Annotated in this window: 54 protein-coding genes and 1 pseudogene (2 of these 55 running past the window's edge); 22 read left to right on the top strand and 33 right to left on the bottom strand. The window is 68.1% G+C overall.

What is annotated here, in order from left to right:
- Positions 1-2029, bottom strand: the 5' portion of a protein-coding gene (locus V9G19_RS07370; protein WP_462284819.1) for a vWA domain-containing protein. 1082 nt of this gene lie to the left of the window's left edge; only the first 2029 of its 3111 coding nucleotides appear in the window; the start codon lies at positions 2027-2029; its stop codon lies off the left edge, out of view.
- Positions 2026-2406 carry a hypothetical protein gene (locus V9G19_RS07375; protein ID WP_462284820.1) on the bottom strand — a complete coding sequence of 127 codons (381 nt, stop codon included), beginning with the start codon at positions 2404-2406 and terminating at the stop codon, positions 2026-2028. Before V9G19_RS07375 ends, V9G19_RS07370 begins: the two co-directional genes overlap by 4 nt.
- A 353-nt stretch (positions 2407-2759) precedes the next feature.
- Between V9G19_RS07375 and V9G19_RS07380 the strand changes: the two genes are divergently transcribed.
- Positions 2760-3479 (top strand): hypothetical protein, encoded by a 720-nt coding sequence (locus V9G19_RS07380; RefSeq protein ID WP_462284821.1) that lies wholly within the window; start codon positions 2760-2762, stop codon positions 3477-3479.
- Between the two features lie 80 nt (positions 3480-3559).
- Here V9G19_RS07380 and V9G19_RS07385 read toward each other — a convergent pair whose 3' ends face one another.
- The 5 genes from V9G19_RS07385 to V9G19_RS07405 are packed head-to-tail and all read right to left on the bottom strand — an operon-like array spanning position 3560 to position 7944.
- Entirely contained in the window at positions 3560-4261 is a 702-nt protein-coding gene (locus tag V9G19_RS07385) for a sirohydrochlorin chelatase (protein ID WP_462284822.1), read from the bottom strand.
- Positions 4262-4276: 15 nt separating this feature from the next.
- Entirely contained in the window at positions 4277-5560 is a 1284-nt protein-coding gene (gene cobA, locus V9G19_RS07390; protein WP_462284823.1) for a uroporphyrinogen-III C-methyltransferase, read from the bottom strand.
- Positions 5542-6072, bottom strand: coding sequence for a phosphoadenylyl-sulfate reductase (locus tag V9G19_RS07395; RefSeq protein WP_462285046.1), 531 nt, complete (start codon positions 6070-6072; stop codon positions 5542-5544). Before V9G19_RS07395 ends, cobA begins: the two co-directional genes overlap by 19 nt.
- Positions 5990-6265 carry a hypothetical protein gene (locus tag V9G19_RS07400; protein WP_462284824.1) on the bottom strand — a complete coding sequence of 92 codons (276 nt, stop codon included), beginning with the start codon at positions 6263-6265 and terminating at the stop codon, positions 5990-5992. Before V9G19_RS07400 ends, V9G19_RS07395 begins: the two co-directional genes overlap by 83 nt.
- Positions 6262-7944, bottom strand: a complete 1683-nt coding sequence (locus V9G19_RS07405) for a nitrite/sulfite reductase (RefSeq protein ID WP_462284825.1) — start codon at positions 7942-7944, stop codon at positions 6262-6264. Before V9G19_RS07405 ends, V9G19_RS07400 begins: the two co-directional genes overlap by 4 nt.
- Before the next feature lie 116 nt (positions 7945-8060).
- Here V9G19_RS07405 and V9G19_RS07410 point away from each other — a divergent pair, with 116 nt between their 5' ends.
- Positions 8061-8450, top strand: coding sequence for a hypothetical protein (locus tag V9G19_RS07410; RefSeq protein ID WP_462284826.1), 390 nt, complete (start codon positions 8061-8063; stop codon positions 8448-8450).
- Positions 8451-8527: 77 nt separating this feature from the next.
- The gene (locus V9G19_RS07415) at positions 8528-9766 is read left to right on the top strand and encodes a DNA polymerase domain-containing protein (RefSeq protein ID WP_462284827.1); all 1239 of its coding nucleotides are present in this window, start codon (positions 8528-8530) and stop codon (positions 9764-9766) included.
- Between the two features lie 53 nt (positions 9767-9819).
- On the opposite strand, the gene V9G19_RS07420 is transcribed toward V9G19_RS07415, so the two are convergent.
- Positions 9820-11112, bottom strand: a complete 1293-nt coding sequence (locus V9G19_RS07420; protein WP_462284828.1) for an acetyl-CoA hydrolase/transferase family protein — start codon at positions 11110-11112, stop codon at positions 9820-9822.
- Positions 11113-11335: 223 nt separating this feature from the next.
- On the opposite strand from V9G19_RS07420, the gene V9G19_RS07425 reads away from it, so the two are divergent.
- Positions 11336-11563: a hypothetical protein gene (locus V9G19_RS07425; protein WP_462284829.1), complete on the top strand. Its 228-nt coding sequence runs from the start codon at positions 11336-11338 to the stop codon at positions 11561-11563.
- Between the two features lie 27 nt (positions 11564-11590).
- Here V9G19_RS07425 and V9G19_RS07430 read toward each other — a convergent pair whose 3' ends face one another.
- Positions 11591-13618: an MFS transporter gene (locus V9G19_RS07430; protein ID WP_462284830.1), complete on the bottom strand. Its 2028-nt coding sequence runs from the start codon at positions 13616-13618 to the stop codon at positions 11591-11593.
- Between the two features lie 216 nt (positions 13619-13834).
- On the opposite strand from V9G19_RS07430, the gene V9G19_RS07435 reads away from it, so the two are divergent.
- The 4 genes from V9G19_RS07435 (at position 13835) to V9G19_RS07450 (ending at position 17739) form a co-directional block, all read left to right on the top strand.
- Positions 13835-15511, top strand: a complete 1677-nt coding sequence (locus V9G19_RS07435) for a GmrSD restriction endonuclease domain-containing protein (protein WP_462284831.1) — start codon at positions 13835-13837, stop codon at positions 15509-15511.
- A 22-nt stretch (positions 15512-15533) separates the two neighbouring features.
- Positions 15534-16727 carry a type II toxin-antitoxin system HipA family toxin gene (locus V9G19_RS07440; protein ID WP_462285047.1) on the top strand — a complete coding sequence of 398 codons (1194 nt, stop codon included), beginning with the start codon at positions 15534-15536 and terminating at the stop codon, positions 16725-16727.
- Positions 16728-16951: 224 nt separating this feature from the next.
- Positions 16952-17488 (top strand): hypothetical protein, encoded by a 537-nt coding sequence (locus V9G19_RS07445; RefSeq protein ID WP_462284832.1) that lies wholly within the window; start codon positions 16952-16954, stop codon positions 17486-17488.
- Positions 17485-17739 carry an HNH endonuclease family protein gene (locus V9G19_RS07450; protein ID WP_462284833.1) on the top strand — a complete coding sequence of 85 codons (255 nt, stop codon included), beginning with the start codon at positions 17485-17487 and terminating at the stop codon, positions 17737-17739. Before V9G19_RS07445 ends, V9G19_RS07450 begins: the two co-directional genes overlap by 4 nt.
- 104 nt (positions 17740-17843) lie before the next feature.
- Here V9G19_RS07450 and V9G19_RS07455 read toward each other — a convergent pair whose 3' ends face one another.
- On the bottom strand, positions 17844-19442 hold the full coding sequence (locus tag V9G19_RS07455) for an ABC-F family ATP-binding cassette domain-containing protein (protein ID WP_462284834.1): 1599 nt from the start codon (positions 19440-19442) through the stop codon (positions 17844-17846).
- 171 nt (positions 19443-19613) lie between these two features.
- Between V9G19_RS07455 and ypfJ the strand changes: the two genes are divergently transcribed.
- A complete protein-coding gene (gene ypfJ / locus V9G19_RS07460) occupies positions 19614-20540 on the top strand; it encodes a KPN_02809 family neutral zinc metallopeptidase (RefSeq protein WP_462284835.1) in 927 nt (308 codons plus the stop codon).
- A 24-nt stretch (positions 20541-20564) separates the two neighbouring features.
- Here ypfJ and V9G19_RS07465 read toward each other — a convergent pair whose 3' ends face one another.
- The 10 genes and pseudogenes from V9G19_RS07465 to V9G19_RS07510 all read right to left on the bottom strand — a co-directional run bounded on the left by V9G19_RS07465 (position 20565) and on the right by V9G19_RS07510 (position 30072).
- Positions 20565-21167, bottom strand: a complete 603-nt coding sequence (locus V9G19_RS07465) for an acVLRF1 family peptidyl-tRNA hydrolase (RefSeq protein WP_462284836.1) — start codon at positions 21165-21167, stop codon at positions 20565-20567.
- 37 nt (positions 21168-21204) lie between these two features.
- Complete coding sequence (locus tag V9G19_RS07470) at positions 21205-21534, bottom strand: metal-sulfur cluster assembly factor (RefSeq protein ID WP_462284837.1); 330 nt, start codon at positions 21532-21534, stop codon at positions 21205-21207.
- The gene (sufU, locus tag V9G19_RS07475; protein WP_462284838.1) at positions 21527-21976 is read right to left on the bottom strand and encodes a Fe-S cluster assembly sulfur transfer protein SufU; all 450 of its coding nucleotides are present in this window, start codon (positions 21974-21976) and stop codon (positions 21527-21529) included. The genes V9G19_RS07470 and sufU overlap by 8 nt, the downstream gene beginning before the upstream one ends.
- Positions 21976-23283 carry a SufS family cysteine desulfurase gene (locus V9G19_RS07480; protein ID WP_462284839.1) on the bottom strand — a complete coding sequence of 436 codons (1308 nt, stop codon included), beginning with the start codon at positions 23281-23283 and terminating at the stop codon, positions 21976-21978. The genes sufU and V9G19_RS07480 overlap by 1 nt, the downstream gene beginning before the upstream one ends.
- Positions 23280-24047, bottom strand: coding sequence for a Fe-S cluster assembly ATPase SufC (gene sufC / locus V9G19_RS07485; protein ID WP_462284840.1), 768 nt, complete (start codon positions 24045-24047; stop codon positions 23280-23282). The genes V9G19_RS07480 and sufC overlap by 4 nt, the downstream gene beginning before the upstream one ends.
- Before the next feature lie 49 nt (positions 24048-24096).
- A complete protein-coding gene (locus V9G19_RS07490) occupies positions 24097-24459 on the bottom strand; it encodes a non-heme iron oxygenase ferredoxin subunit (protein ID WP_462284841.1) in 363 nt (120 codons plus the stop codon).
- Positions 24456-25634 (bottom strand): Fe-S cluster assembly protein SufD, encoded by a 1179-nt coding sequence (sufD, locus tag V9G19_RS07495; protein ID WP_462284842.1) that lies wholly within the window; start codon positions 25632-25634, stop codon positions 24456-24458. The genes V9G19_RS07490 and sufD overlap by 4 nt, the downstream gene beginning before the upstream one ends.
- 3 nt (positions 25635-25637) lie before the next feature.
- Positions 25638-27755, bottom strand: a pseudogene (sufB, locus tag V9G19_RS07500) (Fe-S cluster assembly protein SufB); the annotation flags it as partial.
- A gap of 389 nt (positions 27756-28144) precedes the next feature.
- Positions 28145-28828: a helix-turn-helix transcriptional regulator gene (locus V9G19_RS07505; protein WP_462284843.1), complete on the bottom strand. Its 684-nt coding sequence runs from the start codon at positions 28826-28828 to the stop codon at positions 28145-28147.
- A 92-nt stretch (positions 28829-28920) separates the two neighbouring features.
- Complete coding sequence (locus V9G19_RS07510; RefSeq protein ID WP_462284844.1) at positions 28921-30072, bottom strand: PQQ-dependent sugar dehydrogenase; 1152 nt, start codon at positions 30070-30072, stop codon at positions 28921-28923.
- A 63-nt stretch (positions 30073-30135) separates the two neighbouring features.
- On the opposite strand from V9G19_RS07510, the gene V9G19_RS07515 reads away from it, so the two are divergent.
- Genes V9G19_RS07515 through V9G19_RS07525 form a run of 3 tightly spaced genes read left to right on the top strand, consistent with a single transcriptional unit; the run spans position 30136 to position 33315 of the window.
- Positions 30136-30843: an ABC transporter ATP-binding protein gene (locus V9G19_RS07515; RefSeq protein WP_462284845.1), complete on the top strand. Its 708-nt coding sequence runs from the start codon at positions 30136-30138 to the stop codon at positions 30841-30843.
- A complete protein-coding gene (locus V9G19_RS07520; RefSeq protein ID WP_462284846.1) occupies positions 30840-31667 on the top strand; it encodes an ABC transporter permease in 828 nt (275 codons plus the stop codon). Before V9G19_RS07515 ends, V9G19_RS07520 begins: the two co-directional genes overlap by 4 nt.
- Positions 31668-31683: 16 nt before the next feature.
- Positions 31684-33315 carry a molybdopterin-dependent oxidoreductase gene (locus V9G19_RS07525; protein WP_462284847.1) on the top strand — a complete coding sequence of 544 codons (1632 nt, stop codon included), beginning with the start codon at positions 31684-31686 and terminating at the stop codon, positions 33313-33315.
- A 119-nt stretch (positions 33316-33434) separates the two neighbouring features.
- Here the strand turns inward: V9G19_RS07525 and V9G19_RS07530 are convergent, their stop codons facing one another.
- Together V9G19_RS07530 and pgi are read right to left on the bottom strand one after the other, a co-directional pair.
- Positions 33435-34289, bottom strand: a complete 855-nt coding sequence (locus V9G19_RS07530; protein WP_462284848.1) for a PQQ-binding-like beta-propeller repeat protein — start codon at positions 34287-34289, stop codon at positions 33435-33437.
- Positions 34290-36323: 2034 nt separating this feature from the next.
- A complete protein-coding gene (pgi, locus tag V9G19_RS07535) occupies positions 36324-37994 on the bottom strand; it encodes a glucose-6-phosphate isomerase (protein WP_462284849.1) in 1671 nt (556 codons plus the stop codon).
- A 134-nt stretch (positions 37995-38128) separates the two neighbouring features.
- On the opposite strand from pgi, the gene V9G19_RS07540 reads away from it, so the two are divergent.
- On the top strand, positions 38129-39187 hold the full coding sequence (locus V9G19_RS07540; RefSeq protein ID WP_462284850.1) for a hypothetical protein: 1059 nt from the start codon (positions 38129-38131) through the stop codon (positions 39185-39187).
- Between the two features lie 49 nt (positions 39188-39236).
- Positions 39237-40166 (top strand): COX15/CtaA family protein, encoded by a 930-nt coding sequence (locus V9G19_RS07545; protein ID WP_462284851.1) that lies wholly within the window; start codon positions 39237-39239, stop codon positions 40164-40166.
- Positions 40167-40218: 52 nt separating this feature from the next.
- Here the strand turns inward: V9G19_RS07545 and V9G19_RS07550 are convergent, their stop codons facing one another.
- Positions 40219-40836, bottom strand: a complete 618-nt coding sequence (locus tag V9G19_RS07550) for a chymotrypsin family serine protease (RefSeq protein WP_462284852.1) — start codon at positions 40834-40836, stop codon at positions 40219-40221.
- Positions 40837-41426: 590 nt separating this feature from the next.
- Here V9G19_RS07550 and V9G19_RS07555 point away from each other — a divergent pair.
- Complete coding sequence (locus tag V9G19_RS07555) at positions 41427-41942, top strand: TrmH family RNA methyltransferase (RefSeq protein ID WP_462284853.1); 516 nt, start codon at positions 41427-41429, stop codon at positions 41940-41942.
- 31 nt (positions 41943-41973) lie between these two features.
- On the opposite strand, the gene V9G19_RS07560 is transcribed toward V9G19_RS07555, so the two are convergent.
- Positions 41974-43062 (bottom strand): PQQ-dependent sugar dehydrogenase, encoded by a 1089-nt coding sequence (locus V9G19_RS07560; RefSeq protein ID WP_462284854.1) that lies wholly within the window; start codon positions 43060-43062, stop codon positions 41974-41976.
- A 239-nt stretch (positions 43063-43301) separates the two neighbouring features.
- Here V9G19_RS07560 and V9G19_RS07565 point away from each other — a divergent pair, with 239 nt between their 5' ends.
- The gene (locus V9G19_RS07565; protein ID WP_462284855.1) at positions 43302-43772 is read left to right on the top strand and encodes a MarR family transcriptional regulator; all 471 of its coding nucleotides are present in this window, start codon (positions 43302-43304) and stop codon (positions 43770-43772) included.
- 35 nt (positions 43773-43807) lie between these two features.
- The gene (locus tag V9G19_RS07570) at positions 43808-44884 is read left to right on the top strand and encodes an NAD/NADP octopine/nopaline dehydrogenase family protein (RefSeq protein WP_462284856.1); all 1077 of its coding nucleotides are present in this window, start codon (positions 43808-43810) and stop codon (positions 44882-44884) included.
- On the opposite strand, the gene V9G19_RS07575 is transcribed toward V9G19_RS07570, so the two are convergent.
- Complete coding sequence (locus V9G19_RS07575) at positions 44856-45137, bottom strand: hypothetical protein (RefSeq protein WP_462284857.1); 282 nt, start codon at positions 45135-45137, stop codon at positions 44856-44858. The two genes, V9G19_RS07570 and V9G19_RS07575, sit on opposite strands and share 29 nt — an antisense overlap.
- Before the next feature lie 34 nt (positions 45138-45171).
- Between V9G19_RS07575 and V9G19_RS07580 the strand changes: the two genes are divergently transcribed.
- Positions 45172-45699, top strand: a complete 528-nt coding sequence (locus V9G19_RS07580) for a M15 family metallopeptidase (RefSeq protein ID WP_462284858.1) — start codon at positions 45172-45174, stop codon at positions 45697-45699.
- A gap of 12 nt (positions 45700-45711) precedes the next feature.
- Here V9G19_RS07580 and V9G19_RS07585 read toward each other — a convergent pair whose 3' ends face one another.
- Positions 45712-46653 carry a heme o synthase gene (locus V9G19_RS07585; RefSeq protein WP_462284859.1) on the bottom strand — a complete coding sequence of 314 codons (942 nt, stop codon included), beginning with the start codon at positions 46651-46653 and terminating at the stop codon, positions 45712-45714.
- A 215-nt stretch (positions 46654-46868) separates the two neighbouring features.
- Between V9G19_RS07585 and tkt the strand changes: the two genes are divergently transcribed.
- From tkt to V9G19_RS07605, 4 genes are all read left to right on the top strand, one after another.
- Entirely contained in the window at positions 46869-49031 is a 2163-nt protein-coding gene (gene tkt, locus V9G19_RS07590; protein WP_462285048.1) for a transketolase, read from the top strand.
- 36 nt (positions 49032-49067) lie between these two features.
- On the top strand, positions 49068-50180 hold the full coding sequence (gene tal / locus V9G19_RS07595) for a transaldolase (RefSeq protein WP_462284860.1): 1113 nt from the start codon (positions 49068-49070) through the stop codon (positions 50178-50180).
- A 69-nt stretch (positions 50181-50249) separates the two neighbouring features.
- Positions 50250-51794 (top strand): glucose-6-phosphate dehydrogenase, encoded by a 1545-nt coding sequence (zwf, locus tag V9G19_RS07600; RefSeq protein WP_462284861.1) that lies wholly within the window; start codon positions 50250-50252, stop codon positions 51792-51794.
- Positions 51791-52762: a glucose-6-phosphate dehydrogenase assembly protein OpcA gene (locus V9G19_RS07605; RefSeq protein ID WP_462284862.1), complete on the top strand. Its 972-nt coding sequence runs from the start codon at positions 51791-51793 to the stop codon at positions 52760-52762. The genes zwf and V9G19_RS07605 overlap by 4 nt, the downstream gene beginning before the upstream one ends.
- Positions 52763-52813: 51 nt before the next feature.
- Here the strand turns inward: V9G19_RS07605 and V9G19_RS07610 are convergent, their stop codons facing one another.
- From V9G19_RS07610 to V9G19_RS07640, 7 genes are all read right to left on the bottom strand, one after another.
- The gene (locus tag V9G19_RS07610) at positions 52814-53566 is read right to left on the bottom strand and encodes an ABC transporter ATP-binding protein (protein WP_462284863.1); all 753 of its coding nucleotides are present in this window, start codon (positions 53564-53566) and stop codon (positions 52814-52816) included.
- Positions 53567-53576: 10 nt separating this feature from the next.
- Positions 53577-54254 carry an FtsX-like permease family protein gene (locus tag V9G19_RS07615; RefSeq protein ID WP_462284864.1) on the bottom strand — a complete coding sequence of 226 codons (678 nt, stop codon included), beginning with the start codon at positions 54252-54254 and terminating at the stop codon, positions 53577-53579.
- A 12-nt stretch (positions 54255-54266) separates the two neighbouring features.
- Positions 54267-55913, bottom strand: coding sequence for an ABC transporter permease (locus tag V9G19_RS07620; RefSeq protein WP_462284865.1), 1647 nt, complete (start codon positions 55911-55913; stop codon positions 54267-54269).
- Positions 55910-56554: a TetR/AcrR family transcriptional regulator gene (locus V9G19_RS07625; RefSeq protein ID WP_462284866.1), complete on the bottom strand. Its 645-nt coding sequence runs from the start codon at positions 56552-56554 to the stop codon at positions 55910-55912. The genes V9G19_RS07620 and V9G19_RS07625 overlap by 4 nt, the downstream gene beginning before the upstream one ends.
- Positions 56555-56775: 221 nt before the next feature.
- Positions 56776-57126, bottom strand: a complete 351-nt coding sequence (locus V9G19_RS07630) for an RNA polymerase-binding protein RbpA (protein WP_462284867.1) — start codon at positions 57124-57126, stop codon at positions 56776-56778.
- 67 nt (positions 57127-57193) lie between these two features.
- Positions 57194-57442 carry a preprotein translocase subunit SecG gene (secG, locus tag V9G19_RS07635; RefSeq protein WP_462284868.1) on the bottom strand — a complete coding sequence of 83 codons (249 nt, stop codon included), beginning with the start codon at positions 57440-57442 and terminating at the stop codon, positions 57194-57196.
- Between the two features lie 137 nt (positions 57443-57579).
- On the bottom strand, positions 57580-57671 hold the 3' portion of the coding sequence (locus tag V9G19_RS07640; RefSeq protein ID WP_462284869.1) for a helix-turn-helix transcriptional regulator. 604 nt of this gene lie beyond the right edge of the window; 92 of the gene's 696 nt are visible here — the last part of the coding sequence; its start codon lies off the right edge, out of view; it ends in the stop codon at positions 57580-57582.

Below are 57671 nucleotides of genomic sequence, written 5' to 3' on the forward strand. Positions count from 1 at the left end.
CCAGCGCAACGAAGAAGGCGAACAGCTTCTTGGTGGTGTTGGGCGCTTTGTCGAGGTTCGCGGTGAACGCCACCGGTTTCGTGCGGGCCCGATCCAGTTCGCCTTCGGGAGCGAGGTGGGCGGTGACCGTGCCGGTAACGGCCCCGTTCGCTGCCGCCGTGGACGTGAACGTGATCGGGAGGGTCCCCGACTCGCCCTGGGCCAGCCGCAGGCAATTCGAGGACGAGTTCGCCGAACTCGTAACACCGATCTCCCCGGCCCTCTCCGGGGACGCAGTCACCGCTGGTGCATCGATCCAGACGCAGCCTGGCCCGGTGACCTTCAGGGCCGCAGCTGCCTTGGCGGCGCCCGTGGAGGTGCCGAAGTTCACGGCGTCAGCGACGATCGGGAAGTTGACGGGGGGAAGCACCGCGACATCGAAATCGGCCGATTCCGGGCTCAGCTTGGTGCCGGGGATCCTCGATCCCTTGGCCGGTTTGACGGGCGCGGTTGTCAGGGCAACGGTGGCCGTCAGAGTTCCCTTCCCATCGGCCGCGTTGGTCAGATCGAGCGTCAGTGGCTCGCGCAGGGCCGCCGCGTCAAGTCCGGCCGCGACGGGGAGTCGCTTACCTGCCGAGTCGGTGAAATCCAAGGACATCGCGAACGTGCCCAGCAGGTCGGCCGGGTTGATGACGCTTCCGTCGTGATGCTGCAGCCCGATCTTAACCGGCGCCGACTTCTCGCCAGCGTAGATTTTGTCGGGCAAGGTGATGGCCGGCTCCACGTCGGCAGACAGTTCGAGGTTGGTAATGGACTTCGCGTTTCCGGAAGCCTTATCGGGGTCGACGAAGACGACCGACCACACTCCGGTCCACGTTCCCGCGGAGGCGAAGTCCAAGGACGTGGTCCGTTGCGAGAGCCCATCGCTGGTCACCGTTGCGGCGCCGACGCGGGTTTTCGTCTCCTGCTCCCTGGGCAGTTCGACGGCCTTGCCCGTGGGCGGGACGACGAAGAGTTTGAGTCCTGGGACGGTCGCCGACGCGGTGATATGGACCCGCGTTATCGAGTCATCGAGCACGAATCGGTGGGAATGGGCCGGGCAGATCTGACCCTGGCAGACGCCGAGGCGCTGTTCGATCGGGAGTTGGCCGGGCGTGCGGACGGCGTCGAAGGCGAGGATGAGTTCGTCGATATCGGTGGCCAGGTGGAAGTCCCCCGTCCCAGACGCCGACACGGCACCACAGCCGTTCTTGCCCAGGGCGATTGCCTCCATCAGGTCGAAGTCGGCCCGGGTCGCGGTCCCCGCGGCAAGCCCCACAGCAAAGGTGGCGACATCGGAGGAGCGGACCTGATCGGCCACCCCGCCCTTGCGGCACAAGTCCTTGCTCGCCGCCGCGGTAGCGGCGGCGTTGTCGGTGGACTTCGAGTCGAGGTAGGGCTTGGTGACGGACTGTTGCTTGCCATCAATCACGGCCGTGTAGGTCGAAAAGGCATCGAGCTTGCCGTCGCTGAACCACAGGATTGCCTGACACGTGGAGCCGCCCTTTTGGGCACGTTCGGCCAACGCCTTGCGTGCTCCGTCCAGCGCCATCCAGTAGTCGGTTTGGGCACCGGTATTCCTGGCCCGGAAGGCCTCCAGGTCGGCCTTCAGCTGGGGATAGTCCTTGCCCGCGTCGAGCCACTTCCCGGACGCATCCTGGACGTTCTCGGAAAAGCCCATCGTCTGGATGGCGATCTTGACACTGGTCTCAATACTCAGCGCGCTCCATTGCTTGACCAGGTATTGCGCGGCGTCGACGCGCGCGCCGTTCGGGTCGCTGGTGGCAAGTGACCCGGACTCGTCCAGCAGCAGAACCACGTCTGCCGTGCGCTTGCCGCTCATGCAGGAACCGAACTTGGCGATGCCGCTCGAGGCGGCGGACAGGGCCGCTTCGGCAGGTTGCTCGCCGGCCACTGGCTGTGCCCCCGTCGATGGGACACCGATGCCGGTCAGGCCGGCCAGACCAAGCGAGAGAGCAATCCCGGATGCGAGGCTACCGACGCGGATCATCGGGTGGCCACCCAATCCGCGATGACGTATGCAGAGACGACCACGCCGAGCAAGGCGGCCACCCCCACGGCGATCGAGGCTGGTCGCGCCCAGTCCCCCTCGTAGAAGGCGCGTGCCCGTTGCCGCTCGTCGAGCCGAACGAACTGGCCCAGAACGAGAACGGCCACCGGACCGGCGAGGAGCCAACAGATCGCGGCGAGGACAAGCGACCGGTCGAGCACGAACACGGCGGCCAGTCCACCCACGAGCGCAAGGCTGGCACAGGCGGCCGCCGCGGCGATCCACAGCGTCGGTGGCTTCCCCGGAGGAAGGGCAACCCCGCCCCCGCTATTCGGATCTGGCACGTCGTAGCCCCACGGGTCGGCATTTCCACTCATGGGTGTGGCGGGTCCGCCAGCTGGTTCAGGCCACTCGAAACTCGGGGCTCTCGTCATGGGGGCGCGCTCAGGTGATCCGAGGCTCGGGGCCGAAAAGGCGGGGCCCGACCCGGTGCCTGCAGCGGCCTGAGTCCCACCCTCCCCGCCAGGGGGGTCGTCGAAGTTCCAGCTCATGATCGTCCTCCCGCACCAAGTGCCAGCCCTGGCCCGGCACCGCCGAGTAGTCGGCGCCAGCCATGGTCAACTTGCCGCGAAAGGTGGGTAACAACCAGTCCCCTCATTGGGGGACATACACCGCGCCAGGGGATTCGTACCATGAGGTCTACGGCGCTAACCGGGAAGGAGATGTCCGGATGGACGATCCACCCTGGTCGCCCGATGACCTTCGGCTTACCGATCCGGACGCCTACTCGGGCGACCGCCCCATTCGAAAGCCTTTCATCGACGGCGCTCCCCTCAGGGGAGGCACTGATTCCCACGCTGCCTTTGACTTTTCGACGCCGGCGTATCCGCCCGCATCCAGCCCTGGTTCGGAACTGCCGGCCCGTCCGTATTCGTCGTCGCCAGTCACGCCCTTCGACACTCCGGTTGCCGCCTCGACACCAGCGGGCAGCCGACCCAAGAGCGTCAAGCGGGCGCGACTGAGCTGGACGGCGCTTACGGTGGTCATCGCCGGGACCTTGCTTGGAGCCTTGTTGCTCTATCAAGCGATCGCTTCGATAAGCCTCATCTCGAAGGACCCCCTGGGCGACGGGCTGCTGTGGCTCACCGGGTGGGTGGCGATGGATATCGTCGTCACGGTGGGACTTATCTTGGGTGCGATAGCCCTGGTGCGTGGGCCGCGCCGTGGGCTGGCCGGGCTAGCGATCGCCCTCGGTGTGCTGGTCACTCCGCTGGTGTTCCTCGGGGCCGTGCAGCTTGGCGCTGACGTGGTCCAGGAGCGGGCCCGGTTGCAACTCGCACACGCGGGCGGGGCGGCCGGGACCTCGGTCGTCGTCTATGCAGACCAGCACGACATCGATCTCGGTCCCTTCCGGCCCATTCTCGAAGCGCTGCTCGATGACGGTCGATAGCCACTAGTCACCCCACAAAGTTCTCCGCTCCTTCGTCGCTCCGATACTTCGCGGGGACCCCGACCACAACCAGACAGACCCTAGCCGCCCGATGGCGATTTCCGCTGCTCTTGCGCGTCGACCCGCGCGAGCACCAGCCGAGCGATCGCTTCGGTGCGCGCCAGGACTCCCGGGACCAGCTCGATGCCGTATGCCGCGCACTGCCGCGCCATGCGGTCGCGCAGCACGCCGTCGGCGAGGACCGCACCGACCGCGGTGACATCGGCGGGCCCGGCCAGGTCGTCGATGGCCTCCTGCAGGGGCAGCCGGCCGTCGAGGGTGGCGAACGCATAGCGGCGGATCGCGGGCAGGTAGGCCGACAGCACGTCTACTACCTCTTCGATGGCGCCCGGCTGCGTCGACCCGCCGAGGAAGATGATGACATCGCCGGCATGACCGGCCACCAGTTCGCCGACGCCGACAGCAAGGAGCGGATGGGGGCCGAGTGAATCTGTCGTGATAACCCGACGCCCGCTCCGGGTAGCGAGTTCGCCCGCGGCCGTAGGGACGTCGACGCGGGCGTGGTAGGCGCGGGTCACCAGAGCCGGCACCACGACGATCGGGCCCGCGCCGCCCTTCAACGCAGCTGCGGCGTCACCGATTGTCGGCCGGTGGTGGTCGAGGGAGGCGACCCGGGGCCGCAGGTGGGGGGCGAGGGCGGCCACGCGGCATACGAGATGGTCGATGTCGCGAGCGTGGCGCGGGTCGGGCGAGCCGTGCGCGAGCACGACGACATCAGTCACCCTCGGCGCCGACGTTCAGACCAGTGCGGGCGCGGCGGGCGCGAGCGCGAGCAGCTGCTCGCGCACGCCGACGACATCGCCGACCACGACGACGGCGGGTGGGCGGACGCCGGCCGCTCGGGCCGCGGCGGGCGCATCGGCCAGGGTGGTGATCGTGGTGCGCTGCCGCTCGGTCCAGCCGGACTCGATGATCGCGACGGGCGTGTCCGGGCTGCGGCCGGCGGCGATGAGTGCCCTCGCGGTATCGGCGAGCCGCGTCGTGCCCATCAGCAGCACGAGGGTCGCGTCCGCGGCGGCGTGGCGCGCGGCGGCCAGCACCGAGTCGGGTCCGTCGTGCGCGGAGGCGACCACGAAGGACGCGGTGACCCCGCGGTGGGTCACCGGGATTCCGGCTGCGGCGGGCACGGAGACCGCGGAGGTCACGCCGGGCACAACCTCAACCGGTATGCCGTGGGCCGCGCAATGCAGCATCTCCTCGCCGCCGCGGCCGAGCACGAACGGGTCGCCGCCCTTGAGGCGCACCACGAGCGCGCCCTCCTTGGCATGCCGCACCAGGGTCTCGTTGATTTCCAATTGCGGGACCGGGTGATTGCCTGGGGTCTTGCCGACGTCAATGACCTCGACCCCTGGCGCCAACCCCGCCAACAGCGTTGTGGGTCCAAGCCGGTCGGTGACGACGACGTCGGCCTGGGCGAGCAGTTTGCGGCCGCGGACCGTGATCAGGTCCTCGGCGCCCGGGCCGCCACCGACGAGCGCGACCCGGCACTCCCTCGGCTCGGCGGGCTCCCGCAAACGGCGACTGGGCAGCTCACCGGTCTCCAGGCCCAGCACGATCGCATCGCGCAGAGCCATGGCCCGGCGCGGGTCCCCACCCGCGGTGACGGCGACCTGGATGCCGTCGGCGTCCCCCCTGCCGACGCCGACGGCGGGTGTCCACGCGGCGGACGCCGTGGCCTCATCGGCGCGGACACACCAGATCGCTTCCGCGGCAGCAGCTTCCGCGACTGCCGAGTCCACGGCGGCCACGCCGGTGGCGGTGTGCACCAACCACGCGCGCTGCGGCACCAGGGCATCCGTGGGCGCGAATTCGCGGGCATGCCAGATGATGACGCCCGCGCCGGCCAGCTCGAGGATCTCCGGAGTCACCTGCGGGGCAACGAGATCGACGACGGCGCCGGACTCGACCAGCCGGGCCACGCGCCGCTCGGCCACCGCTCCCCCACCGACGACGAGGACCCGCTTGCCGCGCAAATCGACGGTCACCGGATAGTCCGGCCGGCTCAGATGTGCAGTCCGCATTCGACCTTGTCCTGTCCCGACCACCGTCCGGCACGGGGGTCCTCGCCGGCCCCGACTGGGCGTGTGCACGGTGCGCACCCGATGGAGGCGAAGCCCAACTCCCGCAACGGGTTCATGAACACACCGTTCTCCACGGCATACCGATCCGCCTCGTCGTGACTCCACCCGACGACCGGATTGACCTTGATCATCGACCGCTTGGCGTCCCACTCGATCAGCTGCGAGTCGGCCCGGGTCGTGGCGTCAGCGCGGCGCACGCCGGTGACCCAGGCGGCATACCCCTCGAGGGCGGCGTTGAGCGGAGCGACCTTGCGCATCCGGCAGCACAGGTCGGGGTTGCGGTCGTGCAGCCGCGGGCCGAAGCGCACGTCTTGACGCTCAACGCTCTCCTTGGGATGAACCGTGCGAATCGTCAACGGCAGCATGACCTCATACGCGTCCCGCGTCCCGAGCGTCTCGGCGAAGTGATAGCCGGTGTCGAGGAAGAAGACGTCGAAACCGGGGGCCGTCAGTCCCGGCCAGGTGCAAGAGGATCTCGTCGCCCATCGAGCTGGCGATGGTCAGCGAGTCGCCATAGGTCTCGCGCGCCCAGGCAAGCACGTCGCGTCCCAGTTGCACCTTCGCTTCGTATGCCGTCGCCTGCTGCTCGCGGGCGAGGAAGTCCTCGATGTCGGCGGTCAGGCTCGCTGCGGGGATGGCGGTCATCGCAGGTCGTCCTCGTCTGCTCGGTGGGCCCAGGCCGCGAAACTCTCGGTGTCGCGGCGCTGTTCGAGATACTTCCCGGTGACCCGCTCGATGTAGTCGGGCAATTCCTCGGCAGTCACCTTCAGGGCGCGGGTCTTGCGGGCAACGCTGGGAGTGGCGCCAAGGCCGCCGCCGAGGTGGACCTGGAAGACCTCTTCCAGGTCGTCGTCCGCGGTGCGGTGCACCATGCCCTTCAGGCCGATGTCGCCGACCTGGGTGCGGGCGCAGGCGTTGGGGCAGCCGTTGACGTGAATGCCGAGGGGCGTGTCGAAGTCGGGTCGACGCCGCTCAAGCTCGACGACGACCGTGCGTGCCCGTGCCTTGGTCTCGGTCAAGGCGAGCTTGCAATACTCGATCCCGGTGCACGCCAACACATTCCGCCGGAACTCACTCGGCCGCACAATCAGGTCGTATGCCGCAAGGGCGTCCGCCACGACGTCCGCGTCGCGCTCGTCGATGTCGAGGATGAGCAGCTTCTGGTGTGGGGTGAGCCGAATCCGTTGGGAGCCAAAGCGTTCGGCGAGGTCGGCGACCGCGGTGAGGATGGCGCCGCTCACCCGACCGGCGATCGGGGATGCCCCGACCCAGACGCGGCCGTCGCGTTGCTTGTGGATGCCGACGTGGTCGCGCCGGCCACCCTCGGGCTCCGCCGGCGCGGGCCCGTCCGGGAGGCGATAGTTGAGGTAGTCGGCCTCGAGGATGTCGCGGAAGCGCTCGGGGCCGATGTCGGCCATGAGGAACTTCAACCGGGCCCGGTTGCGCAGTCGGCGATAGCCGTAGTCTCGGAAGATCCCGATGACGCCGGCCCAGACCTCGGGCACCTGCTCCAGCGTGACGAAGGCACCGAGTCGTTGGGCGAAGATGGGGTTGGTGGACAGTCCGCCGCCGACCCACAGGTCGAAGCCCGGGCCGAGCTGGGGGTGGCGCACGCCGACGAAGGAGACGTCGTTGATTTCGTGGACGACGTCGAGGGCGGGCGAGCCGGAGATCGCGGTCTTGAACTTGCGGGGAAGGTTGGAGAACTCGGGGCTGCCGATGTAGCGGCGGCGGATCTGCTCGATCGCCCACGTGCCGTCGACGATCTCGTCGGCGGCGATGCCGGCGACCGGTGAACCGAGCAGCACGCGGGGCGCGTCACCGCAGGCCTCCAGGGTGTGCAGCCCGACCGCGGCCAGGCGCTCCCAGATCTCGGGAACGTCCTCGATGCGGATCCAGTGCAGCTGGATGTTCTGCCGGTCGGTAATGTCGGCGCTGTCGCGGGCGAAGTCGGTGCTGATGGTCCCGATGGTCCGTAACTGCTCGGTGGACAGGATGCCGCCGTCACTGCGCACCCGCATCATGAAGTACTCGGCGTCCAACTCCTCGGGGGCGAGGGTCGCCGTCTGGCCGCCGTCGATGCCTTCCTTGCGCTGGGTGTAGAGGCCCAGCCACCGCATCCGCCCCCGGAGGTCCTCCCCCGGGATCGAGGCGAAGCCGTCCTTGGCGTAGACGTCGATGATGCGCTGCTGCACGTTGAGCGCGTCGTCGGCCTGCTTGAAGCGCTCGTTGGCGTTCAGTGGCGTTCGGTCGCCGTCGGCCCAGGCCCCCGTGGCGGCCGTCCGCGTGGGCCGCTTGATCGTCTCGGTCACGGGCTGCAGCATACAACATGATGTTATGCGACCGATAACGTGTCATTATGTCGGGCAGGTGGCGCCGATCACCGGCCACTAACGCCGAGTTGACCGCGAGTAGCCTGGTACGTTGCTGCTCCAAGCACGTGAGTAGCAGCGTCTACATCCGGTGGCGCAACACCAAGACCACGACGTCCATCTCCGGCGTCTCGGTGACGGCCTGCTTCCCGTTCCCCGACATGACCTGGACGGCCCAAAGCGGGAACAACGCATGCTGGACTGTGATGGCCCGGGACACCTCACAGCCGGACCAGACCCATCCCACCTCGGGCCACGTCCTATACGCCTACAAGACCACGTATACCTGCACCATAACGGCGCAGAACTCCCTGACCACGTTGCCGGCCTTCGACTTCCGGACATCCACGTGCTATCAGTCCACGCAAACCTGGCGGAGCAGTTGGGGATATCGACTCGACTACACGATTGACGGCAGCGCCTTGGTGAGTGGCCCGCTCTGGGGCCAGTTGAACTAGCGTCCCGGCCGCGCGCCACCCGGATGTGGTCCACGATGGTGGCGTGAGCGACGAGAACTCGGGGTCGGCCGGCCGGTTTGACGGCTGCCGCGCAGCGCGCGCTGGAGGCGAAGGGGTGGAGCGGGTTGGCCGACCTAGCGAGCAAGACCATTGTCGAGGTCGCAGCGGTCAAAGGCGTTGGGCCCAAGGCGATCATGGTGTTGGCGGACGCGCTGGCCGAGCGCGGCACTCCCTTCGCCGACGCGGGCCAGGGGCCGCGCGCGTGGCGGCAGGCAGCGCAGGAGGCCGGGTGGGGGCGACCGAGTTCGGCCAAGTGGGCAGGATCGGGGGCACGGCGTGGAGGCGGCAGGAAGGAGCCCGCAGGTGAGCCGATCATGCTCGACGTCGAGGGCCGGTCGGTGCGGCTGTCCAGTCCGCAGCGGGTCTATTTCCCGGAGCACGGGTGGACCAAGGAGGACGTGGCACGCTACTACGTCGCGGTCGGACCCGGCATACTGCGGGCGCTGCGGGACCGGCCGACGATGCTGCACCGTTTCCCGGACGGGCTCGACGGGCCGAAGGTCTACCAGAAGCGGCTGCCTTCCGGCGCTCCCGCCTGGGTCCCGACCGTGCGGCTCGATTTCCCGCGCTACCACCTGCACGCCGACGAACTCTGCCCCTCCTCGCTCGCCGACATCGTCTGGGCGTGCCAGATGTCGACGGTGGAGTTCCACCCGTGGAATGTGCGCGCCACCGACGTCGACCGCCCCGACGAGTGGCGGATCGATCTCGACCCGATGCCCGACGCCGGGTTCGACCGGGTGCGGCGAGTCGCCGGCGTGGCCCGGGAGGTGCTCGACGAGCTGGGGATCATCGGATTCCCGAAGACGTCCGGTGGCTCGGGGCTGCATGTGTATGTGCGAATCCGGCCCGATTGGGAGTTCGCCGAGGTCCGTCGCGCCGCCTGGGCGTTCGCGACCGAGGTGGCCACGCGGCTGCCGTTGGAGGCAACCGTCGCGTGGTGGCGCAAGGACCGCGACCCGGCACACGTCTTCATCGACTTCAACCAGAACGCGCGCGATCACACCCTCGCCGCGGCATACAGCCTGCGCGGCCTGCCGTCCGGGAGCGTCTCGGCGCCGATCCGGTGGGACGAGGTCGTCGATGTCGACCCCCGCGACCTGACCTTGGCCAGCGTTCCGGCCCGGTTCGCCGCGATCGGTGACCCGCACGAGAGAATCGATGACACGGCATACGGGCTGGAGGGGTTGTTGGACTGGGCCGATCGGTTCGAGCGCGACCGCGACACGCCGGCGCCCTCCGACGAACAACCGTAGTTCCCCCGAGGGCACACGACCAGGCCGGCAGCGCACCGTCCCGCCCGGAGCCGTCAGTAGGTGAGGTTCAGCGCCTTGGCTGCATGCGTCAGTTCGCCGCGGAAGTCCGGGTGGGCGATCGCGATGAGTTCACGGGCACGCTGGTTGAGGTTCTTGCCGCGCAGCCGGGCGACGCCGAATTCGGTGACGACAATGTCGGTGTCGTTCTTGGGAGTCGTCACATGGGTGCCCGGTGAGAGGACGGGGACGATCCGCGAAATGGTCCCGCCCTTGGCCGTCGACGGCATGACGATGAACGACTTCCCACCGCGCGAGCGGTTGGCGGCACGCACGAAGTCGGTTTGGCCGCCCGTGCCCGAATAGGGCACGCTGCCAAGCGATTCCGAGCCGCACTGGCCGATCAGATCGATCTGCAGCGACCCGTTGATCGAGTGCAGCAGGTCGTTCTGGCCGGCGAGATAAGGGTCGTTGACGAGGTCGACGGGAAGCATCAGCATCTTCGGGTTCCGGTGCAGATACTCGTACAGCCGCGTCGTGCCCATCGCGAAAGTCATCACGGTTTGGCCGGTATGCAGCGACTTGCGTTCGTTGGTCACCGCGCCGGATTCGATCAGGTCGAGCAGGCCGTTGCCGAACATCTCGGTATGCACGCCGAGGTCCTGTTTGTGGGTCAATTGCTGGACGATCGCATCCGGTATCGAGCCGTAGCCGATCTGCAGGGTGGCGCCATCCGGGATGAGTTCGGCGACATGCTGGGCGATCGCGACCTCGGTGGGACCGATCGGGTTGGGGCCAACCTCGGTCAGATCCCCGCGGCTCTCGATGATCGCGGTGACCTCGGACAAGTGCACCCGGCACAGCCCGTTGGTCTGCGGCACCCCCGGGTGGATCTCCAAAATGACGGTGCGCGCCCGCGAGATTGCCGCCATGGCATAGTCGGCGGCGAGCCCGAGATAGACGTAGTCGTTGTCATTGGGCGGGGAGCACACGCTCAGGACGATGTCAACGGGAAGCACCCCGCGTCGCAACATCTCCGGAATCATCGAGAAGTGGGTGGGGACGACGTCGCCATAACCCTCGCGCGCCCCCGGTCGCGCCGCCGACCCAAGGAAGTAGGCGCAGTGCCGGATGTTGTCCGCGGTCTCCGCGTCGAAATACTCAAACGCTTTCGTGGCCAGGATCTGCGAGATCGTGACGCCGTGGAACTCCCGGCGCCGCTTGGACAACTCCGCCAACAGCGTGGGCGGCTCCCCCGCCCCCGTCGGGACGACAATGGTCTGGCCATCCCCCACCAGGTCGATGGCCTCCCGTGCCGACATCAGTTTGTGCTCCACGAGGCTGCTCATACCCCGAAGTTAGCGATCCCCGTGCTGACACGCCACAGCCGTCACCGCAGCCCTCGGCACCGGGCCGCGCCCACGGGATTACGGTCCAGCCGGACAACGTGGGGTCTGGGTCGGCCGGCCCTCGCCCGGGTCGTCCACCGGCTGGTGGACGCCACGCCAGCCGCGTTGCCAGCAGAATGTCACGGCAGGCCGGGCACGCCGGCCCACGACGCAGGGTATTCACGTGAACACATACTCGAGAGTCGGCATGGTGCTGACCGTCATCACCGCCGTTCTCGGCCTACTCGTCGGCCTCGGCACCGTGCACTGGATGTTCGTCGCGATCGCCGGCGTTGTCTCCGGACTCTGGTGGGGGTTCGGGCGGACCGTGCTGCGCGACCAGGCCCTGGAACACGACGCCTACAAGCAGGCTCGCAACGCCGCCCGCCGCGAGGGCCGTCGAGACTCCTGACGGCGGGGATCATCCGGACTCGGCCGCTCAGCGCTGCAGGCTGTGATATCCGGGGATGCCGGTGGCCAGGTCGATGTCCATCGTCGTGGTCATGTCGGTGACGTGCACGGCTCGCGAGCGGGTGCGGCCGCTGTCCTGGTCCACGGCGGTCAGCACATACGAGCCGACCGGCGGCAGCGGCAACTCATACCGGCCCATCAGGTCGGTGTGGTCGGTCGCGACATACTCCCCGGATTGTCTGATCACCGACAGCAGCACGTTGGGCGCGGGGACGCCATTGTCCGTGACCGTGCCTAGGAGCAGCAGGCGGCGCGGTAGCTCGAGCACACCCATGTCGCCGCCGGCCAGATCGAGCAGCCCGGATTGCGGCACCCAGCCCTTGGCGGTGACCACGACGAGGTAGCGACCGGGACCGGGAAGCGCCAGGACGTAGCGGCCCTCGTTGTCCGCGCGCGACCAGTCGACGTGGCGTCCGTCCGGGTGCAGCACGGTGACCACAGCGTGTTTGCGCGGTGCCCCGTCGGCAATGACCACGCCGCGGACGAGGACCTCGTGCTCGGCGTCAACATGCTTGACCCGTTCCTTCTCCACCGGCCGCACGCCGCGGTCGGCCTCGATAACGGGCGCCTGCCGGGGCCGGATAAAGGCGGCGATGAAGGCCGCCCCGAGGGAGGCGGCCGCGCCCGCCCAAAAGACGACCTGGTATGCCGAGAAGCTTGGGACCGCCGCATCCCCATACCCGTCGAGCACCATCGCCGAGAAGACCGCCGCGACCAGCGCCGAAGCGCTGGAGGTGCCGATGGAGCGCAGGAGGGTGTTCAGCCCGTTGGCGGATGCGGTTTCGGTGATCGGCACCGAGCGCATGATCAGCGTCGGCATCGCCGCGAACGCCAGCGCGGTGCCCAGGCTCGCGACTGCGGCCGTGACGATCACTTCGGCGAGCGAACCGTGGAAGGTGCTGCGCAGGACATACCCGATGGCGATGGTGATCGAGCCGGCGATGAGGATTTCGCGCGGGCCGAACCGGCGGATCAGCCACGCCGCGACAGGCGATGCGGCGACCATGATGATCCCGCTGGGCAGCAGCGCCATCCCGGTGGCGACCACGCTCAGGCCGAAGCCGTAGCCGGTCGCCGTCGGCATCTGGACCTGCTGGACGCTGGTGAGGAAGTTGCCGAACATCGCGAACCCGACCAGCACCGAGGCGGCATTGGTCAGCAGGACGGTGCGCCGGGTGGAGGTGCGGATGTCCACCACCGGCTGCCCGACACGCAACTCCCACGGCACCCACGCGGCCAGCAGCAGCCCGGACGCGGCGAGCAGGGTCAACGTCGCCGGCGCCGTCCATCCCCAGGCCCCCGCCTTGCTCACCGGCAGCAGGAAGCAGGTGAGCGCCACGGACAACAGCAGGGCGCCGACCAAGTCGAACGAGCCGCCCGTCGCGACCGTCGATTCCGGCACGAAAGCCAGCACGGCCAGCAGCATCAGGACCGCGAACGCACCGGAGACCAGGAAGAGGACGTGCCAGTCGAAATGCTGATAGATCACCCCGGCCAGCGGTATGCCGATCGCTCCCCCGATGCCGAGCGTGGCGCTCATCAGCGCCACACCCGAGCCGACCCGTTCCCCCGGGAGATGGTCGCGCATGATGCTGATCCCCACCGGGATCAGGCAGGCGCCCAGTCCCGAGAGGGCGCGGCCGGTGATGACCACCGGCAAGGACGGGCTCAGCGCCGCGATCACCGAGCCCAGAATCACCGCGATCAGGCACACGATGAGCAGCCGGCGCTTGCCGAGCATGTCCGCCAGCCGCGAGACGATCGGCGTGCCCACGGCGGCGGCCAGCAGCACGATGGTGACCAGCCACGAGGCGTTCTCGCTAGAAGTGTCGAGAATCTCGGGGAAGTCGGGCAGCAACGGCAGCACCAGGGTCTGCTGCAGCGAGACCAGCGTCCCGCACAGCGCTAGCACCAGGATGATCCGGCCCGCCCGGTCGTCCCGCTGCGGTTCCGGCCGCGGCGGGGCGGCCGATGGCTCCGGGCGGTCGGCAGTCACCTTCGGCATTCTGCCGTGTCCCTCCGGCCGCCTGCCAGGATCGTGTAGGTCATCGGCTGCCAGGGCGACCGTTGAGCTACACGATCAGCCCGGAGCGCCGACGCCGCGGCTGTCGGTGCTATGCGAGAAGCTGAGACCCGACACACTTCTAGACCGTGACGGGAGAAAGCGTTGACGGCTATCCAGCCCGGCACCCAGCGGCCCTCCGCGCTTCATGTGGAACCCAGCGCGCGCACCTATACATTGGCCAATCTCGTAACGCTGGTCCGCGAGGGGCGAGTTCGGGTGCCCCACTTCCAGCGCAGATTGCGGTGGGGCACACCCGACGCAGTCGCGCTCATCGACAGTGTGCTGCGCGGCTTTCCGATCGGCAGTCTCCTGATGTGGAAACGCCCGGGCCCGGCGGAGCAGATCACGCTGGGCGGCCTGACCATTGCGGCGCCGAAGCTGGACGAAGCGCTCTACGTCGTGGATGGGCAGCAGCGGGTCACGACGTTCAGCAATGTCTTCGACCCGGTCGCTGGCGGGAAGCCGCCGTTCCAGCTTGTCTATGACCTGAGTGAACAGCCCTTCCGCGTGCGGGCCGCCCGCGCTCACGAGCGCGCCTCGATCCCACTGCCGACCCTGTTCGACCTTAATCTGCTGCTTCGCTGGACACGGGAAAACGCCGAGTATGTCGACCAGATCGACGAGATCAACCAGGCGACTACCCGCCTGCGCGAATTTCACGTTCCGGCCTACGAGGTCCGCTCCGACGACGACGAGGCTCTGCGCGACATCTACGACCGGATGAACAACGCCGGAAAGCGACTGAGCCGGGCGGAGGCCTTTTGGGGCCTCCACGCTCCCGACGCCGTCACCGCGCGGACCGCGACGACGTTGACCACCCTGCAAGAGCACGTGGCGACGGCATTGCATTGGGGGCACATCGATGACGACACGATCCTGCGGGTCTTCCTGGCCCGCCGCGGGCACGATGTGGCGAGGGACATCCACCAGGAGTTCGATGACGAGAGGCGGGAGCGCAACGATTTCCCTGGGGAGACCATGGAGACGGCCCACACCGAGGCGCTGGCGGCACTTGAGCGAACGGTCACCTTCCTCAAGGTCGAGGCCGGCGTCCCGCATTTCACGTTCTTGGCCTATCGCTACCTCCTGATCGTGTTGTCACGATTCTTCGCACACTTCCCAGATCCGGGACCCCGCAATGTGGAACTGCTGCGGCGGTGGTACTGGCGGGCAGCACTGGCCGGCCCCATCGTCGCCAAGGGCAGCACCACCGGGGTGCTGCGGACTTTGGCTGCCTGTATCCGACCAGGCGAGGAATCCGCATCGGTGCAAGCCTTGCTAGCCGCGACCCCGGAGACGGACCTCCACCGGCCAGACCCCACGCGCTTCCGCACCAACCACGCCTCGGGCCACATCATGTTGTGCGCCCTGTGGCAGCGGGGCCCGTTGTCTCCCGACAGTGGGGAGCCGTTTACCGACACTGACCTGGCGACGGCGCTCGACAGCGCCTCGTCTCCCGGTGCCGCCGTCCCGGAACTGTTTCCTCGGGCGAGGCTACGTCCGGAGAACTCCGCCGCTGTCGGCAACCGCCTCATCTTGCCCGGCATGCCGGTCGAGCTGGTGCGCGATCTTGCCGAGGGTGATGACCTGTTCACTCGTGACGACGCCCCCGACGTCCGCGAGTCCCATTTCCTTCCCGGGCTCAACGATTCCGGAGCCATGGTGTCTCCGGACGTCCTCGTCGAGCAGCGAACCCAGCTCATCGCCGACGATCTTGCCAACTTCTTGAGTCTCAAAGCCGGTCTGGGATTTGAATCAACCCCGCCACTAGCCGACCTCGACCTGGACGACGACGAGGACCCCTCCGACGCGTGGACCGACTGAGGTGGAACTCGCGACCCATCGCGTGACCCTTGGTGGCCGGATCGTCGGTCACCTGCGACAGCGCGGCGACCACACCTGGCTGGAATGGCAGGACGGCTACTGGGACGACCCCAACCGCCCCGTCCTCGGTTTGCGCTTCGAGGATCAACCGCGAGCTCGCGTCTCCTCGGCGCTTCGCCTCCCGCCGTGGTTCTCCAACTTGCTTCCCGAGGGCCTTCAGCGCGAATGGGTCGCCCGGGATGCGGGGGTGAAGCCGGATCGGGAAATGATGCTCCTTCGTCGCCTGGGCAACGATCTCCCTGGCGCCATCATGATCGAGGCGGTGACGGGTCCGGTGAGCCCGGACTGGGAACCCGACCAGGTGATCCCCGAACCTGCGCGCCGCCCATCGCCTCCCGGATCCGAGCACCGCTTCAGCCTCGCCGGCGTCGCCTTGAAGTTCTCGATGTTGCAGGCGGGCGACCGGCTGACCATCCCCAGCACGGATGGTGCCGGTGACTGGATCGCCAAAATGCCCGATGCCGCCCACCAGGGTCTGCCCGGCAACGAGTTCACCATGATGACCATGGCCAAGGCGGTCGACATCACGACGCCGGACGTCAAGCTCGTCAGGCGCGACGAGCTGCCAGACCTTCCCTCCGCGGCGTGGCCTGCCCGGCAGGGCACTGCCTACGCCATCAAGCGATTCGACCGCACGGACTTTGGCCGCATCCACATCGAAGACCTGGCACAGGTTCGCGGCTTCTACCCAGAGGAGAAGTATGCCGGGTCGTTTGAAACCGCTGCCGCCCTCGTCTACCGCCGCCATGACCTCTCGTCCTACCTGCAGTTCGTGCGCCGCCTCTTCTTCTCCTATGCGATCGGCAACGGCGACATGCATCTGAAGAACACATCGCTGATGTATGCCGATCCCCGGCGACCGACGATCTCACCGGCATACGACCTGGTCTGCACCGCCCCCTACCTCTCTGGCCCGGAAGATCTCGGTCTCAAGCTGGGAAGATCGCGTCGCTTCGATACCGTTTCGCCCGAGTCCTTCCGGCACTTAGCCGAGCGCGTGGGCGCCCCGAAGGGGCAGACCTTGGCCACGGTCAGGGAAACAGCCGGGCTGCTCGAAGCCGCCTGGGACTCTGCTCGCAGTGTCATGGCGCCGTTGCCCGGGCACACGGCCTACCTCGACGAGCGTCTTCTCGAGATAGCGCATCGCTTCCGCTGAACCTGAGCACCGAGGCAGCGTTGCCGAGTGCGCGGTGGGCCTGCTGATTCAACAAATGGAAGGCCGACCGCCAGCGGCTGAAGCTGCTTCCAACCCAGGCCGACCGCACCAACTATCTCGCCTGCATCGAAGCGACCCCCACATCCGGAGGCGTCGATGCCATCGGCGCGGCATACCGATTCGTCCGAGGAGCGCTGCTCTCGGCGGACGACCCGGACGACGACTTGGACATCGCCCGCATCGGAGAAGACGCCGTGCGTGCGGAGGTGGAACGGCTTGCCCGGCTCGGGACGCTCCTTCGCCTCATCCGCGAACCCTCGTCCGAATCCGACGCGGGTGTCCGCGAGCGATTGGTGCGGCTCAAGGACTGGGGAACGACAACCGTTTACCCTCTCGTGCTCCACCTTCTGGACCGACGCGCCCGCGGCGAGATCGACGGAGCCAGCGTTGCCACGAGCCTTCGCTATCTCGAAAGCTTCCTGGCCCGGCGCCTCCTGGTCGGCCGAGCCACCACGAACCTCAACCGGACGCTGCTCGGCGCCGCACCGGAGATCGACCAGGCAGCTGACCCGGCGCATGCGCTGCATCGCTATCTGTCATCCGGCCGGAAGCTCTATGCGAGCGATGCGGAAATAGCAGTCGCTCTGATGAGTGTTCCCTTCTATCTCAATGGGCGTGCGCCCCAGCGCAAGCTCGTCCTGCAACGGCTCGAAGAGTCCTATGCAAGCAAGGAGCAGGTCGATGCATCGCATCGGGGTTGACGATCGAACACGTTCTGCCCCAATCCCTGACCAGTGAGTGGCGTGCGGCACTGGTCCGGGACCTGGCACCGGGTGAGTCCGCCGAGGAGATCCATCGGGCCATCGTGCACACGCTGGGCAATCTCACGCTCACCGGATACAACTCGGAATTGAGCCTGAGGCCAAACCTCCCGATGTCCTGCTTCACCGACGACGTGGCGCGTGCGCAGCCGGAGGCGATATTGGCGTGGTTCCTCGAGATCACCAGCTGACGCGGAACTCGAAGTCATTGACCTGGGACGCGCTGGCCAGTCAGGGGACCACGTGGAACCGGCCCTGAACGACTCGGTCGACCGAGGTGTCCGCCGGGGCGGTTTCAGGCCAGCGCGATGAGGTCCAGATAGTCCGGGCCGTAGAGGTCCTCGACGCCGTCGGGGAGCAGCAGGATCCGCTCCGGTGACAAGGCGGCGACGGCGCCCTCGTCGTGGGTGACCAGGACGACGGCGCCCTGATAGGTCGACAGCGCGCCGAGGATCTCGGCCCGGGAGGCGGGGTCGAGGTTGTTGGTCGGCTCGTCCAGCAGCAGCACATTGGCCGACGAGACGACGAGCAGCGCCAGCGACAGCCGGGTCTTCTCGCCGCCGGAGAGCACGCGCGCCGGTTTGTCGACGTCGTCGCCGACGAAAAGGAAGGACCCGAGCACCTTGCGGACCTCAGTCTCGCCCAGGTCGGGCGCGGCGGATTTCATATTCTCCAGGACCGTCCGCGACAGGTCGAGGTTTTCGTGCTCCTGGGCGTAGTAGCCGATCTTCAGCCCGTGGCCCGGCTCGACCTGGCCGGTGTCGGGTTCGTCGAGCCCGGCGAGGATCCGCAACAACGTCGTCTTGCCGGCGCCGTTGAGCCCGAGGACGACGACCTTGGAGCCCCGGTCGATCGCCAGGTCTACATCGGTGAAGACCTCCGTCGAGCCGTATGACCGCGACAGCCCGGACGCGCGCAACGGTGTCCGGCCGCACGGGGAGGGTTTGGGGAAGCGCAGCTTGGCCACCCGGTCGTGCTGCCGCTCGCCTTCGACCCCGGCGAGCAGCCGCTCAGCCCGGCGGATCATGTTCTGCGCGGCGACCGCCTTGGTCGCCTTCGCCCGCATCTTCTCCGCCTGCTCCAGCAGCGCGGATGCCTTCTTCTGCGCGTTGGCGTATTCGCGCTTGCGCCGTTTCTCATCGGCCTCGCGCTGCTCGAGGTAGGCCTTCCAGCCGACGTTGTAGATGTCGATGACGGCCCGGTTGGCGTCCAGGTGGAAGACCCGGTTGACGACTACCCCGAGCAGGTCGACGTCGTGGGAGATCACCACGAGTCCGCCCGGATAGCCCTTGAGATAGTCCCGCAGCCAGACGATCGAGTCGGCGTCCAGGTGGTTGGTCGGCTCGTCCAGCAGGAGCGTCGTCGCTCCGGAGAAGAGGATCCGCGCCAACTCGATCCGGCGCCGCTGCCCGCCCGAGAGCGTCCCGATCTGCTGCTCCAACTGCTGCTCGCTCAACCCGAGCGCGGCGGCGATGGCCGCGGCCTCGGACTCCGCGGCATACCCCCCAGCGGCGGTGAACTCGGCGTCCAGGCGGGCATAGCGCCGCATCGCCTTCTCCCGTGCCTCCTCGGTGGCTGCGGCCATCGCGTGCTCGGCCTTGCGCAGGTCGCGCACGATGTGGTCGAGCCCGCGCGCGGACAGGATGCGGTCGCGGCCGGTGACGCTCAGATCCCCGGTCCGTGGGTCCTGCGGCAGATAGCCCACCGTGCCGGAGGTCGTGGCGGTGCCCGCGGCGGGCAGGCCCTCACCGGCGAGGACCTTGGACAGGGTGGTCTTGCCGGCGCCGTTGCGCCCGACCAGGCCGACCCGGTCCCCCGGGTTGATCCGGAAACTCGCCTCGTCGAGCAGCAGCCGCGAGCCCGCGCGCAACTCCAAGCCGCTGACGGCGATCATCGTGGAACTCCTCGATCGGCAGGGGGCGGCAGGCGGGCGCCCCCACCCTACGAGACCAGCGCCGACGCGCCCAATTTGTTATCAGCGCTGCGGAACAACCGGCGACGACCTGACGGTTAGGCTTAAGCGCGCAAACGTCGATGCGCCCACCTGCCGGGAAAGGCTCAACGAATGAGTTTCAACGACAACGTCCAACTCGACACCTCCTCCATCGGCTCCGGTGGCGGCGGGGGTGGCGGGCGCGGCGGCCTCGTGGTCGGCGGCGGCATCGGCGGCTTGATCATCGCCATCATCGTCATGCTGCTCGGCGGCGACCCCAGCAACATCCCCGGCAGTCAGACCCAGGACACCGGCGGCAGCGCCCAGTCGATCGACGGCACCGCGATCAAGGAGAAGTGCAAGACCGGCGCCGACGCCAACAAATACACCGAGTGCCTCATCGTCGGCACCGTGAACTCCGCCAAGGCGTTCTGGGAGGAGGAGCTGCCGCGCTACGGCAAGGAGTTCCGCGAGCCCGGGACGATCATCTACAGCGGCGCCACCCAGTCGGCGTGCGGCACCGCCTCCAACCAGGTGGGACCGTTCTATTGCCCGCTGGACGAAAAGATCTACATCGACGCCTCGTTCTTCGACATCCTGGAGCAGCAGTTCGGCTCCAGCAGCGGCAAGCTCGCCCAGGAATATGTCGTCGCCCACGAATACGGCCACCACATCCAAAACCTTCTCGGCCTGCTCGGCCGGGCCCAGCAAGACCCGCAGGGCGCCGACAGCGGCGCCGTCCGGATCGAGCTGATGGCCGACTGCTTCGGCGGGATGTGGGCCAATCACGCGTCGAGCACCAAGGACGCGAGCGGCACGCCGTTCCTCAAGCAGCTCACCGAGAACGACGTGCGCGACGCCCTCTCGGCCGCGTCGGCCGTCGGCGACGACCGCATCCAGGCCAAGACCCAAGGCAGGGTGACCCCGGAGAACTGGACCCACGGCTCATCCGAGGCCCGGCAGCGCTGGTTCATCGCCGGCATGAAGGCCAAGGACGACATCAACCAGTGCAACACGTTCAACGTCAACGACCCTGAGACAGAAACGGTCGCCGGCTAACCCGCGGTCTGCAGGCGGCTGCGCTCAGTTGACGGCGTGCTCGGAGATCGCGACCCGCACGGCGGTGCCGCGCTTGATCGCGGCCTCGAGCACGGCGCGGTTGGGGTCGCCCAGGTCATAGAGCGCGCGCCGGGGCAGGTCGCGCAGCGTGGCCAGGCGGCGATCGGAGAGCACCTGCGCCACCAGTTGGCGGTCACCGCCGACGATCACCCCGGGTCCGTATGGCGTTCGGCCCACCGGGATCTCGCCCGTCTCGTCAGTTGCCGAGGAGGCCAGGTCGATCAGGATGCGGGCCGCGTGGTCGGCCACGGCGGTCACCAGCTCGTCGGCCTGATTGTCCCGGCGCCGGGCGAAGCGCTGCTGCGACCAGCCGCCCGCGGCCGTGCGGGACTGGACATAGCGGGTGCCGACCTTGTGCAGCACCATCTTGCCGCCGCGAAGGCGAGCGACGGCATACCCACCACGGCGCACGAGGATGACCCCGAGCGGGTCGTGGTCGAAGTAGTGCAGCTGAGCCAGGGTCCCGTCGGCGCCGATCAGCTCTCGCGGGCGCGGGGCAGCGGGAATCGAACCGCCGTGCCGCTCGTGAAAGCCGGCGATCCATTGAGGCAGGCGCGTTGTCGCCACCTCGACCTCACGGGGCGAGGTGGATGCGCCGTCCGGGCTAGATGTTGAAACCAAGGGCACGCAGTTGCTCCCGGCCGTCGTCGGTGATCTTGTCCGGACCCCAAGGCGGCATCCAGACCCAATTGATGCGATGGCTCGCGACCAGACCCTCCAAGGCGCTTGCCGTCTGGTCTTCGATCACGTCGGTCAGCGGGCAGGCCGCCGACGTCAGTGTCATGTCGATGATCGCATGGTTTTGCGTGTCGACGGAAATCCCATACACCAATCCGAGATCGACGACATTGATCCCGAGTTCGGGGTCGACGACATCACGCATGGCCTCTTCGAGGTCGGCGACATTGGCCGGCATGGTGGCGGTCTCAGACATTGCTTTCCTTCCGCAGGTCGACTCCGGCCTTGGCCAGAGCATCGGTCAAGGCGAACCACGCGAGCAAGCCGCATTTAACACGGGCCGGATAACGCGCGACGCCGGCCAGGGCGACGGCATCGCCGATGACCTCCTCATCCCCCGGGTCTTGCCCCTTGGAAGTCAGCATCGAGTGCACCGCATCAAAGGTCGCCGCCGCCTGCGGCAGCGACTCGCCGGTCACCAGGTCGGCAAGCATGGAGGCGGATGCGACGGAGATCGAGCAGCCGAGACTGTCATACGAGACATCGGCGATCCGGTCTCCATCGACGTCGACGCGAAGCGTGATCTCGTCGCCGCAGGTCGGGTTGACGTGATGCACCTCGGCGTCGAACGGCTCGCGCAGCCCCGCCCGCACCGGCCGCTTCGCGTGCTCGATGATCAGTTCCTGATAGAGGTCCATCAGCGCCCGACTCCAAAGATCGCCGGGACCCGGTCGAGGGCGGTGAAGAAGGCCGCGATCTCCTCCGGGGTGTTGTATGGCGCGACGCTCGCCCGCGTTGTCGCGGCGATGCCGAACCGTCGGTGCAGCGGCCAGGCGCAGTGATGTCCAACGCGCACGGCAACCCCCTGGTCGTCGAGAATCTGCCCGACATCGTGGGCGTGCACCTCCTCGACAACGAAGGAGACCGCTCCCCCGCGGTCAACGAGATCGTCGGGTCCGATCAACCGCACCCACGGCCGCTCTCGGATGCCGTCCAGCAGCAACCCGGTCAGCGCGTGCTCGTGGGCGCTCACCCGGTCCATACCTAAGTCGGTGAGGTAGTCGCAGGCCGCGGCCAGGCCGATGGCCTGGGCGGCATTGGGCACGCCGGCCTCGAACTTCTGCGGGACCGGCGCATAGGTGGCCCGCTCCATCGTCACGGTCTCGATCATCGAGCCGCCGCTAAGGAAGACCGGCATAGCGTCCAGGATGTCCGACCGACCCCACAGCACACCGATCCCCATCGGGCCGAGCATCTTGTGGCCGGAGAAGGCCAGCAGGTCCACGCCCAGCTCGGCGACGTCGAGCGGCAGGTGTGGCACCGACTGGCAGGCGTCCAGGACGACGACCGCACCGACTGCCTTGGCCCGGTCGACGAGTTCGGGGACGGGGTTGACGGTGCCGAGGACGTTGGAGGCGTGCACGAAGGCGAGCACCTTGGTGCGCTCGGTGACGACGCCGGTCAATCCGGTCAGGTCGAGCCGTCCGGAGTCGGTGACGTCGAACCAGCGCAGGGTCGCGCCGGTGCGCCGGCACAGCTCCTGCCACGGAATCAAATTGGCGTGATGCTCCATCACGGTGACGACGATCTCGTCGCCCGGGCCGAGCCCGAACCGGGGGTCGCCGCTTCCGCCCCCGCCGCCGGTGCTCGCATTGGAGAAGGCGTAGGCAACCAGGTTGATCGCCTCGGTCGCGTTTTTGGTGAAGACGATCTCGTGCGCGGGCGCGCCGATGAATCCGCCGATCGTCGCTCGGGCGGCCTCATAGCCCTCGGTGCCCTCCTCGGACAACGCGTGCGCGCCGCGGTGCGGTGCGGCGTTCAGTCGCTCATACCAGCCGCGCTCGGCATCCAGAACGGCATACGGCTTCTGCGAGGTGGCGCCGGAGTCAAGGTAGACGAGCGGCCGGTCGTCGCGCACGCGCCGGGTCAGGATCGGGAAGTCGTCCCTGATCCGGGCGAGTTCGGCGTCGCTGAACGGTGCAGCGACGGGTGGGGACAGCGTCATACGGCACTCTCGGCGGTGGTGAGGAAGCGGTCGTAGCCCTCGTCCTCCAACCGGTCGGCCAGCTCGGGGCCACCCTCCTCGGCGATCTTGCCGTCGACGAAGACGTGGACGAAGTCGGGCTTGATGTAGCGCAGGATCCGCGTGTAGTGCGTGATCAGCAGCACGCCCATGTCGTTGGTTTCCTTGGCCCGGTTGACACCCTCGGAGACCACGCGCAGGGCGTCGACGTCGAGGCCGGAGTCGGTCTCGTCGAGCACGGCGATCCGCGGCCGGAGCAGCTCCAACTGGAGGATCTCGCTGCGCTTCTTCTCGCCGCCGGAGAAGCCCTCGTTGACGTTGCGCTCGGCGAAGGAGGGGTCCATCCGCAGGTTGCCCATGGCCGCCTTGACGTCCTTGACCCAGGTGCGCAGCTTCGGTGCCTCGCCCTCGACCGCGGTCTTGGCGGTGCGCAGGAAGTTGCTCAGCGTGACGCCGGGGATCTCGACGGGATACTGCATACCGAGGAAGAGACCGGCCCGGGCGCGCTCGTCCACCGACATCGCCAGCACGTCCTCGCCGTCGAGCGTGACGCTGCCCGCGGTGACGGTGTATTTGGGGTGTCCCGCAATCGAATAGGCGAGCGTGGACTTGCCGGAGCCGTTGGGACCCATGATCGCGTGGGTCTCGCCGGAGCGGACGGTCAGGTCCACGCCGGTGAGGATCTCCTTGGGCCCTTCCTCGGCCTCGACACTGACGTGCAGGCCGCGGATCTCGAGCGTGGTCATTGGTGCTTCCTTCTCTGTGCTCAGGCTTTGGGCTCGATCGGTGACAAACTCAGGCGGGGACGAATGCGGCGGGGACCGAGACGACGACCTGGCCGTCCTCGATCGTGACTGGATAGGTGGCGACGGGGACGGTCGCGGGCAACCCACTGGGGTCGCCGGTGCGGACGTCGAAACGGGAGCCGTGCAGCCAGCATTCGAGCTGGCAGCCATCCAATTCGCCCTCGGAGAGCGACACATTGGCGTGGGTGCAGGTGTCGTCGATCGCATAGACGTCCCCGTCCTCGGTGCGAACGATGGCGATCAGGTGGCCGTGGATGTCGGCTTGGGCCGGGCCGACCTCGGGGAGTTCGTCGAGGCGGCATACGGTCACGGGGGTGCTCGTGCCGGCGTCGGGGGTCGGGACGGTGGTCATGCGCCGGCCAACTCCTCATCGATGGCGGCCATCAGGTGGCCGATGACCTCGGGGACGCCGATCCGGCTGACCAGCGCGGCAAAGAAGCCGCGGACGACGAGCCGGCGGGCCTCGGCCTCAGGGATGCCGCGCGCCTGCAGATAGAACAGTTGCTCGTCGTCGAACCGGCCTGTCGCCGAGGCGTGTCCGGCGCCGGCGATCTCGCCGGTCTCGATCTCCAGGTTGGGGATCGAGTCGGCCCGGGCCCCGTCGGAGAGGATCAGGTTGCGGTTCAGCTCATAGGTGTCGGTGCCTTCGGCGCTGGCGCGGATGAGGACATCGCCCACCCAGACCGTGCGCGCGGTCTCGCCCTGGAGGGCGCCCTTGTATTCGACGTTCGAGCGGCAGTGCGGCGCACCGTGATCAACGAACAGCCGATGCTCCAGATGCTGGCCGGCGTCGGCGAAATACACGCCGAATCCCTCGAAGGAGCCGCCGGAGGCGGCATACGTGGCATTGGTGTTCAGGCGCACGATGCCGCCGCCGAGGGTGACCGCGATGTGCTTGACGCGGGCGTCGCGACCGACGATCACGTCGTGCTCACCGAGGTGGATCGCGTCATCGTCCCACTCCTGCAGGCTGACGACGGTCAGCTCGGCGCCGTCGCCGGCGTCGATCGTCACGACTTGGCTGTATGCCGCGCGCCCCCCATGGGTGAGGATCACCGTCGCGGTGCTGAACCGGCCGGCTCGAATCAGCACGTGGCCGTGGACCAATTGGCCGTCGGCGCCGGTGAGCGTGAGCTTGACCGGCTCGGTGAGAGCGACGTCGGCCGGGATGTCGATGACCGTCACGCCGCCGCTGTGCGCGGCCGCGACCGCTGCCGCGCGATCACCGGGAGCGGGGGCACCAGAGGCTTGCCAGTCGGCGACGCTCATCGCGCCGAGGGCCACGCCGGCGGGCAGGGACTCCTCCTGGTCCAGGCGCAGCCCGGTCGGCTCGTCGCGCAGCAGCGCGCGCAACCGGTCGACGGGCGTGAACCGCCAGTCCTCCTCGCGGCCGGTGGGCAGCGGGAAGTCGGCGACGGCATAGGACCGGGTGCGCTCGGCGCGCGAGGCATCCGGGACCATCGTCGCCGCGGTATGGCTGTGCGGCTCCAACCCGGGTCGCTGGGTCTTTTCGGCGAGCAGGCTCATTGGCTACCCGACCGCTCCTTCCATTTGCAGTTCGATCAGGCGGTTGAGCTCCAGGGCATATTCCATCGGCAGCTCGCGGGCGATCGGCTCGACGAAGCCGCGCACGATCATCGCCATCGCCTCTTCCTCGGACAGGCCCCGGGACATCAGATAGAACAACTGGTTCTCGGAGACCTTCGAGACGCTCGCCTCGTGCCCCATCTGCACGTCGTCCTCGCGGATGTCGACATAGGGGTAGGTGTCGGAGCGGCTGATCGTGTCGACGAGCAGCGCGTCGCAGACGACATTGGATTTGGAGCCGTGGGCGCCGTCGAGGACCTGGACCAGCCCCCGGTAGGACGTGCGGCCACCCCCGCGGGCGACCGACTTGGAGACGATCGAGCTGGAGGTGTTGGGGGCCGCGTGCACCATCTTGGAGCCGGCGTCCTGGTGCTGGCCTTCGCCGGCGAACGCGATCGAGAGGGTCTCGCCGCGGGCGTGCTCGCCGAGCAGATAAACGGCGGGATATTTCATCGTCACCTTGGAGCCGATATTGCCGTCGATCCATTCCATCGTCGCGCCCTGCGCGCAGGTGGAGCGCTTGGTGACCAGGTTGTAGACGTTGTTGGACCAGTTCTGAATGGTCGTATAACGCACCCGCGCGTTCTTCTTGACGATGATCTCGACGACCGCGCTGTGGAGTGAGTCGGATTTGTAGATCGGAGCAGTGCAGTTGTGCACGGCCATACCGAAGGCGAGATAGCTGTCCGGAGCCTCGACATCGAGGTTGAAGACCGGTTCGGCCACCTCGGAGTCCTCGCGACGGCGGATCGGGACGAGGTAGTAGTCGCCGGCGTCGCGAACCTGACGTGGCCCGCGCTTGCCGCCGTCGGGCACCTCGGTCCACTGGACGCGGTAGCGGTCGTGGCGCAAGACCGCGCGCCCGAGGATCTCGCCGGGCCCGCCGACGCGGTCGATGTCGACCGTCGCGAAGTGGCCGAGCCGAGCCAGAATGCCCTGGAGCTGCAACGCCCAGACGCGCGAAACGGTGTGGGCGCGGTGCCAGTTGTTGCCGCCGCGCACCGGGATATTGCCGTCTCCGGCGACATAGGTGTCGACGAGGTTGCGGAGGAAGACCGAGTCTTGCGCGAGCACGTCGACGGCGAGTTTCTTTGTGGCCGAGCCGGTTCCGGCAAGTGCCTTCATCGCGCGGTAGGCGGCCTTGGAGTAGACGAGGACACGTGCCTCGTGCTTGGTCTCGTCCAGCCGCACCGAGCCGGACGCGTCGTAGAGCACCTTGCAGAGGTCCTGGACCTCGTTGACGTAGGCGGTCTCGTCGATGTGGAAGGAGAAGACGAGCGACTCGCAGCCGTTGGTCAGCGTCGCGTGGCCCTCGGCGAGATAGTAGCCGAGCAAGCGTGCGAGTTCGGTCGGCATGGCAACGCGGGGCGGGGCCAGCTTCGGTTTCGGGTAGACCAGGAAGTCGCCCTCCTGGACGTCCTTCGCCGGCACCCAATCTGGCTGCGCAGCAAGGAGCTTTGTGGTCTCGACTTCGGGCAGCCAGCCGTTCCTGGGCAGGCGCTTGACGCGGACGTCGTCCCGCTTGACGACCAGCAGCGGGTGCTCGCTGGTCACGCTGAACGCATTGGCCGAGGAGACCGGCGTGAACCGGTGCAGCGCCCCGCGGTGATCGCGGATCTGGATGGCACTCACCCGACCGGGCTTTCCCTCATGGGTCAGAACGTGGTCGCCGACGCGGATCGTCTCGATGGGGGTGAAGCCGCCGTCCGCGGTGGCGATCAGCTCACCGGCCGGCAGGCATCCCTCGACGTAATGCACATAGGAGCCTTCGTCGGCGATGATCAGGGTCCGCTCGAACTGGCCCATGTTCTCGGTGTTGATCCGGAAGTAGGCCTGCAACGGGATATCGACGTGGACGCCCGGCGGGACGTAGATGAACGAGCCGCCGCTCCATACGGCCGTGTTGAGTGCGGCGAACTTGTTGTCCCCGGGGGGGATCACGCTGCCGAAGTACTCGCGGAAAAGGTCCTCGTGCTCGCGCAGGCCGGTGTCGGTGTCGACGAATATGACACCCTTTTCCTCCAAATCCTCTCGGATTTGATGATATACCACTTCTGATTCATATTGCGCGGCCACTCCCGCGATGAGCCGCTGCTTTTCCGCCTCGGGTATTCCCAGTTTATCATATGTATTCTTGATGTCTTCCGGAAGCTCATCCCAGGTCGTGGCCTGCTTCTCGGTGGACTTCACGAAGTACTTGATGTTCTGGAAGTCGATGCCCGACAGGTCGCTCCCCCAGCTTGGCATCGGCTTCTTGTCGAACAGTCCGAGCGCCTTCAGCCGCAGCGCGGTCATCCACGCCGGCTCGTTCTTGCGCCCCGAGATGTCCTTGACAACCTCCTCGCTCAGGCCGCGGCGGGCCGAGGCGCCGGCGGCATCGCCGTCGTGCCACCCGTATTCGTAACGGCCGAGATCCTTCAGGCCGGGGTTGAGGTCTTCGATATTCTGGGTCATCGGGTCGTCCCTTCGGTGGGGGATTCGGTGGGGACATAGGTCGTGCAGACGTGGTCGCCGTGGGCGAGCGTAGCGAGTCGCTGAACGTGCACGCCGAGCAGGCGCGAGAACGCCTCGGCCTCGGCGTCACAGAATTGCGGGAACTGCGCCGCGACATGTTGCACCGGGCAATGCCCTTGGCACAGCTGGATTCCGGTTCCGGCGCCGGAGCGCCGCGGTATGCCGAGTGGGCGCGCCGTCGCGTCGAAGCCGTCGCGCGTGAGCGCGGTGACGAGGGCCGTGACTCGCGCGTGGGGGTCGTCGATGCCGGCCAGTTCGGCGGCATACCGATCCTCCCAGTCGCGGGTGCGCTGGCGGGCAAAGGCGGCCACCGCCTCGGAGCCGCCGGTCTCGGCGAGGAAGCGCAGCGCCTCCTCGGCGAGCTGGTCGTAGTCGGAGGTCAGCCGCCTGTGTCCCGCGTCGGAGACGACATAGGCGCGGGCGGGACGGCCGCGGCCGCGGCGGGCGAGTGGGTTGTCATGCTCGGCGATCAGCCCGGCCTCGAGGAGGAGATCGACCTGGCGGCGCACGGCGGTGTCGGTGATGCCGAGCAGGTCACCGAGCGCGGTTGTGGTCACCGGGCCGTGCCGGCTGATCGCGCGCAGCACCCGCTGGCGCGAGGGCGCCGGTGGCGTGTCCACAGGGGCACGCCAAGCCGCTGGCGAATTAACCACACATCTAGGTTAGATAATTGTGGTCGTTCAGTCAAAGGGCGTCTCACTTCACGGCTGTCTCAGCGTGGCGTCAGCCGCAGCAGCTGGCCGCCGGCGCCGTCCTGCAGCAGGTAGATCGCCCCGTCCGGGCCCTGCTCGACCTCGCGGATGCGCGCCCCCATCGCCCAGGTGTCTCCCACGGTCGCATCCGTGCCGTCCAGATCGACCCGGATCAGCGCCTCTCCGGACAGCGCCCCGATGAACGCATCGCCTTGCCAGGAGGGGAACAGCGAGCCCGAATAGATCATCAGGCTCCCCGGCGAGATCGACGGATTCCACCACACCTTGGGCGCCTCGAAGCCGTCGCCCAGTTTGTGGTCGGGGATGTCCTCTCCGCTGTAGTGGCTGCCGTTGGATGCCTTCGGCCAGCCATAGTTCTTGCCCTGCAGGATGAGGTTGACCTCGTCGCCGCCCCTGGGTCCCATCTCCGATTCCCAGAGGTTCCCGTCGGCGTCGAAGGCGATCCCCAGCGGGTTGCGATGGCCGTAGGACCAGATCTGGTCGCTCGGGCTGCCCCGGTCGGCATATGGATTGCCGGCGGCGGGGGTGCCATCGAGGTTCAGGCGGAGGATCTTGCCGAGGTTGACACCCAGGTCCTGGGCCGGGTCGAACTTCTGCCGCTCGCCGGAACTGACGAAAAGATACTTCCCGTCGGGGCTGATCGCGAGCCGGTGGCCGAAGTGGCCGTCGCCGTCGACCTTGGGCTGCTGGCGCCAAATCACCCGTAGACCCTCCAAACGAGCGCTGCCCCCGTCGATCACCAGCCGGCCGAGACCGACGGCGGCCCCGCTGCCGCCGTCGCCGCTCTCCACCCAGCTGAGATAGATGCTGGCGTCCTCCTCGAAGCTCGGCGCCGCGATGATGTCGCCGAGCCCGCCCTGACCGGCGGCGCGCACCTCGGGAACCCCGTCGACCTCGATGCTTTCGGTGCCGTCCACGTCACGCAGCAGGAGCTTGCCGCCCCGCTGGGTGATCGCGGCATACGGCGAGCCGGGAAGGAAGGTCATCGCCCACGGCTCGTCATAGTCGCCGAGCTCGGTGACCGTGAACGGCCGGTCGGCCGACTCCGACGTCGTCCCGCCAGCAGATCCGGCGGGGCTCGTCGCCGGAGGTTCGGTGCTCGAACAGCCCACGAGGGCGGTGAGCGCGGCCACGGCCAGCATTCGACGCATCCCTCGACCGTAGGCCACGACCCGGAAGGCACACCGAAAGCCGAGGTCCTTAGACTGCCGGGCGTGCTTGCAGTCGAGGTCCGCAATCTCGCCAAGACCTATGGCGTCACTCGCGCCGTCGACGACGCGACCTGGTCCGCGGCGGCCGGCCGGGTGACCGCCGTGCTCGGGCCCAACGGTGCTGGGAAGTCGACGACGTTCGAATGCCTGCAGGGACTGTCCCGCCCCGACGCGGGAAGCGCGCGCGTCCTGGGCGCCGAGCCGTGGACCGCGAGCGCCGAGCACCGCGCCCGCGTCGGGCTGATGCTCCAGGACGGCGGCCTGCCCGCGATGGTTAAGCCACTCCCGCTCCTGCACCACCTCTCCCGCCTGTATGCCGCTCCCGCCTCGCCCGCCGATCTCGCCGCCCGGCTCGGCATCGACGAGTTCGCCGGGACGATCGTGCGGCGGCTGTCCGGCGGGCAGCGGCAGCGAGTGGCGCTGGCCGCTGCGCTGATCGGCCGACCGGACGTCGTCTTCCTCGACGAGCCGACGGCGGGGCTGGATCCGCATACTCGATTGATCGTCTGGGACATCGTGCGGGAGCAGGCGCGCGACGGGCGGGCCGTCGTGCTGGCGACGCATTCGTTCGAGGAGGCCGAGCGGATTGCCGACGACATCGTGATCCTCGACCATGGCCAGGTGCGGGCGGCGGGAGAGCGCGCCGCCGTCGAGGGCGGGGAGACGCTGGAGAGCGTGTACTTCCGCCTGACCGCACGGAGCCGACAATGAACCCCGCCCCGAGCAACCCCGGACCCGATCGCACCGGACCAGATCCCCCCGGAGCGGACTACCCCGGACCGGATCGCGCCGCGCCCGGCCGCGCCGCGCCCGCCGGAGCGCGCATCCGTGCCCAGGCGGCCTTCGAGGCCACGACCGTGCTGCGCAACGGCGAGCAGCTGTTGGTGGCGATCATCCTGCCGGCGCTGGCGATGCTCGGCCTGGATTGGGCCTCCGTTCCCGACCTCGGGGCGCACCGGATCAACGTGATCGTCCCCGGAGTCCTCGCCCTCGCTGTCGTCTCGACGGCGTTCACCGGGCAGGCGATCGCCACCGCCTTTGACCGGCGCAACGGGGTCTTGCGGCTGCTCGGCACTACTCCCCTGGGCCGCGACGGCCTGCTCGGCGCCAAAATGATTGCCGTCGTGGCAACGCTGGCGGTCAACCTGATCGTCCTGGCCGTCATCGGTATGACGCTCGGCTGGCGGCCGCGCCTCGGTGGCCTTCTCCCGGGTCTGGTCACGATCTTGCTCGGCGCGGCCTGCTTCGTCGCCCTGGCCATGGTCGTCGCCGGGCGGTTGCGCGCCGAAGCCGTCCTCGCCGTCGCCAACCTGCTCTGGGTCCTCTTCCTCGGCCTGGGTCTGTTGCTTCCGGCCAGCACCCTGCCCGCCGCCGTCGCCCGAATCGCTACTTGGCTCCCGTCGGGGGCCCTCGGTGAGGCGATGCGCGTGGCGTTCGTCGACGGCGGCTGGCCCGTCGGTGCCTGGCTCGTGCTCCTCGTGTGGGCCGGGGTCGCCGCCGTCGTGGCGACCCGCATCTTCCGCTGGTCGGACTGACGATGGGAAGCCCTGATTGGGCACGTCCCCGGCGATCTGTCAGAACTTCGTAATCAGCACTGCCGCGCGCGAGGTGGCCGCGCGGCATACGGTGACGGGCATGTGGGGAGCCGGTGACCGACGGGCAGCCGCGGTCGGTGCGGGGACGAGCGTGCTCGGTCTTGGGGCCGGCCACCTCGTCGCCGCGTACGTGGATCCCGGTGCCTCCCCGGTGCTCGCCGTCGGCGGCGCCGTCATCGATTTCACGCCGCTCTGGTTGAAGGAGTGGGCGGTCGCGACACTCGGGACGGCCGACAAGCCGGTCCTCGTCGCGGGCGTCGTGCTCCTCGTGCTCGCGCTCGGCGGGCTCGCGGGCGTGCTGCAGGCGCGCACCGGGCGAGGAAGCTGGTTGCTGGTTGCGCTCGCGGGGATCGCCGCATTGGCAGCAATCACACGTCCTGCCACCGGGTCGTATGCCGTTCTGCCCGCGCTCCTCGCCAGCGTGACCGCGCTCGCCGCTCTGCGGGTGCCACGGCGGCCAGCACCCACCCAGCTGCCCGCTGCCGTCCACGACGACATCCCGCCCGCCGCCGTCACCGATCCCGGCGCCGAGCGGCGCACCGTTCTGCTGGCGGCGGGCACGACGGCCGCGGGTGCGGGTTTGGCCTATCTGGGTGTACGGGTCAACGCGCCGGCCACGAGCGACGCTGCCACCCTCGTGCTTCCGCGGCCCGCCTCCCCGCTGCCGTCCCTGCCCGCCGGGCTGGAGCGGTCCGTTCCCGGCCTGACCCCGTTGCGCACGCCGGTCGCGGACTTCTATCGCATCGACACCGCCCTCGGCATTCCGCGGGTCGATGCCGCGACGTGGCGGCTGCGGATCGACGGCGACGTGGAGCATCCATACGAGCTGTCCTTTGCCGAGTTGGTGCGCCTGCCGATGATCGAAGCGGACATCACGCTCAACTGCGTGAGCAATCCGGTGGGTGGGGAGTATGTCGGCTCCACCCGGTGGCTCGGCGTTCCCACCCGCGAGCTGTTGGCCCGGGCCGGCGTGCGGCCGGGCGTCGAGCAGCTGTTGTGCACCTCCCAGGACGGGATGACGATCTCCACCCCGCTCGCCGCGCTGACCGACGATCGCGGGGCGATGCTCGCCGTCGCGATGGACGGCAAGCCGCTGCCGCGTCGGCACGGTTATCCGGTGCGGATGATCACCCCGGGGCTCTATGGCTATGTCGGCGCCACCAAGTGGCTGACCCGGATGACCGCGACCACGTATGCGGATAGCAAGGCTTATTGGAGCACCCGCGGCTGGGCCGAGCAGGCGCCGGTCAAGACCCAGTCCCGGATCGACGTGCCGCGCAGCAGTGAACAGTTCTCGGCTGGTGGTGAGGTCGTGATCGCCGGCGTCGCGTGGTCGCAAGCGCACCACGGGATTTCGCGCGTGGAGGTGCAGGTCGATGACGGCGACTGGCACGAGGCCGACCTCGGCCCCGACGTCGGTGGCCATTACTGGCGGCAGTGGCGGTGGACGTGGCGGGCAACAGCCGGCGAGCACCGGATCACGGTGCGGGCAACCGACGGCGAGAGCACGCGGCAGACCACGACGGTTGCCGAGCCGGCGCCCGATGGGGCGAGCGGGCTGCATACGATCGAGATATCGGTGAGTTGAGCGCCGTCGATATCCGTCGATGACGTACACGGCCGCCCAACCGCGCGACGTGTGGCGCGGAAGAAGGCTGCGGCATCCGCCAGCACCCTTGGCGCACTCTCGTCCAGCCGTCGGACGATTCAGTCCGGCCGGGGTGACGCGACGACGGTCCCGCTCGACGTCGTGGGCACTGACGCGCACGTGCCCGTGCTCAGCGTGCACCGTTGCCAGTGCTGCTCAACCGCGTCGTGATCGGTGACGAGGATGGCCTTGTCGGACTCCCAGACCAGCGCGGCCATCGGCTCAGGAGTCGGACTCCTCAACAAAGTGGCGGGCTTCGCCTGGCGTCCCGAGGCGGCCTCGACAACGACTACCTTTCGATCGCTCACCCCGGCGACGTATCGCCCGTCCGGTGATAGGACCGGGGCGGTTCCGAGGACCGGCCCCTCCCAGGCCGTACTCAGATCGGCGGGCTCGAGTCGCAGCAACCGGCCCTGGTCTGTCGTTACGAAGACCGCGTCCCCGGTGGCGCTGAGCCGCGCGCGCACCTCGCCAGGCACGGGGAGTTCTCGCGCCCTCCCGCTCGAGATGTCGCTGAGGTATGCCGTGCCCGTGGCGGTTTCGACTAGCGCGAGACCAGCATCCCGGCATACGTCAACGACCGAGGTGTCGTCGGGGAGTTGGACGATGTCGAGGACCTTGCGGTCGGCGAGCGAAAAGAGAGCGGCAACGGACGGGGTCGCGGAGTCCACCGGAGGCACCGTCGCGGGGACCGACCGCCCCAGCAGCACCTGTCCGAAACGGTCGATGGCCAGGGGGGGTGCAACCGCCGTGAGTCGTTCGAGCGTCGTCCCCGTGGCGAGGACGGCGAACCGCTCGTCAAAGGAGGACACATCCAAGACGACATCGTCGCGGGCGAGGTAGACAGCCAGGACCGACCAGTCCTTCGGGATCGCGATCGGCCGGTCGAGGCCACGCAAAACACCCCCCTCCACTCGAACGCCACCAAGTGCCCGGCTTCCTTCGGAACTCGATACCGGTGAACTGGTCATCACCGTCGCCGGGGATCGAGTGGCAGCGCCAGAGGAGGAAGTCGCTGTCGCCTCACCGCAGCCACCCAGGACGCCCAATCCGGCAACTAGCGCGGCGCCTGGCACAACTCGTTCAAGCAGGAATCGACGACTGACGCGCGCCCCGGAACCTGGCACCGCATCTATACCCTCGAACACAATTGGCCTCCCCAAAGGTCGCGTCTAATAACTCTGTCGCCCACTGCCGAAACGAGTTGTCGTCAGGCAAAACCGTTGCCAGTTGCTCTGGCTTCCAAGAGACCCGGCCGAGCCGGACCTGTCGAGGGCGCTGCTGGCATACGCACTGGATACCGGGCCATAGTCACCGTCAATAGCCACGCTCGAGTAACCCCATATATACCTCAACGACGCTTGAACGAATTTCACTTGTGTCTCGGAAGAGGTCGAGAACGAAGTATTGCCAGATCCGGACACGAGATTGTCAACGTGCAGGTGGTCTTCGTGCAAGTAGTTGTACAGATAATGGAGCACGTACTGGAAATGATAGAAGAGGCTCGCACTGAGCGCCCAATATTGCTTCCTATAGGCAGTCACCTGTGAGGACGAGTAATTCTTCCAAAGGTTGTACCTCGCGCTTGCCGTTTGCCTAAGGGAGCCATCAACCGTCGCATAAAAACGAGTGATGTCGATTCCTCGGTACTGTTGGTGAGCACCGGGGCTACTTGGGTTATACACTCCAAGTGAGTACAGCCTCAGCGGGGACAACCAGTTGCCAGGAGTGCTCGAGTAGTAGAACGCGAGCCAAGTTTCCAATCTGGAATAGAAGGCAGACTCGTAGGTGAAGGAAATAGGAAAAGCGCTGCCTCCACTGGTCGTCGCCTCGTGATATGTCGGCGCGCCCCAGATCTCACTCCGCGTTACAAGCGTCAATGTGAGCCCCCTCGACGTCGTCGCGTTCGAGGCTAGCAGATCCGTCATTCCGAGGCAAGTAGATCCGTCATTCCGAGGCAAGACCTATCGGGCTGTGCCCAGCCCGACGAGGCGTGCTGATCCGGTATGTGCTGCGGTTCGCCGGGATCCGGCCGGGAACCGATCAGATGCTCAGCACTTCGGTTGGCCACTGCCGGCGCCAGTGGCGCTGGACCTGGCCGACGGCGTGAGCCGGCGACATACGATCGAGATATCGGTCGGGTGACTCCCACCTAAATTCGAAATCTCTCGTCGTCAACTGACTGAGCGCGGCCCCACCTGGGCCGATGTGCGTTCTCCAACATGAACACTTCAGCGGCTGGGGCGCGAGCTCGCCTTCACAAGCAAAGCGCGCGGCGGCGGCGCACTGACTAGGGTTTCCGGATGCAGGCGATCACGATGGACTTGGTCGTGTACGTGCACTACGGGTTCGTCTTCTTGGGCACCCGTTATGAGGCGCCGCCGGACCTGATCCATGCTCGCGGGGGGAGCGGAACAGCCTGTGGGGCGGCATTCCCCGAGGCCCTGGCCATGACCACCGGAATGCACATCGGATGGGTCCCCTTCCGGATCCAGATCGGCGAGGAGCCGCCGGCGCTGGCCGACGAGTGGGAGGACGTCGTCGAGGTGAGCTTCGAGCCGGAATCGACCGAACTCGTGCTCAGCGCCGTCGACGACTTCCACGACGTGACGCTGCCCGTGCTCACGACCTACCGGGCCCGCTACTGCGCACAGGGCATGGATGCTGCCCCAGACTCGCAGGCCCGCGCTGCCGTCCTCCCGGGCCTCGCGAGAGCGCGGCGTACGGCTGGTTTAGGTATGAGCCGGTTTCGATCGCCCGGTGGCAGCGGCCGGCCGATCGCGTCGATCCGGCCGTGCCGGCCCTGTTCGCCGTGCTGGCCGCCGCCCACCCGGATCCCGCAGTCGCGGCGTGCCTCGCCGTCCGGCAGGCGTCCTACGACCGGCAGTCGATCAGCGACTGATCGCCGATCTGCACGAGCGGTTCGGCCGACGGGGCCGGCTCGGCGGTCAGTGGCGCTGGGCGCGGTAGTACTCGATCAAGCCGCGGGTCGAGGAATCCTGATCGGCCAGGGCCGCGTCGTCCTTCGAGATCGCCGGGGCGATCTGCATCGCGAGCTGCTTGCCGAGCTCGACGCCCCACTGGTCGAAGGAGTCGATGCCCCAGATCACGCCCTGGACGAACGTGCTGTGCTCATATAGCGCGATCAGCTGGCCGACCACGGCGGGGGTCAGCGCCGGGCCGATGATCGAGGTCGATGGCCGGTTTCCCTTAAACACCTTGGCCGAGACCAGTTCTTCGGCAACGCCTTCGGCGCGCACCTCGGCCTCGGTCTTGCCGAAGGCCAGCGCCTTGGTCTGGGCGAGGAAGTTGGCGAGGAACAGTTCGTGAACGTCCTGGTCGCCGTCCTTGGCCGGGTGGGCGGTGTTGGCCATCGCGATGAAGTCGCACGGAATCAGCCGGGTGCCCTGGTGGATCAGCTGGTAGAACGCGTGCTGTCCGTTGGTGCCCGGCTCGCCCCAGAAGATCTCGCCGGTCGCGCACGTCACAGGGCTCCCGTCGGCGCGCACGCCCTTGCCGTTGGACTCCATCGTCAGCTGCTGCAGGTAGGCCGCGAACCGGTGGAGATACTGCGCATACGGCAGCACGGCGTGACTCTCGGCGCCGAAGAAGTCGACATACCAGATGTTCAACAGCCCCATCAGGACCGGGACGTTCTGCTCGAACGGCGCGCCGACGAAGTGCTCGTCGACGGTGTGGAAGCCGCCGAGGAAGCCGGCGAAGTTCTCCTTGCCGATGGCGACGGCGAGCACCGTCCCGACGGCGGAGTCGACCGAGTAGCGCCCGCCGACCCAGTCCCAGAAGCCGAACGCGTTGGCGGGGTCGATGCCGAACTCGGCGACCTTGTCCAGCGCCGTCGACACCGCAACGAAGTGCTTGGCGACGGCGCCCGTGCGCGCCTCCTCGGTGTCCTCGATCGCGCCCGTGGCGACGAGCGCGTCGAGGAGCCAGGCGCGCGCCATCCGGGCGTTGGTCAAGGTTTCCAGTGTCGTGAAGGTCTTCGACGCGATGATGAACAGCGTCGTCTCGGGGTCGAGGTCGGCGACCTTCTCGGCGAGGTCGGTCGGGTCGATGTTGGAGATAAACCGGCACCGGATCTGGTCGTGCACATAGGGTTTGAGCGCTTCATAGACCATCACCGGGCCGAGGTCGGAGCCGCCGATGCCGACATTGACGACGGTATGGATGCGCTTGCCGGTCACGCCGGTCCACTGCCCGTCGCGGACCTGGTCGGCGAAGGCATAGATCTTCTCCAGCACCTCGTGGACCTCGGGCACGACGTCGGTGCCGTCGACGACGAGCGAGTCTCCCTTCGGGCGCCGCAGGGCCGTATGCAGCACCGACCGGTTCTCGGTGACATTTATCCGGTCGCCGCGGAACATCGCCTCGCGTCGGCCGGCGACATCGCATTCGGTCGCCAGGTCCACGAGCGCGGCCAGGATGTGCTCGTCGATGAGGTTCTTGGACAGGTCGACAAAGAGGTCCCCGACGGTGCGGGTCAGCGTGGCAGCGCGGTTCGGGTCGTTGGCGAAGGCCGAGCGCAAATCCGGCGTGTATGCCGTCTTCAGACCGGTCAGCGTTGCCCAGGCGGTGGTCGTGGTCGGGTCGACGATCGTCATACCCGCCAGCGTACTGACCTCGGGCACCCGAGATCGGGTAGGTCATCGGTCGCCAGGGTGACCGATGACCTACACGATCCCTGGCCTGTGGATAACGCTGCGCGGGCAACGCCGGAAAGGGGCACCATCGTGGCATGGGCAAGCGGGCGGGCGGGCGTGACTCGGAGGTCTTCCCGAGCCTTGACGCGCTCCCGGTCGTCACCTTGAATGGCCTGGGCCTGACCCCTTCGGCACGCCGCTGGCAGGTGCGCAGCGGGCGCTGGCAGCAACCCCATCCCGGGGTTTATGTCACCCATACCGGTCCGATCGACTGGCCGACCCGAGCGGCCGCGGCCATCCTGGCGGCAACGCGCCCATCGGTCACCGCGATCCACCGGGTGCGTACAGCGGCGGACAAGGGCGAAGCCGCCGCCCTCCCGGAACGCCGGGCGGGACTTGCCGGCTGGTCGGCCGCCTACGTCGACGGGCTGATCGACCTGCCCCCGGACAACGTCACGATCCTCGTGCCCCGCGCTCGAGTGATCGTCCCGCCCACCGGCTGCGACGTCATCCGCTCCGATGTCCAACAGCTGCGTACGCAGGTATGGCCCCCGCGCACCACGGTCGAGTCCACGGTCATCTTCTTGACGCAGGGCGCAGCGGCAGACGACTCGTTGGCGCTCATCGGCCGCACGCTTCAACAACACCGCTCGACCATGGCCAGGCTCGCGGACGAGTTGGCACGCTGGCCCCGGCACAGGTCACGCAGATTCCTCCAAGACGTGCTGACCTGCGATTCCGAAGGCGCCGAGTCAGCGCTGGAACTGCGGTGGGTGCGCGACGTCGAGCGGCCACACGGCATACCTCCGGCCACGCGGCAGGTTCGGCAAGTGATCGCCGGGGTCGGCCGCCGGCACGACCTGGAGTTCGACGACGCGAACCTGCGCGTGGAACTGGACGGCTTTCTCTTCCACGACCGAAGTCGTTCCCTGGTCGACCGGCAAAAGTCCAACGCGACGACTTTGATCGGGCGGGGGCAGCTGCGGTATGGCTGGTCGGAAGTGACCCAGGAGCCGTGCAACGCCGCCGCAGAACTCGTCGCATCGGCTCGCGTCCGGGGCGCGACCTGGGCGGCGCACCCGTGCCGCCGGGCCGATTGCGCGCTCCGCGCAGAACCCGCCCAAGATCGTGTAGGTCATCGGTCGCCAGGGTGACCGATGACCTACACGATCCGGCAAACTCGGGCGCGACTACCCTGGCAGGGTGACCACGCTCGGCCAGGCTCCGCCCGCACCAACCCGCTCGGCGCCGCCGGGCAACCCGTGGCTGCGGCGCATCCTGCTCCTCAATGTCGTGGTCGAGGTGCTGATCGTCGTCACCGGCGGCCTGGTGCGGCTGACCGGCAGCGGGCTGGGCTGCCCTAGCTGGCCGCAATGCACCGCCGGCTCCTATATCCCGGTGCGGGAGCAGGCCGAGGGTTTCCACAAGTACATCGAGTTCGGCAACCGCACGCTCACCGGACTGGTCGGCTTCGTCGCGATCGCCGGCATCATTGCGATCTGGCGCTGGACCGACCGCCGGCGCGCGCTGCTGTGGCCGGCGATCGGGGTCCTCGTCGGTGTCGGTATCCAGGCGGTGGTCGGTGGGATCACCGTCCGCACCGGACTCAACCCGGCGACGGTCGCGACGCACTTCCTCGTGTCGATGCTCCTTGTCGCCGCGGCCACGGCGGCGTATGCCGAGTCCGCCCTCCCCGGCGGCCCGCGCCGCCCGACCGTGCCGCCAATCGTGCGCCAGATCGCTTGGGCGACAACGGCGCTCGCGGTAGTGGTGCTCGTGCTGGGGACCATCGTCACCGGCTCGGGCCCGCATTCCGGCGACGCGGATGAGCCGGCGCGCCTGGGCTTCGACCCGCGCTCGGCGTCCTGGCTGCACGCCGACGCGGTGATGCTCTTCCTCGGCCTGGTCGTCGCGACCTGGCTCGGCACGCGCCTGCGCGGCACCTCCGCCCGTCCGGTCGATGCCTGGCGCGCGGTGCTGCTCGTCACCCTCGCCCAGGGCGCCGTGGGCTACACGCAGTACTTCACCAAGCTGCCCGAGGTTCTCGTCCTGGTGCACATGCTGCTCGCCAGCCTGCTCGTCGTCGCCATGACGTATGGCGTGAAGTCTCTCACCGAGCCGGCTGACGGGTAGTCCACGAAGCGGCGACGAATCACTGCCAATCCGACCCATGGTGGGACGTGGCTCACCTGGTGACGATCGACGCCCCCGGGTATCCCGCGAGTGAAGTCGTGATGTCGGTGAAGTAGGTCCGCCACGCGCACACGGTCGCGACACCGGTGCACGCGGTCTGGGCGCCGAGGTCGATCGCGGTGTTCGTTCCCTTGGCGATCACCTGGTTGGCGTTCGGCCAGTTCAGCGCGAACATCGGGCCGCCGCTGTCACCCTTGGCGACCGCGTTTTGGTGATCGACCTGCTCTGCCTTGACGGTGCCATAGTTGACATAACCGAGGTCGGTGTTGATGTTGACGTTCTTGGCCTTGACGACGATATTGCAGCGGGCTCCGGAGAAGGAGCCCGACTGGCAGAGCCACTCCCCCACGAAGGGCGTGGCCGCACCGACCACCGGCTTGCTGAACTCGCCGGTGCCGACGCCACCGTCAAAGATCCGGCCACCGCCGCGCGCATTGATGAGCAGCCGGTCGTAGGCCTTGTTGACGCCGAAGGCCACGCCGAGCGTCACCGGCGCGGTGACCTTCGCGGCCGCGCGCCAGCGGCGGAGCTGGGCCTCGCCTGCGCTGCGGCTCGTCGAGGCGCTCGCCATGGTCGCCTCGAGACCGGACCCGTCGACCTTCGCGGTCACCGACGCCACGCCGCACTGGGTGGACAAGCCGTGCCGACTGCGCCACGAGTTCGCGCTCGGTGTAGCGCGCGGAACGCACCTGGACGCTGCCACCGGCCGCGCGGACGGCGGCCGCGGTCTTCGCGTCCATCGCGCCCCGGTAATACAGGACGACCCCGCCGGTCTCGGGCGAGAGGCGCACCCCGGCGAACCCGGGGCCCTTGGCCGCGACCAGCCGCTCGGCGACATCGTGGAGCGTGGTCTGCCGAGCTGCTGGCCTGCGGTGCAAACGCCAAGGCGGTGATGAGGCCGGCAGTCAACGCGGCGGGGGGCCAAACGCGAGAGGTGAGACATGACGTGCTCCTATGCTGGGTGACCGGGTTGTCACGACCAGCAGAGGGGACTACTCCCCGCGTGATGCCCGAGAGATCCGGCGAGTTCGCGATCCAGGGCGCTCCCGGCTCGGTCACGAGGGCCACGCCAATGGGGTAATCGCCCAGGGCGACGCCGTATGCTGTGCCACGTCCGACGTCCCCGTCGATGGACCGGCGCCGCCGCGAATGGCGCCACGACATGACCAGTGCTGCCCGCGAAGGATCTGCCGACCTGCGGTGAGCCCCCGCAAGTCCCGGCCCGCCGAGCTCCGACGGGTCCGCCGCACCAGCCGCCGCTGCTCCGGACACCTGATCGTCGCCCCCCTGTGGATGGCGTTCCGGGCCAATCTCGGAACCCTGATGCGCACGTGCGATGCCGTCGGCGCATGCGTCGCCGTCCTCGACACCGACTTCTACCGCGAGTCGTTGCAGCACGGCGACACGCTGAGATCGCGCCGGCCGTGCATCCACTGGATCCGACACGGCCGCGACAACTGGATTCAGGCACAACGCGATTCCGGCTGGAGTCTGGTCGCGGTCGAACTCGCCGAGGGAGCCGTGCCGCTGCCGCGCCTGCGGCCGCTCGACCAGCCAACGGTCGTGCTCTTGGGTCACGAGCACCAGGGAGTACCGGACGAATGGGTGGCGGCCGCTGATGTGTGCGTCGAGATCCCGATGCACGGTCAGGGGGCCAGCCTGAACGTCGCCGTCGCCGGCAGCCTGGTGCTCTATCGCCTGTCCGGGCTCGGCTGAGTCGACGACGAGATGACTCGTCCAGGCGGGCTCAGGGCGCGAGGTGGACGACCTTGCCGGAGGTCATCGACTTGGCGGTGATCAGGGCATAGACGCTGCCGTCGGGGCCGGCGGCGAGATCCCACAGATGCTGGCTGCGGTTGTGGACGTCCTTGGGCAGCAACACATTCCGGAACGGCCACGGGGCCTGGCCGGGCTGGGCCGCGAGCACCGAGCCGGACCAGTCGGCGACCAGAACCTGGCCGCGGAGGGGATTGTCGGTCGCACCACCGGTGATCGGCGCCACGCCGCTGAGGATCGTGCCGACCTGCACGCCATACTCGAGCACCGGCGGGGTGATCGCAGCTCCGGCCGCGGTGGTCCGGCACGCCTGGGACACCGCACCCGCGACCCAGCACGCCGTGCGCACCTCCGGATAACCCGCGTTGTCCCCTGGCCGGGGCGCATTCAGCTGTTGCGGTTTGTCGGTGAACATCGCCGACCCGACCAGCAATCCCAGATCGCCAGTCCAGGCCAGCCGCCATGGGTTGCGGTATCCGGAGGAGAAGATTTCCTTGCGGCCGCCGCCCGCGGCATACGGATTGTCGTCGGGTATGCCGTAGGGCGTGTTCGCGTCTCCAGGTTGCCTCGGGTCGATCCGGATCACCTTGCCCGCCAGGTCATTCGGATCCTGCGCGGTCGCCGAGAAGCTCTCCGCGCCGAAGGCGGTGTAGAGCCGGCCGCTCGCATCGAAGACGATCTCCCCGGCGACGTGATCGGCCATCGGGCGCGGCACGGCAAGCAAGTCCTCGCGTGACTTCGGGTCGGCGATCAGTGACGTGGGGTCGGCCCGCCATCGCGAGAGCGTGTCGACCCGCACGCTCCCCTCGGGATCATCGGCACGCGGCGGCAGCGTGGCGAAGGTATAGAACCTGCCCGACGTCGCGAAGTCGGGTGCGAGGGCGAACCCGGGCATGCCGAGTTCGAGGTAGCCAGCCGTCGGGCCGTCGATCCGCGTGGAGATGTCGAGGAACGGGCGAGATCGGCGCTTGCCGTCCTCGATGACCAGGACCAGACCCTCCTGGCCGGCGACGAGCAGGCGCCCGCCATCAAGGGGCACCACGGCACGGGGCACGGCCACGGAGTCATCGAGGACGGTGTCTCGCCAGCCGCTGAGATCGATCGGAGATGGAGTAGCGCTGCCCGAAGACCCGGATGCCCCGGCCGACGGCCGAGTCGACCCTGCCCCGGTCCCGCAGCCGGCAGCGCAGCCGCCCAGAGCGAGCGTCAGGATTACCGCAACCGCACCGACGTTGCCCAGACCCATAACCGAATACTACGAGATCGTAGTATTCGGTGTCTCGACCCTACGATGACGACATGGCCGCAGGCGACGAAACCGAGATCGAGCTGACGCCGTTCTACGACATCGCGGTGCTCTCTCGCGCCGTCACCGCGCTGCTCGCCGAGGCCATGACCGGCAGCGCGCTCGAGCCGCTGGAGTATGCCGTGGCGAGCGCAGTCGCCACCGGCCGGGCGGTCACCGCCAGCGCTCTGGCCGACGACTTCGCGGTGCCGCTGACGACGGTCTCGGCATGGCTGACCCGGATGGACGGCCGCGGGCTGCTGACCCGCGAACGCGATCCGCGTGACCGACGGCGGCAACGAATCTCGCTGACCCCCACCGGTGAACGCGCGCTCGAGGCGGCGCGCACCGACTTCGGCCGGGCCTACCTCGTCTTCCTCGACCGGGCGCCACTCGACGCCGCCGCCATGCGGACCACGCTCGGCGGCATGATCGAGGCCGCCCGGTCGGCTCGGGCCACGCTGCGCGACGTGGCAGGCTGGTGACCGGCCGGACGAGTGCGGCGGCCGGAGAGGAAACCATGCGCGTCACGATTCTCGGCTCCGGCAACGGGGCCTCAGCGGCGGCATTCGATTGGGCCAGCCACGACCACCACGTTGCGATGTGGGACTTTCCCGAGTTCGACACCAACATCGCCGCGATCGCGGCCTCGGGTTCGCTGCGCTGCACCGGCAAGCTGGAGGGCAGCGCGCCCATCGCGTATGCCGGTCACGACCTCGCGGTGGCCCTCGACGGGGCCGAGTTGGCCCTGCTCGTCGGGCCCGCCTACGCGACCGCGGCGATGGGCGCCGCGCTGCGGCCACACCTGCGCCCGGACCTGGCCGTGGTGGCCCTCCCCGGCTCGTGCGGTGGTGCCTTCGTGCTCAAGGAAGCGCTCGGCCTGGACGTGCGCGCCGAGCGCCATCTGATCGGCGAGACCCAGACGCTCCCCTATGGCACCCGGCTGCTCGAGCCGGGCCTGGTCCGGATCACCACCCGGGTGCGCGACGGGCTGCTCGTCGCCGCACTTCCGCGCGCCCGCACCGAGGAACTGCGCGCCAAACTCCTGCCGGTATGGCCGGGCTTCGAGGCCGCCGACAGCGTCCTGCAGACCACCCTGCAGAACGGCAACCCGGTCATCCACCCGGCCATCATGCTGTTGAACGCCTGCCGGATCGAGAACACCGCGGGCGACTTCTTCTTCTATACCGACGGCGTGACCACGGCGTCCGCCCGGCTCATCGAGGCCGTCGACAAGGAGCGGGCCGCGGTCGGGGCGGCGCTTGGGATCACGATCGTGCCCGATCCGGTGATGGGGCTGCGTCAGGGCTACATGGGCGATGCGACCTACCTGAGCGGCTACAACCAGGGCGTCGGCTTCGCGACCTCGCGCGCCCCGGCGACCTTGGACTTCCGCTACCTCGTCGAAGACGTCGGCTACGGCTTGGTTTTCCTCTCCGAACTGGCCCGCCGGTTGCAGGTGCCCACCCCGAGCGTCGATGCCATCATCCAGCTCGCCTCGGTGGTTCTCGACCGCGACTTCCGCGCCGAGGCCGCCCGCACGCCGGACTCACTCGGCTTCGGCGACTTCACTCCCGAGGAGTTGCGGGCCCTGTGAGGCAGGCACGGATCTGGGCGGCGAGCCTCGTGGCGGTGACGTTGACGGCGTGCTCGGCCACCTCAGCCGTCACCTCAGCGAGTTCTTCGCCCACCCAGGCGAGTTCGACAAGGCCCGCCGAATCGAGCGCATCCACGACCACCACGTCCACGACCACCACGTCCACGACCACCACGTCCACGACCACCACGTCCACGACCACCACGTCCACGACGTCCACGACGACCACGGCGGCGCCCGAGTTCTCGTCCACCGTCACCGTCCTTGATGCGAGCCGAAGGCAACGGATGATCGACGTGGGATCGTGGAACACCTCCTGCTCGGTCTCGCTCGACGACTTGCGGCTGGTGACGCTGAGCTACTGGGGCTTCGACGACCGGCCGCACACCGGCGAGTTGGTGCTGCACCGCGACGCCGTGAACGCGGTTGCCTCGGCGATGCGGGATCTGTATGCCGCGCGCTTCCCGATCCGCCGGATGGTGACCGTCGAGGAGTACGACGCCGATGACGAGACCTCGATGCGGGCCGACAACACCTCCGCGTTCAACGGCCGCTTCGTCGAAGGGACGACCACCTGCTCGCAGCATGCCTACGGACGAGCGATCGACGTCAATCCCCTCGAGAACCCAATGGTCAAGGACGGCAGGGTCTATCCCGCCACCGCCGGCGCCTACGTCGACCGCTCCCAGGACGTCGAGGGGATGATCCACCCGGATGATCCGGTCGTCCGCGCGTTCGCCGCCGTCGGCTGGCCCTGGGGCGGGGACTGGCACAGCCTGAAGGACTACCAGCACTTCTCGGCGACCGGCCGTTGACCGCGCCCGACGTCACCCGATCGCGAAATAGAGCAGCGGGTCGAGGGCGACGGCCAGGAAGAGCACCGTCACATAGGTGATCGAGTAGTGGAACAGCCGCATCGGTTTCAGCGCCGCGATCGATGCCTCCCGGCGGGCGGTGCGCAGCAGCCGGTGTGCCTCGGCCAGGAACAGGCCGCCCGAAAGCACCGCGGCCGCGGCATACAGCCAGCCCATCGGCGCGACCGGGATCAGCGCGAACGAGGCGAGCACCATCGCCCACGCATAGGCGACGATCTGCTTGCCGACGACGACATTGGACTCGACGACCGGCAGCATCGGCACGCCGGCCCGGGCGTAGTCCTCCTTGAACCGCATCGACAGCGGCCAGTAGTGCGGCGGGGTCCAGAAGAAGATCACCAGGAAGAGAATGACCGCCGCCCAGCCGACCGTGTTGGTGACAGCGGACCAGCCGATGAGCACCGGCATACAGCCGGCGGCGCCTCCCCAGACGATGTTCTGGGTCGTGCGACGCTTCAAAATCATCGTGTAGCCAACGGCATACAGGACGATCGCCGTGAACGATAGTGCGGCAGAAAGAAGATTAACCTGCCACGCGAACCAAACCGTCGAGATCACCGACAGCACAACGGCAAAGACGAGCGCGGCGCGTGGCGTCACCTCACCGGTGACGAGCGGCCGGTTGGCGGTCCGGCCCATGTGGGCGTCGATGTCCCGGTCATAGACCATGTTGAACGTGTTGGCGGCACCGGCGCTCAGCGTGCCCCCGATCAGCGTCGCGACCACCAGCCACCACGACGGGACCCCGCGCTCGGCGAGGAACATCGTGGGAACGGTCGTCACCAGCAGGAGCTCGATGATGCGCGGCTTGGTCAAGGCGACGTATGCCGCGACGGTCCGCCGCCACGGTGCCCGTCCCGTCCGCGCGGCGGCCGGGGAGTCGAGCGTGGTCACGATGATCTGTCCCTGTCGGTCGGCGAAACGTGGTCGCGATAGCGACCCGAAGCAGTCTACCGGCGCGCACACTGCGACGCGGGTCACTCCCCGACTACGCTGGAGCATTGAAACCCGTCCCCACGCAGACGAAGAGGTATGCCGTGACCGATGTCGCCGCCCGCACCCCCACCAAGCGCGCGACCCGCAAGCCTGCGCCGACGCCGGCGCGTCAGGTGCCCGCGCCGAAGGCCAAGAAGGCCGGGTGGAGTGATCTCGATGTCAGGGCGGTCGACACCGTCCGGGTGCTAGCCGCGGACGCCGTGCAGAAGGTCGGCAACGGCCATCCCGGCACGGCGATGAGCCTGGCGCCGGCGGCATACCTGCTGTATCAGAATGTCATGCGGCACGACCCCGCCGACCCGCACTGGCTCGGCCGGGACCGCTTCGTGCTGTCCTGCGGCCACTCCAGCCTGACCCAATACATCCAGCTCTACCTGTCGGGATACGGCCTCGAGCTGGCCGACCTGCAGGCCCTGCGGACGTGGGGATCCAAGACTCCCGGCCACCCGGAAGTGCATCACACCGCCGGTGTCGAGATCACCACCGGCCCGCTCGGCTCCGGCCTCGCCTCGGCCGTGGGCATGGCGATGGCGCAGCGGCGCCAGCGGGGCCTGTTCGACCCCGCGGCCAAGAAGGGCGCCAGCCCGTTCGATCATCACATCTGGGTCCTCGCCAGCGACGGCGACATCATGGAGGGCGTCACCCACGAGGCGAGCGCCCTTGCGGGACACCAGGAGTTGGGCAACCTGACGGTCATCTACGACCAGAACACGATCTCCATCGAGGACAAAACCGAGATCTCCTTCTCCGAGGATGTCGGCAAGCGTTACCAGGCCTACGGCTGGAATGTCGAGACCATCGACTGGCGCGGCGACGGCGACGGCGCCAGCTATGTCGAGGACGTCGATGCCCTCCTGGCCGCCTGCGAGGCCAGCCGCGGGGCGACCCGGCCGACCCTCATCATCCTGCGCACGATCATCGCCTGGCCCGCGCCCACCAAGCAGGACACCGGCAAGTCGCACGGCTCCGCGCTGGGCGCCGACGAGATCGCCGGGCTCAAGGAAGTGCTCGGGTTCGACCCGAAGAAGACCTTCGAGGTGCCGCGCTCGTTGATCACGCACACCCGCAAGGTCAAGGTGCGCGGCAAGGCGGCCCACCGCGAGTGGGACAAGACGTTCGCGGCCTGGCGCAAGACCAATCCCGGCGCCGCCGAAATGCTTGACCGGATCCTGGCCGGGGAGTTGCCGAGCGGCCTAGCCCGCGCGGTGCCGACCTTCCCCGCCGATGAGAAGGGCATCGCCACGCGGGCGGCATCCGGCAAGGTCCTCACTGCGCTCGCCGACGTCGTGCCGGAACTCTGGGGCGGGTCGGCGGACCTGGCCGAGTCCAACAACACCACGATGGACGGGCAGCCGTCCTTCATCCCGACCGGCAAGCAGACCCGCGAATGGCCCGGCGACCCCTATGGGCGCACGCTGCACTTCGGCATCCGCGAGTTCGGGATGGGCTTGATCCTCAACGGGATCGCGCTCGAGGGCCTGACTCGCCCGTATGGCGGCACCTTTCTGGTCTTCTCCGACTACATGCGCCCGGCCGTCCGGCTCGCGTCGATCCAGGAACTGCCGGTCACCTTCGTGTGGACCCACGACTCCATCGGTTTGGGCGAAGACGGCCCGACCCACCAGCCGATCGAGCACATCGCCGCGTTGCGGGCCATCCCCGGCTTCGACGTCGTCCGCCCGGCCGACGCCAACGAGACCGCCGCCGCCTGGGTGACGATCCTCGAGAACGGCCGCCCTGCCGGTCTGTGCCTGTCCCGGCAGGCGCTGCCCACCCAGGACCCCAAGGTCTCGGGCAAGCTCACCAACGTCCGCAAGGGCGCCTATGTCCTGCGCGAATCGTCCACGGCGACACCCGAAGTCATCCTTATCGCCACCGGCTCCGAGGTCGCCATCGCGCTGGCCGCGGCGGACAAGCTGGAGAAGTCCAAGGTCGGCACCCGGGTCGTCTCGATGCCGTGCCGGGAGTGGTTCGAGCGGCAGACCGCGGCATACCAGGAGAAGGTGCTGCCGCAAGCCGTCCGAGCACGAGTCAGCATCGAGGCCGGCGTGTCGATGGGCTGGCGCGACCTGGTCGGCGACGCCGGCGAGATCATCAGCATCAACCACTTCGGGGCATCGGCGGATGCGGCAACTCTGTTCCGCGAGTTCGGGTTCACCCCGGAGCGGGTCGTCGCGGCGGCGCGGCGCAGCATCCGGTCGAACTCCGAACGGCGCGGCCCGGTCGTTCCGCCGACGGAGTCCGCGACAACCGACGTCCCGGCCGAGAACTCCTGATCCTCGTTCGCACGCCGTATCGAAAGGAGCAGCACAGTGACCGCCAACGCCAATCTCACCGCCCTGACCGAGGCCGGTGTCTCCGTCTGGCTCGATGATCTCTCCCGCGAGCGCATCACTTCCGGGAACCTCAAGGACGTCATGGAGCACAGCGGCGTCGTCGGGGTGACGACCAACCCGTCGATCTTCCAGGCGGCGCTCAAGGACGGTGATGCGTATGCCGCTCAGGTCGCCGAACTCGCAGAGGCCGGCACGTCCGTCGACGACGCGGTCTTTGCGATCACCACGCAGGATGTGCGCGACGCGTGCGACGTCTTCCGGCCGATCTATGACGCCACCGCCGGCCAGGACGGCCGGGTCTCGATCGAGGTCGATCCCCGCCTGGCCCACCAGGAGGGCGCGACGATCGAGCAGGCCAAGGCGCTGTATGCCGCGGTGGACCGGCCCAATGTGATGATCAAGATCCCGGCGACGATCGAGGGCCTCCCGGCGATCACGGCCGTGATCGGCGAGGGCATCAGCGTCAATGTGACGCTGATCTTCAGCCTCGAGCGTTATCGCGCGGTCATGAACGCCTACCTCGAGGGGCTGGAGCGGGCCCAGGCAGCCGGCAAGGATCTCGCCCAGATCCGTTCGGTGGCATCGTTCTTTGTCTCCCGGGTCGACACCGAGATCGACAAGCGCCTGGACGCCATCGCCACCCCGGACGCGCTCGCGCTCAAGGGCAGGGCCGCGGTCGCCAACGCCCAACTCGCCTATCAGGCTTATGAAGAGGTCTTCTCCACTCCCCGCTGGGCGGAGCTCGAAGCCGCCGGGGCGCACAAGCAGCGGCCGCTGTGGGCGTCGACCGGCGTGAAGGACCCGGACTACCCCGACACGCTCTATGTCACCGATCTGGTCGCCGCCAACACCGTAAACACGATGCCCGAGAAGACCCTGACCGCGGTTATCGACCACGGCAATATCGCGGGCGACGCCGTCACCGCCCACTATGGCGACGCCGCCAAGGTCCTCGATGACATTGCCGCTCAAGGGATTTCCTACGACGAAGTCACCGCGTTGTTGGAGCAGGAGGGCGTTGATAAGTTCGAACAGGCCTGGACCAGCCTGTTGACCGACCTGCAGAGCGCGCTGGACGCCGCCAAATAGCCGCCCGTGCGGTCGGCGCTGCGGCCGAAAGACGCGGCACCGACGGCACGGCATACGGAAAGGATCGTGATGTCTCCCGCTCGTGTCGCACCAGGAATCAACCCGCTCCGAGATCCCCGCGACAAGCGGCTCCCGCGCATCGCCGGCCCGTGCGGAATGGTCCTTTTTGGCGTCACCGGCGACCTGGCCCGCAAGAAGCTGATGCCGGCGATCTATGACCTGTCCAATCGCGGGCTGCTGCCGCCGGGGTTTTCGCTGGTCGGGTTCGCGCGGCGCGACTGGGCCGATCAGGACTTCGGCAAGGTGGTCCACGAGTCGGTCAAGCAGTATGCGCGCACTCCCTTCCGCGAGGAGGTGTGGCGGGCGCTGTCCGAGGGCCTGCGCTTCGTGCCGGGGGCTTTCGACGACGACGCCGCCTTCGACCAGCTCGCCACCACCTTGCACGAGCTCGACGAGGCCCGGGGAACGGGAGGCAACACCGCCTTCTATCTCTCGATCCCGCCGGGCTTCTTTGCCACCGTCTGCCAACAGCTGGAGCGCTCCGGGCTCTCCACCCCCAAGGAAGGCACCTGGCGGCGGGTGGTCATCGAGAAACCGTTCGGGCACGACCTGGCCAGCGCCCGCGAGCTGAACAGCATCGTCGAGGGCGTCTTCCCGCCGGATGCGGTCTTTAGGATCGACCATTATCTCGGCAAAGAGACCGTCCAGAACATGCTCGCCCTGCGCTTCGCCAACCAAATGTACGAGCCGATCTGGAACAGCCACTACGTCGATCACGTCCAGATCACCATGGCCGAGGACATCGGCATCGGTGGCCGGGCCGGCTACTACGACGGGATCGGCGCCGCCCGCGACGTCATCCAAAACCATCTGCTGCAGTTGCTTGCGCTCACCGCCATGGAGGAGCCGGCTTCCTTCACCGCCAACCAACTTCGTGCCGAGAAGGAGAAGGTGCTCGCGGCGGTCCGCGTCCCCGCCGACATCGGGGCAGCCACCGCCCGCGGGCAGTATGCCGCGGGCTGGCAAGGTGGCGAGCAGGTCGGCGGATACCTGGACGAGCAGGGCGTCGCCGGCAGCTCGACCACCGAGACCTATGCCGCGGTCAAACTGGAAGTCGCCACTCGCCGCTGGGCGGGGGTGCCCTTCTATCTGCGTACTGGCAAACGCCTCGGCAAGCGCGTGACCGAGATCGCGGTCGTCTTGAAGCGGGCGCCGCACCTGCCGTTCGCCGACACCGCGACCGAGGAGTTGGGCGAGAACGCCATCGTCATCCGGGTCCAGCCCGACGAGGGCGTGACGATGCGCTTCGGCGCCAAAGTGCCTGGGGCACAAATGGAAGTTCGCGACGTCACGATGGACTTCGGCTATGGTCGCGCGTTCACCGAGTCCTCGCCGGAGGCCTACGAGCGGTTGATTCTCGACGTGCTGCTCGGGGACCCGCCGCTCTTCCCCCGGCACGAGGAGGTCGAGCTGTCCTGGCAGATCCTCGACCCCATCGAGGCTCACTGGGCGCGCCAGTCGGGAGGCCTCGATCAGTACGAGGCGGGGACGTGGGGTCCCCGCGAGGCCGACGACCTGATGGGCCGGGACGGTCGCTACTGGAGGCTGCCATGATCATCGACCTGCCGAGCACGACCACCGGGGCGGTGAGCAAGAAACTCATCCAGTTGCGCGACGACGTCGGCGCGATGGCACTCGGGCGGGTGTTGACGCTCATCGTCGTGTGCACCGAGGCCGAGATCGACGCCGCCATCGACGTCGCCAATGACGCGAGCCGCCAGCACCCGTGTCGGGTGATCTGCGTCGTCACGGCCAATGCGCGCGGTTCCACCCGCCTGGATGCCCAGATCCGGGTCGGCGGCGACGCGGGCGCGAGCGAGGTCGTGGTCTTCCGCCTGTATGGGCAGTTGACCAAGCACGGCCGTGCGGTCGTCATCCCGCTGCTGTTGCCCGACTCCCCGATCGTGGCCTGGTGGCCGAGCGATGCTCCCGCCAATCCGAGCGCCGACCCGATCGGGGCGATGGCCAGCCGTCGGATCACCGACGCCGGCGCCGTCAAACGGCCGCACGCCGCGCTCGCCGCACGGGCGTCGAGCTACAGCCCGGGCGACACCGATCTGGCCTGGTCGCGGGTGACCCTGTGGCGCGGGCGCCTGGCCGCCTCCTTGGATCACGCGCCCTACGAGTCGGTCACCGCGGCGACGGTCGTCGGCGCGGGTGACTCGCCGTCGGCCCTGCTGCTCGCGGCCTGGTTGGAGAACGAGCTGAAGTGCCCGGTCACCCTGGCCAAGGCGCGTTCGGGATCGGGCATCATCAGCGTCCGGCTCGAACGCAAAAGCGGCAATATCGACCTGGTCCGGCCCGAGGGCAATACCGCGACGCTCGAGCAGCCCGGCCAGCCGCTGCGCCGGATCGCCTTGCCGCACCGCAGCGACGCCGAGTGCCTCGCCGACGAGCTGCGCCGGCTCGACGCCGACGAGGTCTATGCAGATGCGCTCGTCCGCGGTATGCCGAAGCTCTCCCGCCGCCGGTCGACGACGGCGAGCCAGGCGGTGGCCGCCGGCGAGGCGCCCAGAGCGTGAGGTTTCGCTCGCGCCCCGTGGGCCCGGGGGGCTTGACACCCGAAGGAGAGGTCAGATGCCCAGCCGGCTCATCGCCGCGCCGACCCGTTCCTCCCGCTCGCCCGGCGTGAGGTCCCGCATGAGGTGCACCTCGTCGACGGTGCGCCCATCGGAGAGGAAGAGGACGCGCGAGGCGCTGGCGGCGACGCGCGCATCGTGGGTGACGATAAGCATGGTAGTTCCCTGGGCATTGAGCGTGCGGAACAGGGCGATGACGTCGGCGGACGCCTGAGAGTTCAAGGCGCCCGTCGGTTCGTCGCCGAAGAGCACGGCGGGCTGGTGCAGCAGGGCGCGGCACAGGCTCACCCGTTGCCGTTGCCCACCGGACACCTCGGTGACGCCGCGATCCTCCAGTCCCGAGATCCCGGTGAGTTCCATCAACTCGCGCGCCCGGGCACGCAGTTCGTCCATCCGCGCGTGGCCCCGCAGTGCGGCCGCGAACAGGATGTTGTCGAGGACATTGAGCGACTCCAACAGATTGGCGTCCTGGAAGACGAAGCCCATCCGCTCACCGCGCAGGCTCGTCCGCTCGTCCTCGGAGAGAGTGGCGATGTCGACGTCTTCGAGGCGGATCTCGCCGGAGTCGACCGGGTCCATCCCGCTGAGGCAGTAGAGCAGGGTCGATTTCCCGGATCCGGACGGGCCCATGATCGCGACGAAATCGCCGGAGTTGATGGTGACTGACACATCGGTCAGGACCTGGTTGCGAGCATCCCCCTGGGCGAAGCTTTTGTTGACGCCGTGGGCGGACAGCAAGGCGGTCATCGCGGCTCTCCTACGCCTTGAGTCGGTCGGCCAAGGCCGAGTTGAAATTGGCTCTCGTGTTGATGGCGGTGACCAGCCAGGCGCTGGCCAGGACAAGGGCCGCGCCGAGGGCGGTGCTGACCGGGCTGAACACGAGCTTGAGCCCGGACACATTGACGGTGCTGAAGATGACGTCGGCGACGGCGTTTCCGACCGGACCGGCCGCCAGGATGGCGACGAGGACGCCGATCGCGACCATCGAGAGGATCCGGAGCAGGAATTGACTGCGCAGATCCGTGGACGTGAAGCCCATCGCCCCCATGACCGCCGTGCTCTTGCGTTCCTGGGTGAGCATGAGCCGGATCGACATCCCGGCGATGAGGGCGGCAATCGCCACGGCAACCACCGAAAAGACCCACGCCAGGACGCTCATCACCCTGATGAGATCGGCCATCATCTGCCGCAGATACTCGCCCGTGTCGATGACGTTCACGCCGGGCACCGCCGTGGTGACGGCGCGGGCGACATCGGGCGCCGAGGAGGCCTCCCGCAGGCCGATGGCGATCGTGACGCCGGGATGGGGGTCGTCTCGCGTCGGGCCGTCCACTGCCTTGGCCGTCTTGCCGCCGTTGGTGATGTCCTGGTAGAGGCCGGTGATCGTTAACTTCCTGGCGCCTGCGGCGGCAGCGACCTCGAGCGTCTCGCCCAAGCCGACGCCCAGTCAGTCGGCGTTGAGTTCGGACAGGCCGATCTCGCTTGCGGTGTGCGGGGCGTGTCCGGAGCCATAGCGCAGGGGGAAGGCCCGCGGGTCGCCGTAGTCGATCCGCAGCGGGTGAGTCTCGCCCTTCGGCGTCGTGACCGACTCCGTCTCCAGGGTGTAGGTCGCCAGCTGCCGCACCTCGCGGTTCCCGGCGAGCGCGTCCTGAATCCGGCGGGCTACGGCGGTGGCGTCGTCGCGGTTGAGCAGGTCGATCCGCAGGTCGTAGTCGCCCATGCCCATATAGGTCACGAACTTCTCCGAGCCCACCGTGGCGCCGACTCGGAAGGGCACGAGCAGGACGAGAGTGACCAGGAAGGCCACGACGAGAATCGTCAGGTGGCGCGACGGATCGCGCCGAATAGCGGCGAGCGCATATCGACGATTGACCGCCCGGCCCGTGGCCGGCGCGATCGCCGGGCGCGGGCGTTGCTTGGTCCTGCTGAGACCCGAGACCCCGTGGAGGGCGTTGAGCGGGGAGATCTTGCGCAACTTCTTAAGGACGCGACGGACATACCCCTCCGCGACCAGATAGACGATCGCCGCGCCGAGCAGGCCGGCAAGCAACCCGAGCCACGGGTGGTTGACCGCGCCCATCTGGCGCTTGACATTGGCGAGGATGGCGCCGCGCGCTGCCACGGCGAGGAGGAACCCCACGACGCAGCCGCCGCCCAGCAGCCACCGGTACTTGCCGAGGTAGATCGCCCGGATCCGTTTGTCCCGCACGCCGATCGCCTTCATGACGCCGATCTCGCGCAGGTCCTCTTCGATGGTCGTCAGCAGGGTATAGCGGATGCATAGGAAGGAGATCAGCAAGATGATGAACGACATCAGGGAGATCAACAGCACGGTCACCATGTCGTTGAGGCTGTTCACCAGCCGGAAGAGCCCCCAGGTCAGCGACGGACCGTCGGCCTCGAGACCGGCCTTCGCGTAGGCCGCTTCGAACGCCTTGGCGTCGCCAGGCGAACGCAGCCGGAAGTCGATGAGGTATTCGGGTGAGGTACCGGGAGTCTCGCGCAACTGCGCATAATCCGCGTCGCTGATTAGCAGGCGCTTGGAGGAGGACATGGTGGAGTTCATTTGCGCGTCCCGGAAGACGCCGGCGATCGTGAAGATCCGTTCACCGTCCGGCGTGCGGACGCTGACCTGCTGGCCCTGCTTGAGATCGTATGTGCTTTGGTAGAAGAGCGGGACGTAGATCTCGCCCGGCTTCGGATGGATCAGCGTGCCGTCGGTCGACAACAACAGGTCCATGCGCTTCGACTGGGTCGCAAAAACGTTCTGCTGGATCTCGGCACCCAGCGACGTGCCATCGAAGGCCAGGGCGCCATTGTCGACATTGAGGATCTCGATCAGCTCGTAGTCGGTGACCTCGGGGCGAGCGTCGACGAATCGCTGCATGCGCTCGGCGTTGACCGGCCCCGAGTGCATCTGCATGTAGTGCGGGAGTTTCGCCTGCTCCATGAAGCGGTCGACGCTGCCGAACACACCCAGGGTCAGAATGAGTGCCGACGACAAGAGCGCGGAGGCAAGCAGGAGGAAGCCCGCCAGGAACACCGACACGAGCCGGTTGGCTCCCAGGCTGGCTCGCACCATCGTGCGGATCATGGCCGTGCCTCCTTCTCGGCCTGGGACAGCAACTCAAGGAGGAAGTCGAAGGACGCGGGCGCCGCGCCGAGAAGCAGCTCGGCGTGATGCACGAAGGCGTGGCGTCTGCGCTCCAGTGCTGCGTCGGCGACGATCGCCAATTCGTCGAAGGCGGCGTCCGAATAGCGCAGGAGCATCTCTAACGCCTCTTCTGGGTAGTCGGTCCGAAAGTCGCCATCGGCGATTCCGTCAAGGACGACTTGGGTGAGGATCGGCAGGACGGCGTGCATGGTCTTCTCGAGTGCCTCGTGGTGGAAGCGGATGTTCTGCGGCCGGTGCAGTTCGGCGAGCATGTCCTGCTGACTTGCCGACCGGGCCTGGCCGGTGGCCACGACGGCCATCAGCCGCTGCGGTGAGGACAGCCCGGGAGATTCCAGCACCCCGAGGCACCGGTCACGGATGCCCTCGACCTCGCGGTCGAGGATGGCCGCCATGAGCGCCTCTTTGCTCGCAAAGTGGTGGTAGAAGGTCCCCTTCGCCAAGCCCGTCGCATCGAGGATTTGCTGCACGGAGGTCTGGTCGAACCCGCGCGTGACGAACAACCGCTCCGCGGCATCTAGGATGTCGCGTTTGCGCACCTCGGGTTGTCGTGGCCGGGGCATCTGCTCCTCCGTGATGACCGGCGCTCTAGACCGACGGTCGGTCTAGAACACTCTATCCACGAGGACGTGGGCCTCGGATCGCAGGACCACATAGTGAGCCAAGGTCTCGGCCACAAGGTGAGGGATCGGGAACGGTTGTGGTGTGCAGCCGAGGGCTCGCCGCCCTTGTGCCGCCTCCCCCACGACCTCGGCGAGCTGACGGGATCGGTTGTCTTTTAGCTTTAGCGGATCAGGCCGCGATCGCGGAGTGATTCCAAAGCCTCGTCGAGGATCTGGGCGCCGTCGGCGTCGGAGCGGCGCTCCTTGACATAGGCGAGGTGGGTCTTGTAGGGCTCGACCCGCGGGGCGTCCGGCGGGTTGTCGGCGTCGGTGCCGGCGGGCAGGCCGCAGCGGGGGCAATCCCACAACTCCGGAACCACCAGCCCGGGCTCTTGGGCGAAACTCGGCCGGGTCACGTGCCCGTTGGCACAGAAATAGGAGATATACAGCCGCGGCGCGACCTCGCCGCGCTCGGCTTCTCCCATGGGACCGGCGCCGACCCGGCTCCCACGAATTGCATTGCCACCGACCATTGTTCGCTCGACGATCCTCTCAGTGGGGGACGTCCGGGGCGGCATTGCCCACGGGCGTAGGAGGGAGCTATTGAACGTTGAAGCGGTCGATGAGGCCGATCCCGACGATCGCGGTCACCCAGATGAGCGCGATCATGATCGTGATGCGGGTCAGATTCCGCTCGGCGACCGAGGACGAACTCATCGACGTGGACAGCCCGCCGCCGAACATGTCGGACAGCCCGCCGCCCTTGCCCTTGTGCAGCAGGATCAACAGGGTCAAGAAGAGCCCAGAGATCACCAGCAGCACCTGCAGGCCGATGCGCACCGAGTTCACGATGCCCCTTTCCTCAACATTCGAGTGCCACCGGGCGGGCCGGCAGCTTTGACAGTCTAACCCCACGGTGAGCAGGTCGCGATGGCCAAACGTTCCGCCGGCCCGGCGGGTTCCGTCGGCGAACCGCGCACCCTGCGTCAGGGAGGCAGCCGCGATTCGAGATAGGTGACCACGGCCAAGACCCGCCGGTGGGTGCTGCCGTCGTCATCGAGCGCGAGCTTGGCAAACA

This window comes from Nostocoides sp., from assembly GCF_037045025.1.
In the GTDB taxonomy this organism is placed as follows: Bacteria; Actinomycetota; Actinomycetes; order Actinomycetales; family Dermatophilaceae; genus Nostocoides_A.

What these genes read in the sequence shown, in the direction of transcription:
- V9G19_RS07375 (WP_462284820.1), bottom strand. Translation starts at nt 2,406, where the DNA reads ATGAGTGGAAATGCCGACCCGTGGGGCTACGACGTGCCAGATCCGAAT.
- V9G19_RS07380 (WP_462284821.1), top strand. Translation starts at nt 2,760, where the DNA reads ATGGACGATCCACCCTGGTCGCCCGATGACCTTCGGCTTACCGATCCG.
- cobA (WP_462284823.1), bottom strand. Translation starts at nt 5,560, where the DNA reads ATGCGGACTGCACATCTGAGCCGGCCGGACTATCCGGTGACCGTCGAT.
- V9G19_RS07400 (WP_462284824.1), bottom strand. Translation starts at nt 6,265, where the DNA reads ATGACCGCCATCCCCGCAGCGAGCCTGACCGCCGACATCGAGGACTTC.
- V9G19_RS07405 (WP_462284825.1), bottom strand. Translation starts at nt 7,944, where the DNA reads ATGCTGCAGCCCGTGACCGAGACGATCAAGCGGCCCACGCGGACGGCC.
- V9G19_RS07420 (WP_462284828.1), bottom strand. Translation starts at nt 11,112, where the DNA reads ATGAGCAGCCTCGTGGAGCACAAACTGATGTCGGCACGGGAGGCCATC.
- V9G19_RS07455 (WP_462284834.1), bottom strand. Translation starts at nt 19,442, where the DNA reads ATGATCGCCGTCAGCGGCTTGGAGTTGCGCGCGGGCTCGCGGCTGCTG.
- ypfJ (WP_462284835.1), top strand. Translation starts at nt 19,614, where the DNA reads ATGAGTTTCAACGACAACGTCCAACTCGACACCTCCTCCATCGGCTCC.
- V9G19_RS07470 (WP_462284837.1), bottom strand. Translation starts at nt 21,534, where the DNA reads ATGTCTGAGACCGCCACCATGCCGGCCAATGTCGCCGACCTCGAAGAG.
- sufU (WP_462284838.1), bottom strand. Translation starts at nt 21,976, where the DNA reads ATGGACCTCTATCAGGAACTGATCATCGAGCACGCGAAGCGGCCGGTG.
- V9G19_RS07480 (WP_462284839.1), bottom strand. Translation starts at nt 23,283, where the DNA reads ATGACGCTGTCCCCACCCGTCGCTGCACCGTTCAGCGACGCCGAACTC.
- sufC (WP_462284840.1), bottom strand. Translation starts at nt 24,047, where the DNA reads ATGACCACGCTCGAGATCCGCGGCCTGCACGTCAGTGTCGAGGCCGAG.
- V9G19_RS07490 (WP_462284841.1), bottom strand. Translation starts at nt 24,459, where the DNA reads ATGACCACCGTCCCGACCCCCGACGCCGGCACGAGCACCCCCGTGACC.
- sufD (WP_462284842.1), bottom strand. Translation starts at nt 25,634, where the DNA reads ATGAGCCTGCTCGCCGAAAAGACCCAGCGACCCGGGTTGGAGCCGCAC.
- V9G19_RS07510 (WP_462284844.1), bottom strand. Translation starts at nt 30,072, where the DNA reads ATGCGTCGAATGCTGGCCGTGGCCGCGCTCACCGCCCTCGTGGGCTGT.
- V9G19_RS07520 (WP_462284846.1), top strand. Translation starts at nt 30,840, where the DNA reads ATGAACCCCGCCCCGAGCAACCCCGGACCCGATCGCACCGGACCAGAT.
- pgi (WP_462284849.1), bottom strand. Translation starts at nt 37,994, where the DNA reads ATGACGATCGTCGACCCGACCACGACCACCGCCTGGGCAACGCTGACC.
- V9G19_RS07540 (WP_462284850.1), top strand. Translation starts at nt 38,129, where the DNA reads ATGGGCAAGCGGGCGGGCGGGCGTGACTCGGAGGTCTTCCCGAGCCTT.
- V9G19_RS07565 (WP_462284855.1), top strand. Translation starts at nt 43,302, where the DNA reads ATGGCCGCAGGCGACGAAACCGAGATCGAGCTGACGCCGTTCTACGAC.
- V9G19_RS07570 (WP_462284856.1), top strand. Translation starts at nt 43,808, where the DNA reads ATGCGCGTCACGATTCTCGGCTCCGGCAACGGGGCCTCAGCGGCGGCA.
- V9G19_RS07580 (WP_462284858.1), top strand. Translation starts at nt 45,172, where the DNA reads ATGATCGACGTGGGATCGTGGAACACCTCCTGCTCGGTCTCGCTCGAC.
- zwf (WP_462284861.1), top strand. Translation starts at nt 50,250, where the DNA reads ATGTCTCCCGCTCGTGTCGCACCAGGAATCAACCCGCTCCGAGATCCC.
- V9G19_RS07605 (WP_462284862.1), top strand. Translation starts at nt 51,791, where the DNA reads ATGATCATCGACCTGCCGAGCACGACCACCGGGGCGGTGAGCAAGAAA.
- V9G19_RS07610 (WP_462284863.1), bottom strand. Translation starts at nt 53,566, where the DNA reads ATGACCGCCTTGCTGTCCGCCCACGGCGTCAACAAAAGCTTCGCCCAG.
- V9G19_RS07620 (WP_462284865.1), bottom strand. Translation starts at nt 55,913, where the DNA reads ATGATCCGCACGATGGTGCGAGCCAGCCTGGGAGCCAACCGGCTCGTG.
- V9G19_RS07625 (WP_462284866.1), bottom strand. Translation starts at nt 56,554, where the DNA reads ATGCCCCGGCCACGACAACCCGAGGTGCGCAAACGCGACATCCTAGAT.
- V9G19_RS07630 (WP_462284867.1), bottom strand. Translation starts at nt 57,126, where the DNA reads ATGGTCGGTGGCAATGCAATTCGTGGGAGCCGGGTCGGCGCCGGTCCC.